The organism is Pseudomonas rustica (assembly GCF_049959085.1).
In the GTDB taxonomy this organism is placed as follows: Bacteria; Pseudomonadota; Gammaproteobacteria; order Pseudomonadales; family Pseudomonadaceae; genus Aquipseudomonas; species Aquipseudomonas rustica.
Genome location: NZ_CP188200.1, coordinates 3,920,986 through 3,978,656 on the forward strand (window position 1 = coordinate 3,920,986; position 57,671 = coordinate 3,978,656).

The 57,671-nt window shown below is 58.7% G+C and carries 37 protein-coding genes and 1 pseudogene (2 of these 38 only partly in view); 21 read left to right on the plus strand and 17 right to left on the minus strand.

Annotated features, from left to right (window positions below):
- Positions 1-68: the end of an AraC family transcriptional regulator gene (locus tag ACP3TY_RS17775; RefSeq protein WP_053118248.1), read on the plus strand. The gene continues 697 nt to the left of window position 1, outside the view; only the last 68 of its 765 coding nucleotides appear in the window; its start codon lies beyond the left edge, outside the window; its stop codon occupies positions 66-68.
- Positions 69-232: 164 nt separating this feature from the next.
- The gene (locus ACP3TY_RS17780; protein ID WP_426618096.1) at positions 233-1,126 is read left to right on the plus strand and encodes a DMT family transporter; all 894 of its coding nucleotides are present in this window, start codon (positions 233-235) and stop codon (positions 1,124-1,126) included.
- On the opposite strand, the gene ACP3TY_RS17785 is transcribed toward ACP3TY_RS17780, so the two are convergent.
- Positions 1,120-1,407, minus strand: a complete 288-nt coding sequence (locus tag ACP3TY_RS17785) for a SelT/SelW/SelH family protein (RefSeq protein WP_122608951.1) — start codon at positions 1,405-1,407, stop codon at positions 1,120-1,122. The two genes, ACP3TY_RS17780 and ACP3TY_RS17785, sit on opposite strands and share 7 nt — an antisense overlap.
- Positions 1,408-1,478: 71 nt before the next feature.
- Here ACP3TY_RS17785 and ACP3TY_RS17790 point away from each other — a divergent pair, with 71 nt between their 5' ends.
- Positions 1,479-3,668: a patatin-like phospholipase family protein gene (locus tag ACP3TY_RS17790; protein WP_426618097.1), complete on the plus strand. Its 2,190-nt coding sequence runs from the start codon at positions 1,479-1,481 to the stop codon at positions 3,666-3,668.
- Between the two features lie 119 nt (positions 3,669-3,787).
- On the opposite strand, the gene ACP3TY_RS17795 is transcribed toward ACP3TY_RS17790, so the two are convergent.
- The 3 genes from ACP3TY_RS17795 to recQ all read right to left on the minus strand — a co-directional run bounded on the left by ACP3TY_RS17795 (position 3,788) and on the right by recQ (position 8,473).
- Complete coding sequence (locus tag ACP3TY_RS17795) at positions 3,788-5,467, minus strand: FimV/HubP family polar landmark protein (protein ID WP_426618098.1); 1,680 nt, start codon at positions 5,465-5,467, stop codon at positions 3,788-3,790.
- A 127-nt stretch (positions 5,468-5,594) separates the two neighbouring features.
- Complete coding sequence (locus tag ACP3TY_RS17800; RefSeq protein WP_426618099.1) at positions 5,595-6,029, minus strand: MarR family transcriptional regulator; 435 nt, start codon at positions 6,027-6,029, stop codon at positions 5,595-5,597.
- Between the two features lie 314 nt (positions 6,030-6,343).
- The gene (gene recQ, locus ACP3TY_RS17805) at positions 6,344-8,473 is read right to left on the minus strand and encodes a DNA helicase RecQ (protein WP_426618100.1); all 2,130 of its coding nucleotides are present in this window, start codon (positions 8,471-8,473) and stop codon (positions 6,344-6,346) included.
- Positions 8,474-8,851: 378 nt separating this feature from the next.
- Between recQ and ACP3TY_RS17810 the strand changes: the two genes are divergently transcribed.
- The 3 genes from ACP3TY_RS17810 (at position 8,852) to ACP3TY_RS17820 (ending at position 13,560) form a co-directional block, all read left to right on the plus strand.
- Complete coding sequence (locus ACP3TY_RS17810) at positions 8,852-9,439, plus strand: YecA family protein (RefSeq protein WP_053118230.1); 588 nt, start codon at positions 8,852-8,854, stop codon at positions 9,437-9,439.
- Positions 9,440-9,449: 10 nt separating this feature from the next.
- Positions 9,450-9,845 carry a YbaN family protein gene (locus ACP3TY_RS17815; protein WP_426618101.1) on the plus strand — a complete coding sequence of 132 codons (396 nt, stop codon included), beginning with the start codon at positions 9,450-9,452 and terminating at the stop codon, positions 9,843-9,845.
- Positions 9,846-9,963: 118 nt separating this feature from the next.
- Positions 9,964-13,560: a hypothetical protein gene (locus ACP3TY_RS17820; RefSeq protein WP_426618102.1), complete on the plus strand. Its 3,597-nt coding sequence runs from the start codon at positions 9,964-9,966 to the stop codon at positions 13,558-13,560.
- A gap of 417 nt (positions 13,561-13,977) precedes the next feature.
- Here ACP3TY_RS17820 and ACP3TY_RS17825 read toward each other — a convergent pair.
- Positions 13,978-14,342, minus strand: a pseudogene (locus ACP3TY_RS17825) (DUF6124 family protein).
- Between the two features lie 536 nt (positions 14,343-14,878).
- On the opposite strand from ACP3TY_RS17825, the gene ACP3TY_RS17830 reads away from it, so the two are divergent.
- Positions 14,879-19,093 carry an Ig-like domain repeat protein gene (locus ACP3TY_RS17830; RefSeq protein WP_426618103.1) on the plus strand — a complete coding sequence of 1,405 codons (4,215 nt, stop codon included), beginning with the start codon at positions 14,879-14,881 and terminating at the stop codon, positions 19,091-19,093.
- Positions 19,094-19,153: 60 nt separating this feature from the next.
- Here the strand turns inward: ACP3TY_RS17830 and ACP3TY_RS17835 are convergent, their stop codons facing one another.
- The 4 genes from ACP3TY_RS17835 to ACP3TY_RS17850 form a co-directional block, all read right to left on the minus strand.
- Positions 19,154-22,504 (minus strand): autotransporter outer membrane beta-barrel domain-containing protein, encoded by a 3,351-nt coding sequence (locus ACP3TY_RS17835; RefSeq protein WP_426618104.1) that lies wholly within the window; start codon positions 22,502-22,504, stop codon positions 19,154-19,156.
- Positions 22,505-22,792: 288 nt separating this feature from the next.
- Positions 22,793-24,718 (minus strand): hypothetical protein, encoded by a 1,926-nt coding sequence (locus ACP3TY_RS17840; protein ID WP_426618105.1) that lies wholly within the window; start codon positions 24,716-24,718, stop codon positions 22,793-22,795.
- Between the two features lie 101 nt (positions 24,719-24,819).
- Positions 24,820-26,754 carry a hypothetical protein gene (locus ACP3TY_RS17845; protein WP_426618106.1) on the minus strand — a complete coding sequence of 645 codons (1,935 nt, stop codon included), beginning with the start codon at positions 26,752-26,754 and terminating at the stop codon, positions 24,820-24,822.
- A 252-nt stretch (positions 26,755-27,006) separates the two neighbouring features.
- Positions 27,007-35,634 (minus strand): retention module-containing protein, encoded by an 8,628-nt coding sequence (locus tag ACP3TY_RS17850; protein WP_426618107.1) that lies wholly within the window; start codon positions 35,632-35,634, stop codon positions 27,007-27,009.
- Between the two features lie 531 nt (positions 35,635-36,165).
- Here ACP3TY_RS17850 and ACP3TY_RS17855 point away from each other — a divergent pair.
- From ACP3TY_RS17855 to ACP3TY_RS17865, 3 genes are all read left to right on the plus strand, one after another.
- Positions 36,166-37,524 carry a TolC family outer membrane protein gene (locus ACP3TY_RS17855; protein WP_053118214.1) on the plus strand — a complete coding sequence of 453 codons (1,359 nt, stop codon included), beginning with the start codon at positions 36,166-36,168 and terminating at the stop codon, positions 37,522-37,524.
- 183 nt (positions 37,525-37,707) lie between these two features.
- Positions 37,708-39,867 carry a type I secretion system permease/ATPase gene (locus tag ACP3TY_RS17860; protein WP_159814645.1) on the plus strand — a complete coding sequence of 720 codons (2,160 nt, stop codon included), beginning with the start codon at positions 37,708-37,710 and terminating at the stop codon, positions 39,865-39,867.
- 10 nt (positions 39,868-39,877) lie between these two features.
- The gene (locus tag ACP3TY_RS17865; protein ID WP_426618108.1) at positions 39,878-41,239 is read left to right on the plus strand and encodes an HlyD family type I secretion periplasmic adaptor subunit; all 1,362 of its coding nucleotides are present in this window, start codon (positions 39,878-39,880) and stop codon (positions 41,237-41,239) included.
- Between the two features lie 114 nt (positions 41,240-41,353).
- On the opposite strand, the gene ACP3TY_RS17870 is transcribed toward ACP3TY_RS17865, so the two are convergent.
- Both ACP3TY_RS17870 and ACP3TY_RS17875 read right to left on the minus strand, forming a co-directional pair.
- Positions 41,354-41,950 carry a tRNA-uridine aminocarboxypropyltransferase gene (locus ACP3TY_RS17870; protein ID WP_426618109.1) on the minus strand — a complete coding sequence of 199 codons (597 nt, stop codon included), beginning with the start codon at positions 41,948-41,950 and terminating at the stop codon, positions 41,354-41,356.
- Positions 41,951-41,968: 18 nt separating this feature from the next.
- On the minus strand, positions 41,969-42,862 hold the full coding sequence (locus ACP3TY_RS17875; RefSeq protein WP_053118206.1) for a LysR family transcriptional regulator: 894 nt from the start codon (positions 42,860-42,862) through the stop codon (positions 41,969-41,971).
- Positions 42,863-43,154: 292 nt separating this feature from the next.
- Between ACP3TY_RS17875 and speB the strand changes: the two genes are divergently transcribed.
- The 5 genes from speB (at position 43,155) to ACP3TY_RS17900 (ending at position 48,019) form a co-directional block, all read left to right on the plus strand.
- Positions 43,155-44,105, plus strand: coding sequence for an agmatinase (speB, locus tag ACP3TY_RS17880; protein ID WP_008086245.1), 951 nt, complete (start codon positions 43,155-43,157; stop codon positions 44,103-44,105).
- A 10-nt stretch (positions 44,106-44,115) separates the two neighbouring features.
- Complete coding sequence (locus tag ACP3TY_RS17885) at positions 44,116-44,538, plus strand: YybH family protein (protein ID WP_053118199.1); 423 nt, start codon at positions 44,116-44,118, stop codon at positions 44,536-44,538.
- 55 nt (positions 44,539-44,593) lie between these two features.
- A complete protein-coding gene (locus ACP3TY_RS17890) occupies positions 44,594-46,105 on the plus strand; it encodes a purine-cytosine permease family protein (protein WP_426618110.1) in 1,512 nt (503 codons plus the stop codon).
- 155 nt (positions 46,106-46,260) lie between these two features.
- Positions 46,261-47,640, plus strand: a complete 1,380-nt coding sequence (locus ACP3TY_RS17895) for a sodium:solute symporter (protein ID WP_426618111.1) — start codon at positions 46,261-46,263, stop codon at positions 47,638-47,640.
- Positions 47,641-47,770: 130 nt separating this feature from the next.
- Positions 47,771-48,019 (plus strand): acyl carrier protein, encoded by a 249-nt coding sequence (locus ACP3TY_RS17900; protein WP_400649150.1) that lies wholly within the window; start codon positions 47,771-47,773, stop codon positions 48,017-48,019.
- A gap of 89 nt (positions 48,020-48,108) precedes the next feature.
- Here ACP3TY_RS17900 and ACP3TY_RS17905 read toward each other — a convergent pair whose 3' ends face one another.
- From ACP3TY_RS17905 to ACP3TY_RS17920, 4 genes are all read right to left on the minus strand, one after another.
- Positions 48,109-48,237, minus strand: a complete 129-nt coding sequence (locus ACP3TY_RS17905) for a PA1414 family protein (RefSeq protein WP_003184145.1) — start codon at positions 48,235-48,237, stop codon at positions 48,109-48,111.
- A gap of 282 nt (positions 48,238-48,519) precedes the next feature.
- Positions 48,520-49,449 (minus strand): DMT family transporter, encoded by a 930-nt coding sequence (locus ACP3TY_RS17910; protein ID WP_426618112.1) that lies wholly within the window; start codon positions 49,447-49,449, stop codon positions 48,520-48,522.
- 249 nt (positions 49,450-49,698) lie between these two features.
- The gene (locus ACP3TY_RS17915) at positions 49,699-50,097 is read right to left on the minus strand and encodes a DUF2177 family protein (RefSeq protein WP_426618113.1); all 399 of its coding nucleotides are present in this window, start codon (positions 50,095-50,097) and stop codon (positions 49,699-49,701) included.
- 103 nt (positions 50,098-50,200) lie between these two features.
- Positions 50,201-51,037 carry a CvfB family protein gene (locus tag ACP3TY_RS17920; protein ID WP_053118186.1) on the minus strand — a complete coding sequence of 279 codons (837 nt, stop codon included), beginning with the start codon at positions 51,035-51,037 and terminating at the stop codon, positions 50,201-50,203.
- Positions 51,038-51,377: 340 nt separating this feature from the next.
- Here ACP3TY_RS17920 and ACP3TY_RS17925 point away from each other — a divergent pair, with 340 nt between their 5' ends.
- The 3 genes from ACP3TY_RS17925 (at position 51,378) to ACP3TY_RS17935 (ending at position 53,446) form a co-directional block, all read left to right on the plus strand.
- The gene (locus ACP3TY_RS17925) at positions 51,378-51,566 is read left to right on the plus strand and encodes a hypothetical protein (protein WP_016702300.1); all 189 of its coding nucleotides are present in this window, start codon (positions 51,378-51,380) and stop codon (positions 51,564-51,566) included.
- A 217-nt stretch (positions 51,567-51,783) separates the two neighbouring features.
- Entirely contained in the window at positions 51,784-52,500 is a 717-nt protein-coding gene (locus ACP3TY_RS17930) for a TorF family putative porin (protein WP_053118184.1), read from the plus strand.
- Between the two features lie 76 nt (positions 52,501-52,576).
- Positions 52,577-53,446 carry a DUF6279 family lipoprotein gene (locus tag ACP3TY_RS17935; protein WP_426618114.1) on the plus strand — a complete coding sequence of 290 codons (870 nt, stop codon included), beginning with the start codon at positions 52,577-52,579 and terminating at the stop codon, positions 53,444-53,446.
- Positions 53,447-53,534: 88 nt separating this feature from the next.
- On the opposite strand, the gene ACP3TY_RS17940 is transcribed toward ACP3TY_RS17935, so the two are convergent.
- Positions 53,535-53,927: a transcriptional regulator gene (locus tag ACP3TY_RS17940; RefSeq protein ID WP_400649156.1), complete on the minus strand. Its 393-nt coding sequence runs from the start codon at positions 53,925-53,927 to the stop codon at positions 53,535-53,537.
- A 175-nt stretch (positions 53,928-54,102) separates the two neighbouring features.
- Between ACP3TY_RS17940 and ACP3TY_RS17945 the strand changes: the two genes are divergently transcribed.
- Positions 54,103-54,837, plus strand: coding sequence for a DUF899 domain-containing protein (locus tag ACP3TY_RS17945; RefSeq protein WP_426618115.1), 735 nt, complete (start codon positions 54,103-54,105; stop codon positions 54,835-54,837).
- Between the two features lie 182 nt (positions 54,838-55,019).
- Positions 55,020-55,295 carry a hypothetical protein gene (locus ACP3TY_RS17950; protein WP_053118177.1) on the plus strand — a complete coding sequence of 92 codons (276 nt, stop codon included), beginning with the start codon at positions 55,020-55,022 and terminating at the stop codon, positions 55,293-55,295.
- 89 nt (positions 55,296-55,384) lie between these two features.
- Here the strand turns inward: ACP3TY_RS17950 and ACP3TY_RS17955 are convergent, their stop codons facing one another.
- Positions 55,385-56,725 (minus strand): DEAD/DEAH box helicase, encoded by a 1,341-nt coding sequence (locus ACP3TY_RS17955; RefSeq protein ID WP_053118174.1) that lies wholly within the window; start codon positions 56,723-56,725, stop codon positions 55,385-55,387.
- A gap of 191 nt (positions 56,726-56,916) precedes the next feature.
- On the opposite strand from ACP3TY_RS17955, the gene ACP3TY_RS17960 reads away from it, so the two are divergent.
- Positions 56,917-57,671 carry the 5' portion of a mechanosensitive ion channel family protein gene (locus ACP3TY_RS17960; RefSeq protein ID WP_053118172.1) on the plus strand. It continues 544 nt past the right edge of the window, so only the first 755 of its 1,299 coding nucleotides appear in the window; it begins with the start codon at positions 56,917-56,919; its stop codon lies off the right edge, out of view.

Here is a 57,671-nt window from a genome sequence, read left to right on the forward strand (position 1 = left end):
CCGTCCTGCGCGAGTTCGGCTCATCACCCGGCCAGCTTCGCCGCGACTCCGGCGACAAAAGACGATAGTCCGCCGACAGACTTACTGATCTCCACACGCTTAAATGTAGGAGCTGCCGAAGGCTGCGATCTTTTGATGTTGTTTTTTAAAAGCAAGATCAAAAGATCGCAGCCTTCGGCAGCTCCTACAGTGAGATTGTGTCAGTGATTTTGTTTGAGATAGAAGGATTGCAATGACCCCGCGTACCGCCCTCGGCGCTCTACATATTGGTGCTTTGATGTTTGGCCTGACCGGCGTGTTCGGCAAACTCGCTGCCGCCTCCCCCGCCGTGATCGTTTTCGGCCGCGCCGCTTTTGCCGTGCTCGCCCTGGCGTTTTTCGCCCGTTTCGCCAGTGCGCAGGGCTGGCAAAAACTCGAGGCCGTGGACTGGCGTCGACTGATCCTCAGCGGCGTGTTGCTGGCCGGGCACTGGGTGAGTTTCTTTATTTCGGTGAAGATCGCCGGTGTCGCCATCGCCACGTTGGGCTTCGCCAGTTTCCCGGCATTCACGGTAATTCTCGAAGGGCTGATTTTCCGCGAACGCATTCGCGCCAACGAAATTGTGCTGGTGGTGCTGGTCAGCGTCGGCCTGATTCTGGTGACTCCGGCGTTCGATCTGGGCAGCGGCGCCACCGTTGGCTTGCTCTGGTCGGTGCTGTCGGGGCTGCTGTTCTCATTGCTGTCGCTGACCAACCGCGCCAGCTCCGGACGCATTCCGGCGGTACAGGCGGCGCTGTGTCAAAACGTGGTGGTGGCGCTGTGTCTGCTGCCGGTTGCGGCGCCACAACTGAGCGAAGTGCGCGCGCTGGACTGGTTGTGGATCGCCCTGCTCGGCGTGTTCTGCACCGGCGTCGCTCACAGTCTGTTCGTGGCCAGTCTGGCGGTGATCAAGGCGCGCACCGCCGCGGTGGTGTTCGCGATGGAGCCGGTCTACGGCATCACGGTCGCCTGGCTGCTGTTCAATGAAAACCCGACGCCGAAGATGTTGATCGGCGGCGCGCTGATCATTGTCGCCATCGTCGTCTCGGCGCGGATGTCAGGCAATGCCGACAAGAAAACCGTCGCCGCCGAGGCCGCGTCTCACTGAGTACGGTCGTTGTGGCCGAGGTCGCGGTCAGGATCGATCTGATCGCGCACCCGCTGCTTCAGCACCTTTGCTTCCGGAAAACCGCCGTCGGCCTTGCGTTCCCAGATCTGCACGCCAGCGCAGGTGATCTGAAACACCCCGCCAGTGCCCGGCACCAACGAGACCTTGCCGAGGTCGTCGCCGAAGGTGCTGAGCAACTCCTGCGCCAGCCACGCGGCGCGCAACAGCCATTGGCATTGCGTGCAATAAGTGATGACAACTTCTGCTTTTGCGACAGTCATGTTCGCTACAACTCCTGAGACAGAGGGCGCCGCTATAATAGCCGGCTTTACCGCTTGCCCCGAGACTCACAATGCGCCGTCTGCTGTTCTGCCTGCTGCTTGGTTTTCTGCCCTTCTTCGTCCACGCCACTGAAGCGCCGCGCCCGAAAATCGGCCTGGTGCTGTCCGGCGGCGCCGCGCGCGGGCTGGCGCACATCGGCGTGCTCAAGGCTTTGGAAGAGCAAGGCATCAAGATCGATGCGATCGCCGGCACCAGCATGGGCGCGGTGGTCGGCGGCTTGTACGCCTCGGGTTACAAGATCGACGAGCTGGAAAAACTCGCGCTGAACATCGACTGGCAAGCCGCACTGTCCGACGCGCCACCGCGTGAAGACGTGCCGTTTCGACGCAAGCAGGACGACCGCGATTTTCTGGTGAAACAGAAACTCAGCTTTCGCGACGACGGCAGCCTCGGCCTGCCGCTGGGTGTGATTCAAGGGCAAAACCTCTCGTTGCTGCTGGAAAGCCTGTTGGCCCACACCAGTGATACCCGCGATTTCGACAAACTGCCGATCCCGTTCCGCGCCGTGGCCACCGACATCGCCAACGGTGAGAAAGTGGTATTCCGCAAAGGTCATCTGCCGCAGGTGATTCGCGCGAGCATGTCGATCCCCGCTGTGTTCGCCCCGGTCGAACTCGATGGCCGGTTGCTGGTGGACGGCGGCATGACCGACAACATTCCGCTCGATGTGGCGCGGGAAATGGGCGTCGACATCGCCATCGTCGTCGACATCGGTACGCCGCTGCGCAACCGCAAACAACTGACCACCGTGGTCGACGTGCTCAATCAGTCGATCACCCTGATGACCCGGCGCAACTCCGAAGAACAACTCGCCGCGCTGCACGCCGATGACGTTTTGATTCAGCCGGCACTGGCCGCCTTCGGCGTCACCGATTTCGGCAAGGCCCAGGAAATGATCGAAGCCGGTTACCGCGCGACCAAAGCCCTCGACGCCCGCCTCGCACAGCTCAGACCGAGTGAATCCCAGGACGCCGAACTCAACGCCGCCCGTTCGCCGGGCCAGCGCACGCCGGTCATCACCGCCATTCGTGTGGAGAACGATTCGAAAGTCGATGATGACGTGATCCGCTACTACATCCGTCAACCCATCGGCGAACCGCTGGATCTGGGCCGACTGCATTCGGACATGGGCACCTTGTACGGCCTCGATTACTTCGAGCAGGTGCAATACCGCGTGGTGCACAAAGGCCCGGATCACACCCTGGTGATCAGCGCGCGCGGCAAACGCAGCGGCACCGATTACCTGCGCGTCGGCCTCAATCTGTCGGATGACATGCGCGGCGACAGCGCCTTCAACCTCGGCGCCAGCTACCGCGTCAACGGCATCAACCGTCTCGGCGCGGAATGGCTGACGCGTGCGCAGATCGGCGACAAACAAGAGTTGTACACCGAGTTCTATCAGCCGCTGGACGTCGGTTCGCGCTACTTCGTCGCCCCGTATGCATCGTTCGAAGCGCAGAACGTCGAGTCGATTCTCGATAATGATCCGATCGCGCAATACCGCGTCGAGCGTTACGGTTTCGGCCTCAATCTCGGCCGGCAGATCGGCAACAACGGCGAAGTGCGTTTCGGTGTTGGCGAGGCGTGGGGCAAGGCCGATGTGCGCATTGGTGATCAGGATCTGCCGAGCGAAAGCTTTAACGAAGGCTTCTACTCGCTGAAGTACTCGTACGACTCGCTGGACAATGTTTACTACCCTCACGAAGGCAAGGACATCAGCCTGACGCTGACGCAATTCGAACCGAGCCTGGGCTCGGATACACGTTACCGGCAGTGGGATTTCAAGATCGACAAAGCCATGAGTCATGGCCCTGACACGTTGATCCTCGGCGGTCGTTACGGGCGCACGCTGGACGACGCCAATGTGGTGACATCGAGCTTCCTGCTCGGCGGCGCGCGGCAGTTGTCGGGGTTCCGGGAAGATGCGATTTCCGGGCAGAACGTCAGCCTGATGCGTGCCGTGTATTTCCGCCGTCTGACGCCGCGTTCGTACTTGCCGCTGGACTTCCCGCTGTACGCCGGTGCTTCGCTGGAGCGTGGGCGGGCGTGGAACAATGACAATGAGTTCGACAGTGGTTACATCAATGCGGCGAGTGTTTTTATTGGCTTTGATACGCCGCTGGGGCCGTTGAATTTTACGTATGGGTTGAATGATGCGGATGAGCAGGCGGTTTATCTGAATCTTGGGCAGACTTTCTGATTGATATTGTTTGGTCTGGCCCCTTCGCGAGCAGGCTCGCTCCCACAGTTTGGAATGCGTTCCCCTGTGGGAGCGAGCCTGCTCGCGAAGGCGTCGGCACATTCACCCCATCAATCAGATCAGCGAATCCCCGCCAACAACGTCCGCGCCGTCTGCTTCAACGGTTCATCGCCCTCTTTGAGCAATTCATTAAGCAACGCAATCGCACTGTCGATATCGCCGTCATCAATGCAGTTCTGCGCCTGCTCAAGCTTGCCGGCGCCCTCCTCCATTTCAGGCTCTGACAGCTGCAAATCCAGCGGCTCCAGCGTCAACGCCTGCGGATCACCAAACTCATTAAGGAAGTCATCATCCAGCGGCTGCGCATCCGGCTCGGGAATCCATTCCAGCTCCGACTCCTCCGACAATGGCTGAACCGGCGCTGGAGGGTTGTCCTGCAGATCCCAACTGGAATCCATCGACAGCTCGCCCAGATTCAATTCGAAATCATCCACCGGCGGCGTGGGTTCGGGCTGAGCGGCAGCGATCGGTGCGGCCACCAGAACCGGCGCAACATTCGTCAGCTTCGGATGCCGATCGCGAACTGCCTGCAATTCGTGTTCATCGACTCCAAGCTGTCGCAAGTGGTTTTCCTGTTGCTCGTACGCGGCGTTATCGCCTTGACGCCCTAAAACTTCGAGCAGTTGCACTCCGAGGTCGATGCGTTCCGGTTCTTTGGCCAGGGCATCGCGCAGTAAGCCGACGGCTTCGCTGAGCCTTCCGTAAGCGAGGTAAATGCCCACCGCTTCCAGCACATCGCCTGCCGCGGGTTCTTCGCGGTGTTCGGCTGAGGCGTGGTGTCTGAATGAATCTGGACTCTGCGTTTCCTCGGTGTCGGGCTCGATGCCAAGTGGCAGCGGCGGCGCGGCAACGGTTTGCGTTTGTTGGCGACGGCGCACGATCAGCCCGCCAATCAGCGCGACCAACAACAGCACTAATCCGCCGAGCAGCAGCCAGTTCGGCGAATCATCTTCCGTAGCGACTGGCGCAACTACCGGAGCGGGTGCTGGCGTCACCACAGCTGGCGGCGGTTTCTGCAGCTCGGTCAGACGCGTCTGCAATTCGCCCATTTGTTTTTTGCCGTCGGTGATCAGCGCCTGTTGCTCCTGCAACTTGGCGTTTTGCTCTTCGATGGTTTTTTGCAATTGCTGGTTGAGCAGCACGCTGGCAGCTAATTGTTCAGCGACTGCATCGTTGGCCGGTGCGGCCGGTGCTGGCGGCGGCGGAGCAGTTTCGCGCTTGCCCTGCGCGGCCTGAACCGACGCAGTCGCAGGCTCGACAATCGGAAACGCAGAGGACTGCGCGCGGGGATCCGGCTCATCAGTGGCCGGCTCGATTCCCGGCGTCCCCGGCGGATCGATCAGCACCGTGTATTCGCGCAGCAATCGGCCGTTGGGCTGATTGAGCTGCACGAGGAAATTCAGGAAGGGTTCGTTAACCGGTTTGCTGGACGTCACCCGGATCATCTGGCGATTGCCATGCAGGATCGGGATGAACTTGAGGTCGTTGAGGAAAAACACCCGCTCGACCCCGGCCTCCGCGAACTCATCCGCCGTCGCCAGGCGCACCGACAGATCGTTTTGCGTCAGCCCGCCAACATCCACCAACGCGATATCGGCCTTGAGCGGCTGATTGAGGCTTGAATGGATCGTAATGTCACCCAGCCCCAACGCCATCGACCACGTCGAGTAACTGAATAGCCCGGCCAGCAGCAGCCATTTGCCGCCACTGCGCCGTACCACGTGCCAACTTGCGAGCATGAGCATCCCTTAAATAAGCAAAACCGACTTCTATGCGTTCGCACATCCGGTACGAACACGATATTGCCCAGTAGTTCTTATAGTCGGCTCAGTGCGATCTCTCAAAAAATCGGCACAGGGTTGTGCCTCAAGATTTTTCCAGGTTGGTCAGAATTTGCGCATGAACACGCATGCACACCTTTAAATCCGCCTCGTCGACGCCTTCGAACAATTCGTGGCGCAACTGCGTGGCAATGGTTTCAATTTGTTCGATAAGCGGCAGCGCGGGCGCGCAAAGGACGATTTTTTTCGCCCGACGGTCTTCCATCACGGACTGGCGTTGCACCAGGCCCTGGCTTTCCAGACTATCGAGCAAGCGCGCGAGGGTCGGCCCTTCAACGCCGACGCTCTGCGCCAGCTCACGTTGGGTCGGCGCCTCTTCGAACCGCGCCAGATGCAGCAGCACCAGCCAGCGCGCCTGGGACAGGCCCAGCCCGGCGAGACGGCGATCCAGTTCGGCGCGCCAGCCACGGGACATCTGGGCCAGTTGCATGCCAAAGCGGTGTTGATCGGTTAACGGCATAAAACACTCACGGTTAGTCTGAAAAATAAGGAATTTCTAATTATTAGCCAGCTAAGCATGAGCTGCAGTTATAGGCAAGAGTCGCTCTGTACTGAATCGTTACATCTTGAAGCCCCTCACCCTAGCCCTCTCCCGGAGGGAGAGGGGACTGAATGGGGGATATTTGGGAATTACGCCGACTTGATAGTGAAGCGTTGAATCCATAGTCGACTCGGTCATTCAGGTCGATGTATGGCGCAAGACACCTCGGTCGGCCCCCTCTCCCTCTGGGAGAGGGCTCGGCGGGCGGCGTTCCGATGAGGGCCTGCAGCAAATTACATCTCAAATTCCGACTGCAACGCCGCCCGAACGCAATACAGCACGCCTTCCGGAACCCGCCCGGCGAACAACTCGGCAATCTCAGCGACCGACGGCAACTCACCCTCGCCATCAAGAAACGCATCCTGCACTTCGCCCATCAGTTCTTCAGGCAGATCCAGCGCCTGTTCCAGCGACAACTGCTGCTTGCCAATCGCTTCAGCGAGCATGGTGTAAACGTTCTTCTCCGAACATTGCAGCTGACCGGCAATCTGCAACGGCGTCATGCCCGCGCGGGCCAACGTGATCAGCTCATGGCGCACATCGGCCACAACTTTCGGCGCCTCGACCTCGCCACCGAGCACTTCGAGGAAGGCATCCCCGTAACGCTCAAGTTTGCGCGCACCGACACCACTGACCCGGGCCATTTCCGCCAGCGAGGTCGGTTGGCTGCGGAGCATTTCCAGCAACGTCGAATCGGGGAAGATGACGTACGGCGGCACACCATGTTCTTCGGCGAGTTTGCGCCGCAACGCACGCAGCGCTTCCCACTGTTCACGCTCTTCGCCGCGCACCAATTGACTGGCCGGGCTCTTGCTGCCGCTTTTCGCAGTGACTTGCGGCTTGAGATCGCGACGCAGCTCCAGGCTCACTTCGCCCTTGAGCAGCGGTCGGCAGCTATCGTTCAATCGCAGACCGCCATAACCTTCGTGATCGACATCCGCCAGGCCCCGCGCCACTAACTGGCGGAACAGCGAGCGCCATTCGCTCTCGCTCAACGCCTTGCCAACGCCCCACACCGACAAATGCTGATGACCGAAGCTGCGGATTTTTTCGTTGTCCTTACCCAGCAGCACATCGACCAAATGACCGACGCCGTAACGTTGACCGGTACGGAAGATGGCTGACAACGCCTGACGCGCAGGCTCGGTGGCGTCCCAGGTCTGCACGCCATCGACGCAGTTGTCGCAATGGCCGCACGGCTCGGGCATGTCTTCGTCGAAATACGCCAGCAGGGTCTGACGACGGCAGCGGGTTTCTTCGCAGAGCGAGAGCATCGCGTCGAGCTTGTGCTGCTCCAGACGCTTGTGGCGCTCGTCGCCTTCGGAGTTTTGCAGCATCTGCTTGAGCATCACCACGTCTTGCAGACCGTAGGCCATCCACGCGTCCGCCGGCAGACCATCACGGCCGCCGCGACCGGTTTCCTGGTAATACGCCTCAAGGGATTTCGGCAGATCGAGGTGCGCGACAAAGCGCACGTTGGGCTTGTCGATGCCCATGCCGAACGCCACGGTGGCGACCATGATCAGGCCTTCCTCATTAAGGAAGCGCTTCTGGTTGAAGGCACGCAAATCATTGGGCAGACCGGCGTGATACGGCAGCGCCGGGAAACCCTGCTCGCTCAAGAACGTCGCGACCTCTTCAACTTTCTTGCGCGACAGGCAATAGACGATGCCGGCGTCGCTGCGTCGCTCGGCCAGAAACGCCAGCAACTGCTTGCGCGGCTGCTCTTTCGGCACGATGCGGTAGAAGATGTTCGGGCGGTCAAAGCTCGACAGGAAACGCTCGGCGTTCTGCAGGTGCAGACGCGTGACGATTTCTTCGCGGGTACGTTTGTCCGCGGTGGCGGTCAGGGCGATGCGCGGCACATCGGGAAACAGTTCCGCCAGTTGACCGAGTTGCAGGTATTCCGGGCGGAAATCGTGACCCCATTGCGATACGCAGTGCGCTTCGTCGATGGCGAACAGGGCGATGTCCAGGCTCTGCAGGAACGACAGCATGCGCGGCTGCACCAGACGCTCGGGCGCCAGATACAACATTTTCACTTCACCGCGTTTGATTCGTGCGGCGAGATCGCGTTGTTGCTCGGCGCTCAGTGTCGAGTTCAACGCTGCCGCCGCGACCCCCAGCTCTTCAAGAGTGGCGACCTGGTCTTCCATCAACGCGATCAGCGGCGAGACCACTACTGCCAGGCCTTCGCGCAACAGCGCCGGCACTTGGAAGCACAGGGATTTGCCGCCACCAGTAGGCATCAGAACCAGTGCGTCACCGCCGCTGGCCACGCGCTCAATGATTGCACCCTGACGGCCACGAAAACTGTCGTAGCCGAAGATGTCCTTGAGGACGCGTTGAGCCTGTTCGAGCATAGAAACTCCAAAAATCACAAAAACATCCCTGCAAGGCTGGTTCATGACGGGCAAAGCTGCACCGCTGAATCGTAAGAACGCATTGCATGACGGCCGCAATGCGGGCAGGGATCGCAAAACGCGGCAGTATACCCGAGGCCTTCCCTGCACAGGGCGACACCCGTCGATACAATCTGCGATGCGCCCCTGTCTCCTGTAGGAGCTGCCGAAGGCTGCGATCTTTTGATGTGGTTTTTAAAAGATCAAAAGATCGCAGCCTTCGGCAGCTCCTACAGGGGATTAGGTTGTTCTGCCCGGCAAATCTGCCGTGCGGCTGGCTTGAGCGCGCAAGAAGGCCTAGAATTCCCGCATTGTTTATTCCCCCAAGGTAGCCCCGTAATGTCCTTCGCTGAGCAACTAACCCGCCTGCAAGTCTTCCTCGACGCCGACGAGCTGCACGACGAGGCGCTGGATTACGTGGCCGCTCACGGCTACCTGACCGCCCTGTCGATCTGCTCGGACGTTGTGCCGGATCGCGAGTGGATCGACGCGCTGTTCGCCGAAGAGCCGCACTACAGCGGTGAAGCCCAGCGCGAAGAAATCGAAGCCACGCTGATCGGCCTCAAGGCGCACATCGCCCGTCAACTGGCGTCGGATGAAGAATTCGAGCTGCCGTGCGAACTGGATCTGGGTGAAGATCCGGACGATTCCGAACTGCGCGGCTGGTGCATCGGCTTCATGGAAGGCGTGTTCCTGCGCGAAGCCGCCTGGTTCGAAACCGCTGAAGAAGAAGTCAGCGAAATGCTTCTGCCGATCATGGTCGGTTCGGGCCTGTTCGACGAGCAGCCTGAGTTCGAAGACATCGCCAAAGACGCCAACCTGATGGACGACATGATCGTGCAGATCCCGGAAGCCCTGACCGCGCTGTACTTGCTGTGCCAGGCTCCAGACGAAAAACCGGCGATCCTCAAGCCACGTCACCACTAAGATCCGGCCTATGGACAACCCCATAGGCAACCGCTCCCTGATGCTGCGCTACATCCTGCTGGCCATCGGCTGGCTCAGCGTGACATTGGGGGTGATCGGTATTTTCCTGCCTGTTCTGCCCACCACGCCTTTCCTGCTGCTGGCCGCCGCGTGCTTCGCCCGCAGCTCTCCGCGTTTCTATCGCTGGCTGGTCGAGCATCCCCGGCTCGGCCCGTGGATTCGCGACTATCTGGAGGGCAACGGCATTCCGCTCAAGGGCAAGGTCTACGCGATCGGGCTGATGTGGGCGAGCATCCTGTTCTCGTGTTATCTGGTGCCAATGCCGTGGGCGCGCGGGTTTATGTTGACCAGTGCGGTGTTGGTGACGGTTTACATCCTGCGACAGAAAACCCTACCCAAGCGCTGATCCTCCTCGCTGACCGTCCATCAGAAAACCGCCCTACCCTGTCAGATCTGACAGGTGACGCCTCACCCGTTTCCAGCCATAAATCACTCCGTTGCCCCACCGCTCAACGGAGCCGTCCATGCTTACCCCCAACCTTCCCGATGCCGACACATTGATCCTCGACCAACTCGATATCCCCGGCAAAACCGGGCCGGTGTCGGAGTCGCCAAAGGTCTGGGGCATCAATATTGCGGCGGCGTTGGGTAATTTCCCGCGTCAAGGCCTGCTCTGCCGCGCCGGGCCGTGGACACCAATGGAAATTGGGGATCAGATCAAGGTGTTCTGGAACAAGGAGGTGGAGGTTCAGCAGAAAACCGTTGGCCCGGCGGACGTCAACACGACGCTGCAAATGTTCGTACCTTCGGCGCGCATCCCGGAAGGCCGGGCCGTCGCGTCCTATAGCGTCAAGCGCCTCGGCCAGGCCTGGGAGCCTTCCGAAGACATGCAGGTGCTGGTCAAACTCACCCGCCCCGGTGGTCATGACGATAACAACGATCCCGGCCACTCCAAGCTGATCATGCGCTTGCCGCAGGACATCCTCGACGGCGGCATTGATAAGGACAACGTGGCCGCCGGTGTCCCGGTCACCATTGAGTCGTATCCAGACATTGCTGCCGGTGATGTGATTCAAGTGAGTTGGGGCGGTGTGTTTGTGCTCAGCGCGCCACTGACTCAGGATCAGGCGGACGGCAAAACGCCGCTGGTGGTGCACGTCAGCGAGGCGGTCATTCGTGAGGCCGGGGATTCTGACGGTGTGGGTTTGTCCGTGGCCTTCGAGGTCTACGACAAGGTCGACAATCGCTCCGAGGACTGGAGCGCGGCACAACGGGTGGTGGTCGCGATCGATGCGAGCAGGCTGGAAGCGCCGATTCTCAAGGAAGCGCAAAGCAATGTGCTCGACATCGACCAACTGGGCGATGCCCCAGGCACGGCGCAGGTCTGGGTCACGACTGGCGGATCGTTCCAGCCCGGTGATACCCCGATCATCCGGGTCAAGGGCACGCCCGTGGAAGGTTTGCCGATCGATGTCGAGTTCGCCGGCGAGCCGCTGACCAGCGTGCCCACCACCGCCGAAATCCCCATCGCCAACGCCGTGCTGCGGCAGATGGCCAAGTCCCAGATCGCCTTGTCCTATCGCCTGAAGAAGGCCAGCGGCGCGCCCGACATGCCTTCCAAATCACAGTTCATCAGCGCCATCGGTGCGATCAAACGCCTGGCCGCCCCCAAAGCACTGGACGCAGTGAGTGGCGCGCTCGACCCGACGTTGAAACAGGTGCGCATCGAGATTCCGTTCGACACCTCGTTTGCTGCCGGCCAGGCGATCAAACTGTTCTGGCTCGGCACTCGCCCGGAACTCATCCCTTACCTTCCGGAACTGCCACTGTACCCGCTCACTGCGGGCGACATCAGTGCCGGCAAACCGCTGCTGATCCCCATCGACGGCGCGCATTTGACGCCGATCAACGGCGGCAAACTGGAGCTCTACTATCAGTTGCTGATCGAGGACGCCGCGCTCGGCGCGATGAACCATGTCAACGCCACCCATGCCATCCGCGAATCCATTCATGCCGATATTCTGCAGGTCGGCGAGCCACGCTTGGAACTGCCCGAACCCGTAGTGGCCGGCGTGATCGACGGCGCATTACCCGGCGACACCGCCGGTACAACGTTGACGGTGAACTACCTCAACACGGCCAAGGGTGACGAGGTGATTTACGAATGGATCGGTTCGAAAACCGGCACGAAAACGGACGGAATCACGCTGTCGTCTTTAACTGAGGGTAAACCGGTTGCGTTCAGGATTGATGCTGAATACATCAGCGGCAACAACGGCGGCACGGTATTGGCGAAGTACCACATCAAGCGTGCGGCGGGTGGGACGAGTTATTCGAATGCGCTGGAGTTCAGGGTTGGCAACGCGCTGGAAAACCCACTCCCGATCGCTCGACTTCCACAGGCTACGGGTAGCGGTGCCAGTGTGACATTGGCCCCGCTCGATGCCCAAACGGGTGCAAAGGTTATCGTGGCTTACGCGGGCATGAACGACGGCCATTCCATCCAACTGACCGTGGTCGGCAAACCCGGAGCAGGTTCGCCAATCATCCCGGCCAAACAGGGTTCAAGCAGCGGCAGCATCGAGTTTTTGATTGGGCCGGAAGCCATCGCCGCGAACATCGGCAATGGTTCGACAACGTTCACGCTCTCGTACGAAGTGACGTTGGGCAGCAACAAAATTCCGTCGCAGCCATTGACGGTAACGGTGACGCCATTGCCGGCAGCCGAACTGGACAAAATCAGGATCGAACAAGCCGAGGGCTTGGTATTGGATCTGTCGAAGGTAACGGCGGGGGCAACGATTGTCTCGGGAATCTGGGCGTTTATTGCCTTTCGGCAGCGAGTAAAGCTGACCCTCACGGGTACAAAAAATAACGGTGAAGCGTTGAATCTGGACGTGTGGCCGTGGCCGAGCTCCAATGTTAACCAGAACTGGATTGACAGCGGCCGATATGCCCACACGCTGGCTTACAACGACATCAAGGATCTGGCGGATGGCACGGATCTGGAGCTGCACTTCAGAGCTGCGCTGAGCTTGAGCCCAACAGAAACAGACGCGATTATCGCCCCGGTTAAACGCTATAAAATTCTGGCGGTGGAAGATCTAAAACCCACGATCACTTCGGTCAAAGACTCCAAAGGCATCGCAATTCCCCAGAACAGCTTCACCGTCGACCCCAACGTCAAGGTCAGCGGCACCGCAGCTCGCAATCAGACCATCCTGATTTACAACAACGGTGTCAGCACTGGAGGTTCTGCGACAGCAGATGATCAGGGCAACTGGAACCGGGATTTGATCGGACTGGCACAGGGTGAATGCAAACTTACTGCTGTCGCACAATACGGCACCGGTCTAGAGTCAGCCGAGTGGAAAATCATCGTCACGCCACTCGTCACGCCGACTATCACCTCAATCAAGGACAGCAAGGGTGTCGAGATTCCACAGGGTGGCAGAACCTTTGATACCAGCGTGACGATCACCGGGACGGCGAGCAAAGGACAAAAGGTCGATGTGCTGGATGGCACGATCTCCAAAGACAAGCCGCATGCCAGTGTGGAGACAGGGATCTGGACAGCGACGGTCAGGAACTTGGGCGTGGCCGTGCATAACTTCACCGCTAAAGCTCTCTATGAATCTGAACCGGTGTCTTCAGCTAGAACATTCACGATCATAAAAGCCGTGTCTGGATCAGAGAATTGGGCTCTTTTACCACTAGGTTTGATACCCTTCGATGCTCCATGGAAACTCTCCAGTGGATTGACATTCACTGTAAGAAAATTGACAACCCAAGCAACCGAGTCCGAAATTTATATACCGCTTTCGGCACCAGAGTTAGGAGCGATGCTCGCTACCGGTGCGTACACTATTACTGAATATGAATTTGGGGGCCCTGCGAGAAAAATAAGCATTACTTACCGACAATCGTTAGACGCCACAAACGAAATAAGATTTTACAACCAATCACATGCCTTAATTCATCAAGAAAACCTCATTATAGCGCCCTTCGAAATACCCCAGACCCTTACTTTTGAACATGACGGCGGTTGCTCAAGATTTAAGCTTTACATTGCAAACGAAATAATTAACGGCATTGCAGTCACAAATATTATCTGGAGCTGAAAAAAAGCAGCCACCCCGTGAGCATATGCAACAAATTTTCCATTAATTTATAGCAACTTAATCAATCCGATACGAATATGATACCAAGCACCGTGACCTACTGAGATTTATTTTTATTCAGATCATTTGCAGGATGATAATGGATCGAGGAGCGGGTGAGCTGGCGTAACTTCATAAATTGTGTACCAAACTCTAGCGCGGACACGTCCGGGTAAGCACTGAGGGAAAGTACGCCTGCGCTGAGCGAATGAACAGAGCAGTCGCCCTTCTCTCAAATCCAGCCCGCAAGAAGTTGCGAAGCCAACAGCGAGCGTAGATGAATACCTAAATAAAAATGGGACAGATTTATCTTCAGACAATAAATCTGTCCCCCACATAAGAATGTTGGCGGGGGAAACGACTTCGCCGCAACCAGACCTAACCCACCGGAACCAGATTATCCAATACCTGATTGACGGCTAGTTCGCCAAGCATCACAACCTGCGCAATCCCTAACAACGTCCTGCGATGAGTGCCTTCAAGCATCCCCGCCAAGTCGTAATCATTACGCAAGCCGAACCGAGGCTCTCACTGGCGTCGGCCAATAGAGGTTCGTTTGCGCTGGCTGGGTTAACCATGAACAAACGATTGGACACATACGGTGCGGCCATGATTTCGGCAGTGGGAGGGCCGAGGTAGTGGTCGAGGGCGCGCTCGGCGGCTTCGTGGAATTTCTTTGATTCGGGGGATTCGTAGGGCGATGCCGGATCGGTGGCCGGCGGGTTTGGCGTTACCTTGAAAATAAAGAACTTACCTCTATAAAGCCGCTTCCTCCTCGCCGCTAAGCATAGGGGTGGCAGCTGTGCGCAAGTTAGCGGACCGGTAAGTTCTCGAAACCCGGCGCACCCGAAGGTGCCAAGCGCACAGCCACCATCAAGCTCAGGCGTATGCCTGTCTGGTAAGACCTATGCAACCGAGAACATACCGAGCCGCTAAGCCCGATCACTGGAAATCAGTGACCCGATCAACGTTACCGACCCGCCCCAAGGCGCACAAGCCGGCGGATTCTGTCTTACGCGTAGGCAATGGCGCAACGATTTGTGGGCCTCAGGACGTAACACCCGGTGTCTTTTAAACGCGCACATTAAACGGCGCTCATTGCCTATGCGATTTGGCGAACCGTCCGACAGACTTCGTCGCCAACTCACCGACCGTTCGTCTCAAACCACCCCGCCCCTGTCAGATCTGACAGTAGCCAACTTGCCGCCCGTAATGCTCAATCACAAGACCCGGCGCGTCTGCCAACGGTCGCGCCCCTCACACAGCAAGGAAGCTCGCCATGCCCAGCCACTCGCCCTTTCTGTTCCCGCCATGCGATGACCAAAACGCGCCGTTTGCCCTCCGCCCGTTACTGATCGCGGGCATGGTGCAGCCGATTGTCGAGGGCGATGGCGGGATCAATATTGCCGTCGTCAGCGACCATGCCGAAGGCCTGCTCTGCTTGATTAATTCGTATCTGGGCATGCGCGCTGGCGACAGCCATGACATCTATTGGGAAACCAAAGTGATTTTCCGCAAGACCGTCGAGCCCGGCGACGTCGATAAGCCGATGTACTTTTTCCTGCCCGTCGATGGTCTGGCCTCAGGTTGGGTCGAGCAGTGTTATTACCAACTGACTCGCGCCGGTGCAACGGTGCCGGACGATCCTTCTGTGCCCTTGCGATTGCTGGTCAAACTCTTTCGACCGGGCGGGCGCGACCGGGAACCGCATCTGCCGGATGGCCACTCGGAATTGAAGATTGTGCAACTGCCACCGGATCTGGTCGACCAAGGTGTCATCGATGCCGCATGGGCGGAAAAAGGTGTGCCGGTGACGATTCCGTTCTATCCGGACATGACCCTGCGTGACTCGATTTTGCTGCGTTGGGGCAGTGTCGCGCTGACGCCTTATCGGGTCACCCAGGCGCATGTCGACCGGCTGCAACCGATTGTCATCGTGGTTGATCAGGAGGCGATTCTGGCGGGCGGCGATGGCAAGAAGCTGGAGATCAAATACGACCTTTACGATGAAACCTGGAACTGGGCGGTGCGCCATTCCAAGCGCACCCACATCGACGTGGACGCCGGTGCCTGGCGACTGGACGCGCCGATCATCAAAGAAGCCATCAACGGGATCATTACCGTCAAGGATCTGAACAAGCAGCCGGTCACGGTTCAGGTGCGTGTAGCGGGTACGGATTTCGCGCGGGGCGATACGCTGACCATGACGTGGATCGGCACTCCGTTTAGCGGCCAGCCGTTGATTCACAGCGAGTCGCGCACGATCGAATCTGTTCCGGGCATTGTGGAAATAAACGTGCCCTACGAGGATGTCCGCGCCATTGCCATGGGCCGCGCCGATGCTTCTTATGTGCTGCGCAAAAACAGTGGTGGCCCGCCGTTGTCGTCCAAGCGCACGTTCGCCGATGTGGTGGGAGCGGTGGTGATGCTACCCGAGCCGACGATCCGCGAGCTGATCGGCGATACGCTCGAACCGGATACCCCGCTGGCGACTGTGGATGTCCGCTATCCGGGCATGGCCAACGGCGACTTGATCAATTTGATCTGGCTGGGCACTCAAGCGGACGGCGTGCCTTATCCGCATGAAGAACAACACACGGTCACTCGCAATGAAGCTGAAGCCAAGCTCATTTCTTTTCAGATCAAGAACCAACACATCAAAGTGCTTGATGGCGGCAGTCTGGATTTGTCCTATCGCGTGAGCAATGACAACGTGACGCTGTATGGCGTAAGCGAGTCCGATCGGCTGCTGGCCAAGGTTCAGGTCATTCACGCGACACTGCCGGCGCCCCAAGTTCCGGAGGCAACCAACGGTGTGCTCGACCCTGACAACGTCAGCGACAACGTCACCGTACTGGTGAATTTCCCCGGAACGCACAAGGATGACATCCTCACCTACTATTGGACTGGCCCCGGTGCCAGTACTTCTGACTGGATCCCGATTACCAGCCTGATCATCGGCAAACCCGTGAGATTTCGGCTGGATGCCCGGTACGTCCATGCCAATATCGGGCAATCGATCAGGGTGCGCTATTCGTTGCTGCGAGCAGCCACAAACCAGTTTGAATATTCGGCGGGGCTCGACCTGCTCATCGGCGAACAGGTCGGCGTTTTGCCTGCACCGACCGTTATTCAGGCCGCTGACGGCACACTGAACCCGATGAATGCATTGAAGGGTGTGGACGTCCGCGTCAGCTATCCGAGCATGAAGCCTGATCAGGACATCATCCGGCTGAAGTGGCTTGGCACGCCGGGCGCGGGAACTTCCGACGACCTGGAACTGCCAGGCGACGCCAGTGGTAGCGTCGCGTTTCACCTGCCTCCGACCGTGGTCGCTGCCAACCTCTCCAAGCGCGTCGAGGTTGAATACGAAGTGAAGCGTCATTCACGGCCAACCCCTTCGCAAACTCTGGATCTGTTGGTCTCGGGATTTCAAAACCCCGAAACCGAACTGCCCCGCCCCCTCGTCGTACAGGCAACGGGCAATGTCCTCGACTTGACGACGTTTACTGGCGATGCGACGACGCGCGTGCCTGTCTGGCCGTTAATTGCGCTCAAACAACACGTGTGGCTGGCACTCGAGGGGCAAACAAGCACCGGCGCAGGCCACCGAGTGATCTTGCTCGACGGCGTTGAAATGTCTGATGCGCAGGTCGGCAACGGGCTCAATGCAGGGTTACTCAGAAGCGAAGTGGTGAAATTGGGACATGCCACGTCGGCGAAGGTGATCTGCAAGGTTGCCTTCGATGGCGGGACGGTGGAATCGGCAGCGATTGTTTTTCCGGTATTGGAATTGACCGTTAGAACGCGTTACGACTACGTCACTCCAACGATTACCGAAGTGAGCGACTCACAGGGACAGGTTCCGGAGGGCGGTACGACTTTCGACAAGCAGGTGACCGTCAAGGGCACTGCGACCCGGGGAGAAAACGTTGCATTATTTGACGGGACGACGCCACTCGGGACGGCCGACGTTACCGACAGTGGGATCTGGAGCAAAGTGCTATCCGGATTGGCGGTGAAGAGCTACCAGATCATCGCCTCGGCACTGTACGACTCAGATCCCGTGGCGAGCAAACCTCGCGGGTTTTCAGTTGCGCAATCCGTTGCGCCGACCATTGCCAATGTCACCGATTCCAAAGGCACTATTGCCCATGGCGGGACGACGTTTGATCGCTCTGTCACCGTCACCGGCAAGGCCAGTCCGAATCAGAAAATCCGTCTGCGCGATGGCAGCACTTCGTTGGGCGAACCGACTGCCAACGCCTCGGGTGACTGGAGCCAGGTCGTCACTGGTTTGACTATCAAAGGTTACAGCCTCACCGCACTGGCGTTGTATGGCGATGGTGCGGAGTCTGCGGCGCGAACCTTTACGGTTGCCCAATCCGTTGCGCCGACCATAGCCAATGTCACCGATTCCAAAGGCAATGTTGCCCATGGCGGGACGACGTTCGATCGCTCTGTCACCGTTACCGGCAAGGCCAGTCCGAATCAGAAAATCCGTCTGCGCGATGGCAGCACTTCGTTGGGCGAACCGACTGCCAACGCCTCGGGTGACTGGAGCCAGGTCGTCACTGGTTTGACTATCAAAGGTTACAGCCTCACCGCACTGGCGTTGTATGGCGATGGTGCGGAGTCTGCGGCGCGAACCTTTACGGTTGCAGAGCACATCGCACCGACGCTGACATCTGTACGTGATGAAGCCAGCGAAATTCCTGAGAACGGGCAAACCAAAAGCACCACGGTTACCTTGCGTGGCAATGTCACGCCTAACTACCAAGTCCAGATTTATGACAATAACAACCCCAAACACACCGTGACTGCCATCGGGAGCGAATGGCATACGACTTTGGCGGTTGATTTGGGTAGTCACCTGGTAAAAGCGAAGGCAATCAGCAGTGGGCAAGAATCCAACGTTCGCGGTTTTACGGTTATTTCACCGACGCCGCCGTTGAACTTCAATACCAGCGATGTGGCGCTAAGTGGCAGGACTTATATTATTCCCGACTGGCTCTCTGTCTTGCCGACCTTTGGCACCGGAACATCAATACGCCATCAAGCGAGTGGTGGTGTGCCAGGTTATTCTTATACGTCTAGTAATGAAAAAATCGCAGTGGTAGACAGTCAAGGCCTTGTAACGGTTCGAGGCAATGGAACAGCAAGTATCACGGCGAGAGACAGTGCCGGCCAATCCAAGAGCTATAAAGTGAACGTTACGGGGGTAGTTCATTGCTGGGGATTGGATGGTGGAACATGGAACGTCATAAACAACAGAGCTGTGGCAAAGGGCACACGGCTGCCAACAATGAATGAGCTTAGAGAGATTTACGACGTTTGGGGGGGGCGCTGGCCTATGGGTAATTACTGGTACTGGGCGGCCGATCCGGCTGGTGGATTGCCTGCAAGATACTGGATGAAAAACCTGGTCACTGGCGCGGAAGGGCATGTTCAATATTACGGAAACGCTTTAGGGGTCGGGATAAGAGCAAGCTAATAAAAAGCCTCGCAGATGTGAACAATCTGTGAGGCTTTATTCCAGCATCAAACGATTTCTTTACCAATACCAGCGCAGCCCGACGGTCGCCCCCCACGGCTTCTCAATATGTTCCCCATTCGAGTAATCAAAGTCCGCATGCACCTGCCACTTCTCGGACATCGCCACTGCCACACCTGCGCCAAACTCGCCGCGTGTGCCTGACAGGTCATTGTTGAATACGTTGTCGTTGACCTTCACTTCATTATTCTTCGCAAACTCATGAGCGACCGCCATGCGCAGATAAGGCTGCGCAATACTGGCCTTGCCGAACTCGAAGTTACGGCCAACCGTAACGCCCGCCTTGCCGAGCAAGGAACGCGTAGTGTCGCCGTCGGCTGTCATGTCGTTGTCCAGGGTGTAGCGTTTGCCCTGAATTTGCACCGCAGACCATTGGGTGAACGGTTCGATGAAGTAGCCGTCGGCGAGTTTGAATTGCCGACCAAATTCCGCCGAAGCGCCGAGGCCCCAGTTATCGTAATCACCCTTGGCGCGGGTGGCATCGCTGAGGTTAACCTTGGACTCGTTGCGGAACCGGTTGAACTTGAGCACACCGTCGAAGTAGTAGCCGGTGTCGGCGTCCAGCCAGGTTGCGTAGGGCCCGACGTAGTAGCTTTTTACGGTGCCCGTGGTGCCGTGATCGAGATTCAGATCCGACTTGCTCGTCCCCGCCAGCACACCGACCAGCCACTGACTGTCGCCGACTCGCGCATCGGCGCCCAGCGAGATCCCTTGCTGGTTTTGCTGATAGCCCACGCCCGAGCCATCGGAGACGTTGTACTGGCTGCCATAGGTGCGCATCCAGCCGCCGGACTGTCCGCCGTTAAGACGCAGCTCGCCCATGCGGCTGCGCAATGACGACTGTTCGCCATACCAAGTGGGGAGCGAGGTATTGAACGTGGCCAAAATCGACCGCGCACCGGGGCTGATGACTTCGGTGGTCGGATCGAGGTACCACTCTTTGCCGCCCTCGGCATTGGTTCGACTGGCCAGGCTGTAAGACCAGGTGCCGAGATCCACCGCACGATCGCCCGCCAACGTAAAACTGGCGCCATCGGTGGTGCCGGTACGCACCAGTACAACCTGCTCGGGGGCTACCGCATCCCGCCCGGAGGCCGCGACGGCAAGCCCGTAATTCCCCGTCGATTGTCCAGCCACTATGAGTTTGTCACTGTCACCGCTGACAAAATCGCCCTTCATCACAAACGTACCGGTGGTACCTGCCAACGTGCCGACGTTGAGCGTGTAATAAGTGCTGGTTGCCTCGGCAGCGCCAAACGTGACGCTGCCACCATTCATGGCCAACGTACCAATGTTGTCGTTACCCGTCAGCGTCCAGTTTGATTGGCTTTTGATGTTAACGCTGTTGACCTTGTCGAGACGCCCGGTGAGTTGCGACTGATTTTCCAGGGTGACCGACTCAGTGGTGTTTAACCCATTGACCAGTACGTCACCTGTCATCTGGCTTTGATTGAGCGTCAGATTGGCGGTGCTGTCATCGCTGATATTCAGATTGCCGAGAAACGTGCTGTTGTTCAGCGCCATCTGCGTCGTCGAGTTACCGGCGACCCGGACATCGCCGGTGAGCTGACTTTGATCGAAGCGCAGATCGACGTTGCTGCCGCCCGCGATGTTCACATTGCCGGTGAGTACGCTGTTGTTGGCAAAGTTCACGGCCGTCGTGTCGGGCAGGCTATCGATCAGTACGTCGCCCTTCATCTGACTCTGATTGAAGGTAAGTTCAGCAACGCTGTCGCCCGTGAAATTCACGTTGCCTTCCAGGCTGCTGCCATTGGCAAACGCAACGGTGGCAGTCGAATCATTGACCCGCACATCGCCCGCCATGTGGCCCTGATTGAATTTGAGGTTGCCGGTGCTGCCTTCGGCGATGTCCACGGCGCCGGTTAATAAACTGTCGGCGCTCACGTAAAGGTTTGTCGTCGAACCACCCGTGGCGATCACGTCACCGGTCATTCGGCTTTGATCGAAGGCGAGTTCAGCAATGCTGTTGCCCGCAATATTGACGTTGCCTTCCAGGACACTGCCGCTACCCATGGTCAGGGTTGCAGTAGAGCCATCGACCAGCACGTTACCGGCCATGCTGCCCCGATCGAAGTTGAGATGGCCCGTGCTGCCATCGCTGATATTCAGGTTGCCGAGAAACGTGCTGTTGTTCAGCGCCATCTGCGTCGTCGAGTTACCGGCGACCCGGACATCGCCGGCGAGTTGACTTTGATCGAAGTTCAGATCGACGTGGCTGCCACCCGCGATGTTCACATTGCCGGTGAGTACGCTGTTGTTGGCAAAGTTCACGGCCGTCGTGTCGGGCAGGCTATCGATCAGTACATCGCCTTTCATCTGGCTCTGATCGAAGGTCAGGCCAGCGCTGCTGTTGCCGGTGAAGTTGACGTTGCCTTCCAGATTGCTGCCGTTGGCAAACACGACGGTCGCGGTCGAGTCATTGACCAACACGTCGCCTGTCATTTGAGACTGGTCGAAGATAAGGTCGCCCTTGCTGTTATCTGCGATATCGATATTGCCGCGAAGTTCGCTGCGGTCAAGGTGCAGGGCAGTGGTGGAGGCTTCACCAACCAGCACGTCGCCCGCCATAAGACCATGTTGGAACGCGAGATTGGCCGTGCTGTTGTCAGCGACGTTCAGCTTGCCTTCAAGCGTACTGCCGACCACCTCCATCGTTACATTCGAAGCTTCCTGAACGTCCAGCAAGATGCCATTGCCGGAAAGCAGGCGTGTGTAATTAAGCACTTGAATATGAGAGGTCACCCCGGATGTCGCGAGGATCGCCGCGCCGGTCTGTCCTTGCACCTGGACATTATCAAGAATCACGTTGGCGCCGTTGCCTATGCCTTGAGTGTCGGGCCGCAAGCGAATGCCATGCAAACCACCCGTGATGCTGCCGCCTTTGGCATGCACTTCTCCCCCAAAGGAATTCAGGCCCACCCCCGTGGCCGCAGTGGCCGTGAGGTGAGTATCGGTCATGACGGTCGTGCTGCCGCCGGACGTTTCGAGCCCTGCCGTTCGGCCAGTGATCTGGCTACCACTGATTACTGCGCTGGAGCCGGTGGGGCTGCCCGCCACCCGATTGACCGACATACCCATACGATCACCCGTCACAATGGCATCGGTCAGACTGGCACTGGCGTTGGTGACGGATACGCCAGCGTTGCCGGAGCGTCCGGCATAGGTTCCACCTACTGCGTTAAGAACGGATCCGCTGTTTATTAACACCTCGAACGTATTGGCACCGTTGGCATTCAATACACCGCCGTTGCGTGCGAGGTAGTTGTCCTGCGCCGTAGTCTGATCAATATTCAGCGTTTCGCCCGCTTCGATAAAGGTCGCTGCGAACACTGAGGGACTTGACGAAAAAATGGGTACCAAGGTTAACCAGATAAAGTTTTTACTGATCAATCGTAACGAGAAATGACGTGTACAGACGTCCATGAAACCTCCTTGAAACTTCCAGAAGACAAGCCTTCCCACGAAGCAGATGATTAAGACCGGCGCACGATACAAGGAATCAGGTAATTACTCTGTAGGACTAATCTTAAGTTAAGCAAGAATTCACCTCCGCAAATGTAAGAAATTGACAGACGACAAAGCCCCCCGCCTGTCAACTTCAAAATGCACACAAAATATTTAAGGAAGAGGGCAGAAACCACCTTCATTATTGATCATTACAACCCTGACCTTATGTGACCCTCCCGATCGATCATTGCCATCAATCTCAGCGACATAGCTGATTTCCCCATCTCCATCGACGATCGTTTTCAGCGCTGTTTCGAACGGCAAATAAACCTCAAACCCAAGAACATGCTCTAGCCCCTTCAGCTCTTTTTCAAACAGAAAATCCTCAATGGGATCAGCACCTGGATCCGAGGACTTACCAACCCACTTGAACTTTAATTTCATGTTCGGTGCAAAATCCGTATCACCGTCAACTTTAACGATGGCACCCCAGCCCACCACCGGAATACTACGAAGTGAACTGCAGTTAAGGAACTCGCGATTGGCAGGATTGGTGTACAGATTCAGAATCTTGGGAGCTGGCAAGACGATTGGAATAATATAAGCGTCCACCGCGGTCGGTGGCGACGGGTTTTCATTGTCACCATTTGCCGTTGGGTTGGAAATAACATACCGCGCTGACTTAATACCATTACCACTGTCCAGGAACACTGCCTTGGGCAGTTTGAAAGGAATTTTAAATCCTGCGGCCTCCGTCCCGTCAACCTCGTATTGCCCGTTGGGCGGTGGCACCTTAACGCCTTCCCAGACAAGATCGACGATATCGCCGTCCTTGTAACCGGTGTAAATAGTCAGATCAATATCAATATCGTTGCCCACGTCCGCTTCTACCAACTTGTCATTGCCGGTGCTGCCTTTGACAATCAGTTTTGTCAGGTTCGGATTGCCCAACTCCGGATCGGGCTCAGGGTTAACCGGACCTGCAATAGACAAGTCAACCTTGAGGGGCACTGCGGTTCCTTCGGGATAGGGTTTGCCCTCCCGTACAATCTCGTAAGTAAGCGTTACGTCTTTCGGCCCGGGATCAGTACCCTTCACATCCAGAAACGGCACATCAACAATCACCGCAGTCTTACCGTCAGTAGGTTGAAGTGGTTGAATTTTCCCATCAAAAGTTACGCGAACGGCGTCCCCTGGAATGCCATTATCAAACACCGGAATGACGACCCCTAACGAGGGAACTGCATCGTCCAGATCTATCAGATCATCATCTTCATGTAATGGAACCTCTGGAGGCTTCAAAGCACTTGGGGTGGGTCGAAGCTGAATAGTGAATGTAAACGGATTGGATGACGGCCCGATATTGCCGACCCGATCTTCGTATTTACAATAAAAAATATGCTGGCCTTCGCCCATCGTTTCGATAATGTTTTTTTCAATTTTTATTTTAATGGGCAACGTCGTGTCTTCGACGACTTTATAAAAACCCACCGACACACCAGGGTCGCTCTTCCCATAATATCCGTTGTAAATATCACCTGGCTTAATATCACCTGGGGCATCAAGCGTCATGGTGATGCCATCGAGGTCAGCCAGAATATCTCGTGTCACCAGACCATCAATAACTTCAACCGGAGGAGTACCCGGCGTAGCGGGTAATCCAAAACCGGGAGCCGTAGTATCGATAAAAAATATCAACGATTCTGATTGACTTTCATTACCCCCGTATTCGATTTGGTAAGACAAATTGAACAACCCTGACGTCGTCGTAAAAGCTCCGCCCAATGTCATTAGAAATGGATTGTCTGGCACCATTGGAAGGTCTACCCATCCCCCAAACGGTACCCCGTCTTTACAAAGGGAGATAAATGTTTCGTCGGGTTTTGCGCCAGGAGGAACTTGCACATCATTTAGTTTAACCGGGCAGTCTTTCCCCTGAAGGATAACTGGCAACTTGTGAATATCGTCCCCCGCGATCGGGCCCAACATCCCTTCAACTTGCGGCGCCGCACCGGCTGTCAATAAGGACTTACGCAAGGCACTCAACTGTTTGCGAGAAGATTTTTTTGCCGCCGACAACTCTTTCAAATAAGTCATAACCGATCTCCTGATCAAATAGACGCGCCAAGTCATTTGCTTCCACTACTGATTGACGAAGCGGACTCGGCATTCACTGCATTACACGATTTGAAACTGCTTCAGTTTTCCTGACACACATCATTAGTTGGCGAACAGATGTCGCCGCTGGGCATAGTCCGGTTGATGATGACAAAGTCCGGTCGAGACGTTCCGCGCCCTCCTCCTGACTTACGCAATTTGTAATACACCAGTGCGGAACCGTTATTGACCATGGGGGCGATCAACCTGTCGTAATCCGCAACGACAATATCGATGTCTGTGCCAGGCACCCGTGTCGGCAGCGGGTGCTCAATTTCCCGGTAAGTTCCGGGAATAGGACGTGTACCGTTGGGCCCCGCGCATCCCTGCCATATAACAATGAGCGTATCGCCCTGCTCGATATTCGGGTCGGCGGGAATTCTTACCGTGACGCCCTCCCACAATCGGGGTCTGGCGCAACAATGGAGCACGCCTTCCTTTCCGGCATGGGGAAACAGTGGTTCCTTCATGTTGTCGATGACGACAATGTCGACCCTGACATGGGTCGGTAGCGACTGTTGCTGATTCACTCCGTTGTCGGTGGTGTAGAACACCGGCAAGGCCGGATTCTTTTTATCGCTGTCGATTACATGCCACGGCACGATAAAGGAGATCGGTTGACCGGCCACATCGCCAGGCTGAACTTTGTACTGAGCAACAGCCCCTGTGTAACTGCCCCAGTGAAGTTCCAGCAACTGTCCCGCTTCGGGTGCGTCGTACAGCGTCAGTGACACAGTGGCCGGGAATCCGTGATCCTCAGTGAGCAACGTGTTGAGGGTGGCTGAATGCTCCCCATACACCTCAACCAACGCGAGGTCTTCATTAATCAGGGCGGGTGCCTTGTCATGATCCTGGCCCGCCAGCGTCAGGTTGACTGCGACCGATATCTCTGGCGAAGGCCTTCCGTACGCCGCTCCCTGCCTTACTTTGTAGTAAATCTTTACTCGAAATGGCCCGTCGCCTCTGTCGTGCAACGCCGGCCAGGGCACGGGGGCTTTCAACGGAAAACCGGCAAGATCCACGGGAATCTCGGCAAGCGCGATACCGTCCCAGAAAACCGCGACCCATTGCGCCGAATCCGCAAGGTCGTATTGATCGATCTCAACAAACAGCCCGTCCCGGGCCTGCTGCCGGTCCACCAGACCTCTGGAGGACAGCGGAACCCTTGGAGGTGGCAGGGCACCGGGAGCGGGAGTCAGATCAACATTGATCGGCGAAAGAAAGGAGTGTCGCCCTTCATTCCCCGCGCGATCTCTGAGGAAGTAATAAAGGAAGCGTTTACCCGCGCCACCAGCACGAATTTCATCGGCGTACACCGTGATGTTCAGGCGTTTCGCGGCGATGTCTTCGGCACTGAATTCCTGCTCACGAACCGGGGTCTCGGTGTCCGGAGGGTCTTGCTCCGATGTCCAGTAATACACTGCCCGATCGCCGCTTTCGGCGTCGATATACCAAGGCACCAGCACGTTGACCTCACCCTCTTGCTCCAAGAAGATTTCGTCGACAGTGCCGCCCAATTCGGCGGGGAATATCACGGCCCCTGGCTTGTTGCCGAAATTGGGCTTGTTGGTATCGATCGTCAGGGTTTTACGGTCTCCGGGATTCGGATTACTGCCGTAAATGGAGACGCGGATCGCCACTTCATACACGCCGTGCGACAGAAGATCCCGGGGCACATAAAGGGTTTGTGGCCAGCTTATGGGGTCGCTGGTCGGGTACCAACGCTCATCGACGTTATTGAAGACCCCGCCTTTGGGCATAAAACCCAATTCAACAAGGTCGAGCTCACCCGGTGCCATTCCTTGGCCGAAGTCTTCGAAGGTCACCGCCAGCCTGTCACCCAATGCTGTCAGCGGCAGCAATCCACTGGGATCATCCGGATCGAGCACAGCGGGGACTTTGGGTGCTTCCATCGCGGCAGCTATTTCAGCGAGGCCATCGATCGGCGGCTCGGCAGGATGTTCATGCTTGTCCATTTCCCGGCCTTCCCTTATGAAAGTTGCGGAGCGGCGCGATTTGCGCCGTCACTGCATGGCTTCATTTAATGCGCGAGGGCAGGTTCTGACTACTGTCAGAAATTACAGGTTTTACGACCGTTCGTCGGAGAACTGCCCACCTGAGCTTCCTCACACGCCGGGAATATCATTGAGATCCATTATTTTCAGACGTAAAAAAAACCCGCCCTCCCCTTCAACCGGGAGCGCGGGTTTTGTCGTTTCAGCCTCGGATCAGACGGTATCGACCTTCAACGAATGATCGTTGAGCATGCCGGTGATGATAGTCGCCGTGTCGTGCCCGCTGGCAATCATCCCGCCCGCCCCCGGTGTTACACCGTAGTGGCTGGCGAGGTTGACGCCGGCCAGGTCGATGGTCTGGTTTGGCGTGGCACCGGCCATGGCGCTGACGTCGATGCTGGTGAGCACCGACGCGCCCGTGCCGGTGACGGTGAAGTGCAGGTAGTCATCGAGCGACGCCGTGGTGCCGTTTTCACCTTGCAGCAGTTGCGACAGGTCGAGCTTGTCGGTGCCGGGGGTGAAGTCGGTGATGGTGTCGTGGCCGCTGTTGCCCTTGAGGTACTGGAAGGTGTCGGCCCCTGCTCCGCCGGTCAGGGTGTTGTTGCCCAGGCCGCCGATCAGCAAGTCGTCACCGCCGCCACCGTTGAGGATGTCGTTGCCCAGCCCACCATTGATCACGTTGTTATTGTTGTCGCCAGTCAACGTGTCGTTGAAGTTCGAGCCGACGAGGTTTTCGATGCCCGTCAGGGTGTCAGTTCCGGCACCGAGGGTGTTTTGCGCACCGAGCAGGCCGAGGTTGACCGTGACCCCGGCGGTGGCGTGGGCATAGCTTGCCGTGTCCGTGCCGGTGCCGCCATCGAGAAGGTCATTGCCCGGGCCGCTGTAGAGCAAATCGTTGCCGGCGCCGCCGTGCATTTCATTGTTGCCGGAGCCTGCGGTAAGCACATCGTTGCCGTCGCCGGCGTTGATGATGTTGTTGCCGGTGCCGGCGACCAGAATGTCATCGCCGGAGGTACCGGTGAGGGTGTGGCCATCCTGATAGCTGATGCTGACGTTGGCGGTGTCGCTGCCGCCATGGTTGTCGTTGGCGGTGTAGGTGCCGTTGAAGTCCGGGGTGATGTCGTGGGCCCCGGCGTAGTTGAGGGTCATGGTCAGTTGGTAGTTTTCCGCTGAGTTACCGCCGCTGCCCGTGGTGTCGTTGATGTTGGTGATGTGGATCTGATAGGTCGCATTCGCGGCTGCCGTCAGCGTTTGCCCGTCTGCCAGCGTGGTGTAAGCGCCGCCATTGATCGAGTACTCCATGGTGACGTGACCGGCCGCCAGGTTGTGATCCAGATTAAGGGTCTCACCCTGACGCAGATTGACGGTGATGCGGTCTTCATCGTTGGCGTTGCTGTTGGTCACAGCACCGAGATAACCGCTGACCACCAGCACAGCGGTCATGGTTGCCGCGTTGGCACTGAACGAATTGCGCACGTTAGCCAGGTTCTGGTTGGCCGCGGTATTGGCGTTGGTGCCAGTGAAGTTGATCGCCCCGGTGCCGGTGAAGTCCGCCGCTTTCGAGATCCAACCGGTATTGAACGTCGTCGGCGTGGCGTTGAGCGTATCGCCATTCGGATCGGTGTCGTTGGCCAGCAGCAATTCGCCCGGCACCACGACGTTGCTCGACAGCACGTTGGTGATGACGTGATCGTCCGCCGCCACCGGAGGCGCGTTGGGGATCACTTTCACGGTCAGTGTCGAGCTGGCGAGGTCGCCGTCGTTGTCGCTGACGGTGAAGCCGATGTTCTCGGTAATCACCACGGCGGTGGTTTTCTGCGAAGTGTAGGTGTAGTCGCCGGTGTCGAGGTTGACCACCAGCGTGCCGCCATTGTTGGTGGCGATGCTCACCGAGTTGTTTACGGTGTTGAACGTGCCGTGGTTGGTGCCAACCGTCGCCGTCAACGAACCCTGACCGCTAAGGGCTTTCGGATCGTAGGTGTAGGTGGTGCCGTCGACGACGATGGTTTTGATAAAACCGCCATCCGCGCCGAACGTACCGCCCTCACCCAGTAGCGAACCGGTGACCGGTGCGCCGACCACCGTGCCCGAGAGCACCGAGTTGAGTTGGTTGAGATCTGTCACCACTACAGCGTTGGTGTTGGTGTGGGTGATGCCGTCGTACGCCACTGGATCGAGGTTGGCGTTGCTCACGCCGCTGCCCAGACCGATCGCGTAGTTACGGATGTTGTTGGCGTCGAGGAAGGCTTTCAGCGCGGTTTCATCCGCCGTGCCGATTTCCTGGCCAGTGGTCGGTTTACCGTCGGAGAAGAAGTAGCCAACATTCTGCGCGCCGGTGAGTTTGCCCGAGGTGTTGAACGCAGTCTGCATGGTCGCCACGGCGGCGTCGTAGTTGGTGCCGCCGCCCGCGGTCAAACCCGCCAGTATCGTCTTGGCAGTGGCGATATCGACCCACACCGAGGTGCGATCGGTAGCGCTGCTGCTGAAGGTCACCAGTTGCACCTTCACGTCGCCGAGATCGTCGTATTTGTCGAGCAAGGCACTGATCGCCTGCTTGGCCAGCGCCAGTCGCGACAGGCCCGGCACGCCGGAGGCGTCGGCCATACTGCCGGAGATGTCGAGGACGATCAGCAGGTTGGAATCGATCTCCACCGCTGCCACCGAACGATCGGAAGCCACGGCTTTTGGCACGTCATCGACGATGTTGACGACGATGGTGCTGGTGGTGCTGTTGCCCAGTGCGTCAGTGGCTTTGTAGGTGAAACTTTCGCTGAGAGTATTCGCGCCGTCGTTGGCGTTCGGCGAGGTTTTCGGCGCCGAAGTCAGCGTGTAGGTGTAGGTGCCGTCGGCATTCAGCTGGATCTGCCCGTAGCTGCCGGTGGCGCTGCCGACCAAGGTGTAGGTCAGCGCGCCGCTGCCGCCGGTGACCGCGCCGACCAGCGTGCCCGTCGCGGTTTCGCCGGTGTTGGTTGGGTCGCTGCCGGTGACCGTGCCGGCGGCCAGATCCTGGCCATCCTTGGTCAGGTCGAGGGCTTTTTCGTAGACCGTGACGTCCTGATCGACCGAGGCAATCAGTTTGCTGTCGGCGACGTTGATGGTGATGGTCGTGGTGCTTTCATCGCCGTCGCTGTCGCGGATGGTGTAGGTGAAAGTGTCGGTCGCGCCCGCAGGGCTCACCGAGTTCGGGTTGCTGTGATAAACAGCGTTGCCCGCAGCATCGAGGGTCAGGTAACCGAAGTTGCCGTTGATGTTGCTGTTGAGCCCGCCGATGGCCGATGTGCCGGTGTTGCTGCCGGCGCGCACGCCGACCACCGCCCCGCCTGTTGCTGCGCCATCGGCGCCGGTGACGTCATTGCCCAGCACGCTGATGTTGACGGTACCGCCCTCGGCCACCGAGCCGGTGTCGGCTTTGGCGGTCGGCAGGTCATCGATGATGTTGACGTTGATCTGGCCGTTGGCAGTGCTGCCGTCGGTGTCCGTCGCCACCACGTTGAAGTTCTCGGTGAGGCTGTTGGCACCATTGGCGTTCGGGTGGGTTTCGTTGTCGACCAGGGTGTAGCTGTAACTCACGACACCGGTGGTCGGGTTGTAATTGGTGATGGTGAAGGTGCTGCCCAGCGGCGAAACCACCGATTGCGGGAAGCCTGCGGCGACACCGTTGGTCACCACGGCAATGCCGCCGACCGTCAGGGTTTGCAGGCCGTCGAGGGCGGTCACGGTAAAGGTGCCACTCTGGGTCAGGGCCGGAGTATTCGGGCTGGTGCCGTCGCTGAGGTTTTTCTCGTAAACGGTGAGTTCGCCGCCGTTGACGTCGAGGCCGTTGAGCACCACCGGATCGTCATTGTTATGGATGTTCAGCACCAAGTTGGCGGTGCTGACGTCGCCATCGGCATCGGTCAGGGTGTAGGTGAACGTCTCGGTGCCGTTGCCACCGCCGTGCAGATTTTTGAAGTCGGCATCGTTGGTGTCCAGCGTGTAGGTGTACGAGCCATCGGCGTTGAGCACCAGTTTGCCGTAGGTGCCGGTGAAGGTGCCGGGGGTAATCGGCCCGCTCGCGACCACGTCGGCGCCTTGCACATCGTTGGTCAGCACGTTGCCGGTGAGGGTCAACAGACTTTCCGAAGCGCTGTTGGCGTTGCTGTCGTTTACTGCATGTGGCACGTCATCGACGATGCTGACGACGATGGTGCTGGTGACAATGTTGCCCAGCGAATCGGTGGCCTGATAGGTAAAACTTTCGGTCAGGGTATTGGCGCCGTCATCGGCATGCGGCGTGGTGGTCGCGGGCGATGTCAGGGTGTAGGTGTAGGTGCCATTGGGGTTGAGGACAATCTGTCCGTAGTTGCCGGTGGCACTGCCGACCAGTGCATAGCTGATCGCGCCGACCGCGCCAGTGACCGAGCCGACCAGGGTGCCGGACGCGGTTTCGCCGGTGTTGCTCGGGTCGCTGCCGGTGACCGTACCGGGGGCCAGATCCGCGCCGTCCTTGGTCAGGTCGAGCGCTTTTTCGAACACGGTCACATCGGTGTCGCTGGTCGCATACAGTTTGCTGTTGGCGACGTCGATGGTGATGGTTGTGGTGCTTTCATCACCGTCGGAATCGCGCACGGTGTAGGTGAATACATCCACCGCGCCCGGGCCGTTCACCGCATTGGGATTGCTGTGGTAGACGGCGTTGCCATTGGCATCCAGGGTCAGGTAGCCGTAGGTGCCGTTGATGTTGCTGTTCAGGCCACCGAGGGCCGAGGTCGACGTGTCGGCGCCGGCACGCACGCCAACCACCGCGCCGGTCGCCGCCGGGCCATCGGCGCCGCCGATATCGTTGTCGAGCACATTGCCGCTGACGGTTCCGCCCTCTGCCACCGACGCGGCATCAGGGTGGGCGCTCGGCAAATCATCGACGATGTTGACGTTGATCTGGCCGTTGGCGGTGCTGCCATCGGTGTCCGTCGCCACCACGTTGAAGTTCTCGGTGATGCTGTTGGCGCCGTTGGCATTCGGGTGGGTTTCGTTATCGACCAAGGTGTAGCTGTAGCTGACGACACCGGTGGTTTCGTTGTAACCGGTGATGGTCAGCGTGCTGCCCAACGGCGTGGTGATCGATTGTGGGAAACCTGCGGCGACGCCACCGGTCACCACGTTGATGCCGCCGACGGTCAGGGTTTGCAGACCGTCGAGAGCAGTGACGGTGAAGGTGCCGCTCTGGGTCAGGGCCGGGGTATTGGGGTCGGTGCCGTCACCGAGATTTTTCTCGTAGACCGTGAGTTCGCCGCCATTGACGTCGAGGCCGTTGAGCACCACTGGATCGTCATTGTTATGGATGTTCAGCACCAGGTTGGCGGTGCTGGTATCGCCGTCGGAGTCGGTGATGGTGTAGGTGAAGTTCTCGGTACCGTTGCCGCCGCCGTGCAGATTTTTGAAGTCGGCATCGGTGGTGTCGAGGGTGTAGGTGTACGTGCCGTTGGCGTTGAGCACCAAGGTGCCGTAAGTACCGGTGAACGTGCCTGCGGTAACCGGCCCGCTCGCGACACGGTCGGCGCCCTGCACATCGTTGGTCAGGACGTTGCCGGTCAGCGTCAGTTGGCTTTCCGACGCCGTGGTTGTATTGCTGTCGTCCAGCGCTTTAGGCAGGTCGTCGACGATGTTGACGTCGAGGGTCGCGTTGGCAGTGGTGCCGTTGTCATCGACGACGGTGACGGCGAACTGCTCTGGCAGATTGTTTGCGCCGTTCGCGGTTGGGTGCGCTTCGTTATCGACCAGGGTGTAGCTGTAACTGACGACGCCGGTGGTTTCGTTGAAACCGGTGATGGTAAGTGTGCTACCCAATGGCGTGGTGATTGATTGCGGGAAACCTGCTGCTACGCCGTTGGTGACGACGGCGATGCCGCCAACGGTCAACGTGGTCACGCCGTCGAGTGCGGTGATGTTGAAGGTGCCGCTTTGGGTCAGTGCGCCGGAGTCTGGTGCGCTGCCGTCGCTGAGGTTTTTCTCGTAAACGGTGAGTTCGCCGCCGTTGACGTTGAGGCCGTTGATGATCACCGGATCGTCGTTGTTGTGGATCTGCAAGACGAGGTTCGCGGTGCTGGTATCGCCGTCGGAATCGGTGATGGTGTAGGTGAAGGTTTCGGTGCCGTCACCGCCGCCATGCAATGCTTTGAAATCAGCATCGGTGGTGTTGAGGGTGTAGGTGTACGTGCCGTTGGCGTTGAGCACCAATGTGCCGTAAGTCCCTGAGAAAGTACCGGCGGTGATTGGGCCGGCATTCTCGCCGATGACCACACGGTCGGCGCCCTGCACATCGTTGGTCAACACGTTGCCAGTGAGCGACAGATTGGTTTCCGAGGCGGTGCCTGCGTTCGAGTCATCCACGCCTTTTGGCAAGTCATCGACGATATTCACATCGAGGGTCGCATTGGCGGTGGTGCCGTTGTCATCGACGACGGTGACGGCGAACTGCTCAGGCAAATTGTTCGCGCCGTTCGCGGTTGGGTGCGCTTCGTTATCGACCAGGGTGTAGCTGTAGCTGACGACGCCGGTGGTTTCGTTGAAACCGGTGATGGTCAGTGTGCTGCCCAATGGCGTGGTGATTGATTGCGGGAAACCTGCGGCCACGCCATTGGTGACCACCGCAATACCGCCGACTGTCAGGGTAGTCACGCCGTCGAGTGCGGTGATGTTGAACGTGCCGCTTTGAGTCAGTGCACCGGAGTCTGGTGCGCTGCCGTCGCTGAGGTTTTTCTCGTAAACGGTGAGTTCGCCGCCGTTAACATCCAGACCACCGATTACCACTGGATCGTCGTTGTTATGAATCTGCAAGACGAGGTTCGCGGTGCTGGTGTCGCCGTCGGAATCTGTGATGGTGTAGGTGAAGTTTTCAGTACCGTTGCCGCCACCGTGCAGCGCTTTGAAATCCGCATCGCTGGTGTTCAGCGTGTAGGTGTAAGTGCCGTTGGCGTTCAGCACCAAAGTCCCGTAAGTCCCCGCAAACGTACCGGCGGTGATCGGCCCGGCAGTCTCGCCAGTGGCCACGCGGTCGGCGCCCTGCACATCGTTGGTCAACACGTTGCCAGTGAGGCTGAGATTGGTCTCCGAGGCGGTGCCGGTATTGCTGTCATCCACCGCTTTTGGCAGGTCGTCGATGATGTTCACATCGAGCGTGGCATTCGCGGTCGTGCCGTTGTCGTCGACGACGGTGACGGCGAATTGCTCTGGCAGAGTGTTCGCGCCATTGGCGTTCGGATGCGTTTCGTTATCGACCAGCGTGTAGCTGTAACTGACCACACCTGTCGCCGCGTTGAACCCGGTAATGGTCAACGTGCTGCCCAGCGGCGTCGTCACCGATTGCGGAAAACCAGCCGCGACACCGTTGGTGACCACGGCAATGCCGCCGACGGTCAGCGTGGTGACGCCATCGAGTGCAGTAACGGTGAAGCTGCCATTTTGCGTCAGCGCTGCCGAATCAGGTGAACTGCCCAGGGCCAGGTTTTTCTCGAAAACCGTCAGCTCGCCGCCCGCAATATTCAAACCGCCGAGGGTCACCGGGTCGTCGTTGTTGTGGATCTGCAAAACCAGATTCGCGGTGCTGCTATCGCCGTCCGAATCGGTGAGGGTATAGGCGAAGGTTTCGGTGCCGTTGCCGCCACCGTGCAGCGCTTTGAAATCGGCATCGCTGGTATTCAGCGTGTAGGTGTAAGTGCCGTTGGCGTTCAGCACCAGGGTGCCGTAAGTGCCGGTGAACGTGCCCGGCGTCACCGGGCCGGTGGCCACGCGGTCAGCGCCTTGCACATCGTTGGTCAGCACGTTGCCGGTCAGCGTCAGCAAGGTTTCCGAAGCGGTTGAGCTGTTGCTGTCATCCACCGCGCGCGGCACGTCATCGGTGATGTTGACATCCAGCGAACCGGTCGCGGTATCGCCATTGCTGTCGCCGGCAACCACGGTGAATTGTTCACTGAGGTTGTTCGCGCCGTCACCCGCCGCGTGGGTGTCGTTGCCGTTGAGGGTATAGCTGTAGGTGACGACACCGGTGCTCGGGTTGTAGCCGGTGATGGTCAGGGTGTTGCCCAATTGCGTGGTGATCGACTGCGGGAAACCGACCGCCACACCGCCGCTGACCAGGCTGATGCCGCCGACGCTGAGGCTGGTCAAACCGTCCGGCGCGTTAACGGTGAAGCTGCCACTTTGGGTCAGCGCTGCCGGATTGGCGGCCGAGCCGTCAGGCAGATTGGCTTCGTTGAGGTTCAGCTCGCCACCGGGTACGGACAGGCCGTTGAGGGTCACCAGATTGTTGACCGGTGGCGGCACGATCACTGGCGTGTCGTCGCCGTTGTCGATCACCACGTTGTGGCGTTCTTCAGGGAATTCAGGGATGCCGCCAAACCCGGCGGTGGGGAAACCGATGATCGGATCAACGCGCCCGCCGACTTCCGTCAGCAAGACAAAACTGTGACCACCACCCGCTTCACCCGGCGCGCCACCCGGGGCGTTTGGCCCAGCGGCAGTGGCTTCAGCGGTTTTCGACGGGTCATCACCGGCGGCGATGGCTTTCTGGATTTGCTCGACGTCGGTCAGTTGCGCTTCGCTCGGCGTCACCGCCTCGGCCGCGTTCACGTGCGCGGCCTGATCGGCGAGCAGTTGCCCGGACAGGATCATGCTGCTGCCGCGCCCAAGGGTTAGCTCTTTGCCATTTTGCAGATGAACGGCAACGGCGCCTTCGGCTCCGGTGATCAATTGATCGCCGGCAAACAGCCGATCGCCTTCGACCAGCGCGCGCTTTGTGCCGTCCGCTGCCTGTGCGAAAACCTGACCAATGACTTTAGTGACGGTACCGATGAGCGTTGCCATGTGAATTCCTCCGCTGCCGACCACTGTCGGCACTGGTTAACGAAGTAGCCCATGGCTCAATCGGGTTGCCGTGGCGACGCTCGCGCCTTCGACAGTTCGTTCGCAGGTTGCGCCGTTCAGGAAAAATCAGCGCTATCAAGCACTTGAAAACCCTGATCAATGCAGCATTCCCACGAGCGCTACGTAACGCCGGTGAATCACTCGAGTGACAAAAATCTGTCGCTCCCCAGCCGCTACGCGTCCCTCCCCTTCAGCAGTACTTCGCCGTATGTCGCAAAGTGAATGGAACTTTCCTCAAGCCTTTCTGCGCTCCCTAGCGCGCATAAAACAAAGGCTTTCGAGCTGAACAATGTGCCGGATTTTACAAACCGCATAAGTTTTTTTCGGAATAAGCCTTATGAAAATTTTTTCTTAGCTACGCTTCATTATGTTCTTAGCTCTGTTGTTACAAGAGTGAAACGCTTTCCACTAAAAATATCGTCAAATTTTTGGCGACAGTAACACACCATCAGGACTCAGGGAGATGCACCCATGCGCGTTTTAACCCCCCTCTGCAGCGCGGTTTTGCTGGCCATGGCTTGCACATCCCAAGCCCAGGCCATGAACCTCACCGAGGCGATCCAAAGCACCATCGCCACCCACCCGGAACTCGCTTCGCGCGTGGATGCACGCCTGTCGGCTGATGAACAAGTCAAAGTCGCCAAGGGCGGCTTCTATCCGTCCGTCGATTTGAACGCCGCGTATGGCCGTGGCTACAGCGACAACACCAACACCCGCGCCTTCGGTAACCACGACACACGAATTCTCAACTACACCCAATCCGAGCTGCGCTTGCGGCAAATGCTGTTCGACGGTTTCAACACCGCCAACGAGGTTGAGCGCACCAAAGGCGTGTCCAATTCGCGCGCCTACTACGCGCAAGGCACCGCTCAGGATCTGGCCCTGCGCACCATCGAGGTCTACCTCGAAGTGCTCAAGCGCCGCGAACTGGTGACCCTGGCCACGAACAACCTGCAAGCGCACTTGCGCGTCAACGATCAGATTGGCCTGCGCACCGAGCGTGGCATCGGCAGCACTGCCGACTCCGATCAATCGGTGGCGCGTAAAGCGCTGGCGCAAAACAACCTCGACACCGCTGAAGTGGATCTGGCGGATGCCGAGTCGAACTTCTTCAGCGTTGTCGGGCGCATGCCTGATGAACTGGAAGCCCCGGCCACGACCCGTGGCGAGTTGCCGACCACCCTGCCGGAAGCCCAGCAGAGCATGGTCGAAAACAACCCGTACCTGAAATCGGCGCAGGCCGACGTGCAATCGGCCGAGAGCCAGTACGAAGTCGCCAAATCGCCGTTCTACCCTCGCTTCGACGCTGAAGCAGCGGTGGGCGCGAACAACAACGTGCAGGGCGATGAAGGCCACGATAACGAATGGCGTGTCGGCGTGATCATGAACTACAACCTGTTCCGTGGCGGCAGCGACAAGGCGCGACTGGCCTCCGATGCGCACCAGATCAACCAAGCAATGGACATCCGCAACAACGCCCTGCGTCAGCTCAACGAGAACATTCACCTGGCCTGGAACGCCATGCTCAACGCGAAGAAACAGACCCCGACCGCCCGCGAATACGCGGAAACCACCAAGCGTGTACGCGCCGCGTATCAGGATCAGTTCGGCCTCGGCCAACGCACCCTGCTCGACTTGCTCGACAGTGAAAACGAGCTCTACAACGCCAACCGTCGTTACACCGAAATTCGCTACACCGAGGAATATTCGATGTACCGCGTGCTGGCGAACATGGGCCAGTTGCTGAGCAAACAACGGGTGGTGCTGCCCGCCGATGCAATCGCTTCCAGCGAGGTGAAGAACGAAGCCCGCCTCCCCGAGCTGAAATAACCCCCCTGTAGGAGCTGCCGAAGGCTGCATGATCGTTCCCACGCTCTGCGTGGGAATGAAGCCCGTGACGCTCCGCGTCACTGGACGCAGAGCGTCCCTAGAGGCATTCCCACGCAGAGCGTGGGAACGATCATGCAGCAGGGTTGATGTGGGTGTCCGAGCCAGTTCAAAGGAGCGATCAATATGACCAGCATGGAACCCGGCAACTCTGGGGTCGATCCGCGGCTGAGCTTCGATGATCCGTTACTCGACGGTCTGTTGATTCTCTGCAAACTGCATGGCGCGACGGTCAGTCGCGCCAGCCTGAGTGCCGGGCTGCCGCTGAACAAACAACGTTTGAGCCTCGATTTGCTACCCCGTGCGGCTGCTCGTGCAGGGTTGCAGGCGCGGATGTTGCGCCGTGAACTCAAAGACATCTCACCGCTGAACCTGCCGATTCTGTTGTTACTCAACGACGGTCGCACCGCCGTGCTGCGGCGTTTTGGCGATGACGGCAAAGCGCTGATTCTGCCCAGCGAAGCCGATGGCGGCGAGCAATGGGTCAGCCGTGAAGAACTCACCGAACACTACAGCGGCCAAGCCTTGTTCGCCCGGCCGCGCCACGAACTCGAAGACCTGCGCTCGCCGCTGGTGCCGCGCGTGCATGCGTGGTTTCGCGATACCCTGAAGCTGTCGAAATGGCTATACGGCGATGCGATTCTCGCCAGTTTTCTGATCAACCTGCTGGGCCTGATGGTGCCGCTGTTTGTCATGCAGACCTACGACCGCGTGGTGCCAAACCAAGCGACGTCGACCTTATGGGTGTTGTCGATTGGCCTGTTGATCGGCACCGGTTTCGAACTGGTGCTGCGGGTGGTGCGTGCGCACTTGCTCGACACCGCCGGCAAGAAAACCGATGTGATCCTTTCCGCGACTTTGTTTGAGCGCATCACCGGCATGTCGATGAAGGCGCGGCCAGCGACCATCGGCGGGTTTGCGCAGAGCATTCATGACTTTCAGGGTCTGCGTGAATTCCTCACCGCCGTCACCCTGACCAGCCTGATCGACCTGCCCTTCGTCGTGCTGATGCTGGTAGTGATCGGTCTGCTCGGCGGCTGGCTGGTGGTGATTCCGATGTTGGCGTTTCCGATCACGATCATCTTCGCCCTGGCGATTCAGGTGCGCCTGCGCGACACCGTGCAGAAAAGCCTGAGCCTCGGCGCCGAACGCCAGGCCGTGCTGATCGAAACACTCGGCGGTCTGGAAACCCTCAAGGCCTGCAGTGCCGAAAGCGAGCGCCAGCACAAATGGGAAAGCACCCACGGCGCCCTCACCCGCCTCGACAGCCATGCGCGCAATCTCTCGGCGCTGGCAACCAACGGCACATTGTTCATTCAGCAGTTCTCGGGGATGGCGACGATTGTCGCCGGGGTTTACAGCATCATCGCCGGCAACCTCAGCGTTGGTGCGCTGGTCGCCAGCTACATGCTCGGCAGCCGCGTACTCGCGCCGCTGGGGCAGATCGCCGGGCTGATCACCCGTTATCAGCAAGCGCAATTGACCATGAAAAGCACCGACGCATTGATGTCGTTGCCGCAAGAACGCGACGGCAAACAGCGGCCGCTGGAACGCACGCAACTGCAAGGCGCGCTGGACGTCAACGGCGTGACCTTTCACTACAACGGCCAGAATGCGCCGGCCCTGAGCAACATCAGCTTCAGCCTCAAGGCCGGCGAACGGGTTGGCATTATCGGTCGCAGTGGCTCGGGTAAAAGCACCTTGGCGCGGTTGGTGATGGGTTTCTATGAGCCAGAAGAAGGCCAGTTGCTGCTCGACGGTCTCGACCTGCGGCAACTGGATGTCGCGGATCTGCGCCAGCAAATCGGCTATGTCGCCCACGACCTGCCGCTGCTGGCGGGCAGCCTGCGCGATAACCTCACCCTCGGCGCACGCTACGTCAGCGATTCGCGGATGCTTGAAGTGGCTGAGCTGACCGGCGTCACCGAACTCGCTCGCCAGCATCCGCAAGGCTTTGATCGGCCGGTCGGTGAGCGCGGGCAATTGCTTTCCGGCGGCCAACGCCAAGCGGTATTACTCGCGCGTTCGCTGTTGCTCGACCCGCCGATCATGCTCCTCGACGAACCCACCAGCGCCATGGACAACAGCAGCGAAGACATCCTGCGCCAGAAACTTCATGGCTGGGTGCAAGGCAAAACCCTGCTGCTGGTCACTCACCGCACCTCGATGCTGAGCCTGGTGGATCGGCTGCTGGTACTCGACAACGGCCGGATCGTCGCCGACGGCCCGAAAGAAGCAGTCATCGAAGCACTGCGCAAGGGCCGCGTCGGCTCTGCGGCGGTTTAGGAGTTGCGCCATGTCTGCTTCAAGTGAAAGCAAATCTCGCGGCTACTTCGACAGTTTCGGCAAAAGCGCCGAGGCTGAGTTCATGCCGGAAACCGCCGGGGCCGCGTTGCAGGATTCGCCGCGCTGGTCGCGGATCACCGTGTGGCTGGCGGCGGGGCTGCTGATCAGTGCGGTGGTCTGGGCCAAATTCGCCGTGCTCGAAGAAGTGACCATGGGCGAAGGCAAGGCGATTCCGTCGAGCAAGATTCAGGTGATCCAGAACCTTGAGGGCGGCATCGTTACCGAGATCTTCGTGCGTGAAGGGCAAATGGTGAACAAGGGCGACACCCTGCTGCGTCTGGATGACACGCGCTTCCGTTCGAACAAAGGCGAGAGCGAGGCCGATCGTTATGCGCTGACGGCGCAGGTCGAAAGACTGTCGGCCGAAGCGGAAGGCCGGCCGTTCAAGCTCTCCGATGAAGTGGTCGCCAAAGCGCCGCAAGTCGCTGAAGACGAGCGCTCGCTGTATGACCAACGCCAGCGCCGACTGGCCAGTGAACAACGAACCCTCAGCGAACAACTGCGGCAGAAAACCCAGGAACTGGCGGAATTTCGTTCCAAGCAGGGCCAGTTCAGTTCCAGTCTGGCCTTGCTGCAGCAAGAAATGAACATGTCCGAACCGCTGGTGAAAACCGGTGCGGTGTCGCCGGTGGAGATCCTGCGATTGAAGCGCAGCGCGGTGGAGATCCGAGGTTCGCTGAACGCCACCACACTCGCCATTCCCCGCGCCGAATCGGCGATTGCCGAGATCCGCAGCAAGATCGACGAATCCGAACAAACCTTCCGCTCCGAAGCCGCCAAAGAGCTAAACGAGAAACGCACCGACCTGTCAAAAATCACCGCGACCAGCATCGCCATCGACGACCGGGTCACCCGCACCACCGTGACGTCACCGGTGCACGGCGTGATCAAGCAATTGAAGGTCAACACCATCGGCGGCGTGGTGCAGCCGGGCAGCGACATGGTTGAAATCGTGCCGCTGGAGGACAACCTGCTGATCGAAGCCAAAGTGCGCCCGCAGGACGTGGCGTTTCTGCATCCGGGGCAGAAGGCGATGGTCAAGTTCAGTGCTTATGACTACACGATTTACGGCGGGCTGAGCGCCAAGCTTGAGCTGATCGGCGCGGACACGATTACTGATGACAAGGGCAACAGCTTTTACCTGATTCAGGTGCGCACCGATAAAAACCATTTGGGCGGAGATGTGAAGCCGCTGCTGATTATTCCGGGGATGGTGGCGACGGTGGACATCATTACCGGGGAGAAGAGTGTGCTGGATTACCTGTTGAAACCGGTCTTGAAGGCGCGGACTGAGGCGATGCGCGAGCGGTAGCGAATGATCGTTCCCATGCTCCGCATGGGAATGCCGCCCGGGACGCTCCGCGTCCCTTCGCGACTGTGACGCAGAGCGTCACTGGATGCATTCCCACGCAGAGCGTGGGAACGATCATCTATCGCCATGATTACGCTGAAAGGTCTCCTCCCCCATCGCCGCGATCTGCCCCTCGATCAACGCTTCAAACGGCTTGAGCAACGGCTCAAACGAAACCGGCGCCTCCAGCGTTTGCAACGCCTTCACAATCGCCTCAACCGTCGACAACGCCCCCGGCCCCGGGGCCTTGCGCAACCGATAGCGCGACACCCCGCCCTCGGCCAGCGTCACCCGTGGCAACGCCGCCAGCAGTGGATTGAGGTGCAGCATCTTGCGCGCTTTACGCCACGTTCCATCAGGCACCACCAGTAACAACGGCTCATCCGACTCAGCGTAAGCCTGCATCGGTTGCGCATCATCGGCGGGAAACAACAACCGCGCCCGATACCCCGGCTGATTCAACAACGTCGGCAAATCCTCAAAAACCTCGCCGACAATCAACTCGGCATTGCTCAACCCCAGCGCCGCCAATCGCGCGGTGTTCAACGCATGATTGACCTCGCTCGGATGCTGCAACAGCAACACCCGCGTGCGGCTGTCGAGGCTGGGGATCAGCGGGCACAGGCAATGGGTTTGTGGGCGCAGGCAGCGCGGGCATTGAGGTCTGGACATACTTCTTTTTCCTACAAGCTAAGCCTGATTGAGCTGTGCTTTGAGCAAATCGCGGAAGGTCTGGATCAGCGGCTCACGGCTACGGCCCCGGCGCATGATCATCGAGAACGGCGCCTGATAACCGAACGTCGCCGGCAGCAGAACCCGCAAATCCCCTTTGTCGGCCCACGCCTGCGCGTAGTGCTCCGGCAAGTAACCAATGTAGGCGCCGGACAGCACCAGAATCAGCTGCGCCTCCATACTTTCCACGGTCGCTGCGCTGTGCTTGAAACCGTGACGCGCCAGCTCGGCCTGACTCCAGTAACCACGACCGACCATGCGCTGCTGGGTGATGACTTGCTCAGGGATGCGCCGCTCGTTGAACAACGGATGGCGGCTGCTGCAATACAACCAGTGCTGCTCGCGGTACAGCGGCATGTAGACCAGACCGCTCATCCGTGTGGAGAACGCGCCGATGGCCAGGTCGAGGCGATTGTCCTGCACACCGAGTTGCAATTCGTACGGGCTCATCACCGATAAGTGCAAATGCACCGCCGGGTGTTCCTGACTGTAGCCGCCAATGGCTTCGGCGAACGGCAAGGCCTTGTCGCTGACCGTGGAGTCGATCACCCCGAGGTTGAGCGTGCCGCGCAATTCGCCCTTGAGCGCGGCGGCGTATTGCTCGAACCCTTCGAGTTCGGCGAGCAGGCGCAGGGTTTCCTGATGGAACAGCTCACCCTTGCTGGTCAGGCTGAACCCGCCGCGTCCGCGATGGCACAGCACCAGACCTAGCGCGGCTTCGAGCTGGCTCATGTAGGTGCTGATCGCCGAGGTCGACAGGTTGAGTTCCTGCTGCGCATTGGCGAAACCCTGATGGCGCACGACGCTGACGAAGATGCGCAATAGTTTCAGGTCGGGTAAAGCGTTGGCCATGTCTACTCCAAGGATCGTTCCCACGCTCTGCGTGGGAATGCAGCCTGTGACGCTCTGCGTCACCTACAAGTACGGCTGGACGCGGAGCGTCCGTAGATGCATTCCCACGCGGAGCATGGGAACGAGCCGGTGTGGAAGTCTGGCATTAGTTTAGAAAAATCTGAACTAAGTATTTGCCCGTAGCGATTCTTTCCCCTCACTACATTTCGCATCATCGGCCCCACAGCGGCGTCCGAACCTGTGCTCAACGGCGCGCCGATATAAATAAAACAAAGACGATGAGGCCCTACCCGTGGACAAGATTCTTCACCAACCACTGGGCGGCAACGAAATGCCGCGCTTCGGCGGCATCGCCACCATGCTCCGACTCCCCCATGTACCGACCGCTGCCGGCCTGGACGCTGCCTTCGTAGGCGTGCCACTGGACATCGGTACTTCGCTGCGCCCCGGCACCCGCTTCGGGCCACGCGACATTCGCACCGAATCGGTAATGATCCGCCCTTACAACATGGCGACCGGCGCTGCGCCGTTCGACTCGCTGGCCGTGGCCGACATTGGCGACGTGGCGATCAACACCTTCAACCTGCTCGACGCCGTGCGCATCATCGAAGAAGCCTACGACAACATCCTCGAGCACAACGTGATCCCGATGACCCTGGGTGGCGACCACACCATCACCCTGCCAATCCTGCGTGCGATTCATAAAAAGCATGGCAAGGTCGGTCTGGTGCACATCGATGCCCACGCGGACGTCAACGATCACATGTTCGGCGAGAAAATCGCCCACGGCACCACCTTCCGCCGCGCGGTTGAAGAAGGTCTGCTCGATTGTGATCGCGTCGTGCAGATCGGTCTGCGCGCTCAGGGTTACACGGCTGACGACTTCAACTGGAGCCGCGATCAGGGCTTCCGCGTGGTTCAGGCCGAAGAGTGCTGGCACAAGTCGCTGGCACCGCTGATGGCCGAAGTGCGCGAGAAAGTCGGCGGCGGCCCGGTGTACCTGAGCTTCGACATCGACGGCATCGATCCGGCTTGGGCACCTGGCACCGGCACCCCGGAAATCGGTGGCCTGACGACCATTCAGGCGATTGAAATCGTTCGCGGCTGCCAAGGCCTCGACTTGATCGGTTGCGATCTGGTAGAAGTCTCGCCCGCTTACGACACCACCGGCAACACCTCGCTGCTGGCCGCCAACCTGCTGTACGAAATGCTCTGCGTACTGCCTGGCGTGGTGCACCGCTGAGGGTTGCGTCATGAACGAACGTGATCAGGTTCTGCAAGCGGCCGCCGAACTGGTGGCTGCCTTTGCCCGTAACGATCGCGAGGCTTACTTCGGCGCGTTCAGCGCCGATGCAAGTTTCGTTTTCTACACCCTCGAACAGCCACTGCTGTCGCGCGATGCCTATCAGGCCTTGTGGGACAGCTGGCGCGCCGAGGATGGCTTCGAGGTGCTTGCGTGCACCTCGAGCAACGCCTTCGTCAGCCTGCAAGGTGACGTGGCGATTTTCATCCATGACGTGGCCACCGAGCTGCGCATGCAAGGGGAGCAACACTTCAGCCAGGAGCGCGAGACGATTGTTTTCAAGAAACAAGCGTCGAGCCTAGAACAACAAGGCCATTGGCTGGCCTGCCACGAACATTTGTCCGCGATGCCGGAAGGGCTGCCATCCCCTTAGCCAAAACAGGTGACGCTCACGAACGATGAGCGCGCCTTTGTGATCGGAGCAGATCATGAATAACAACAACAACGAAAAAAGCCTTAGCAGCATTGAAACAAACGGGGTCGAACAGATCCCGGATCATGAGCGCGACGCCCGACCCAGCGACCTGTTTCGCTTGATCTTCGGCGGCGCCAATACCTTCGCCACCGCCGTGCTCGGCAGTTTCCCGGTGCTGTTCGGTCTGTCTTTTCAGGCCGGCGTCTGGGCGATCGTGCTGGGCGTGGTGGTCGGTGCGCTGATCCTTGCGCCGATGGGCCTGTTCGGCCCGCTCAACGGCACCAACAATGCTGTGTCATCGGGTGCGCATTTCGGTGTGCATGGGCGGATCGTCGGCTCGTTCCTGTCGTTGTTGACGGCGATCGCGTTCTTCTCACTGTCGGTGTGGAGTTCGGGTGACGCGCTGGTCGGTGGTGCCAAACGTCTGATCGGCCTGCCGGAAACCGACCTGACCCTGGGTCTGGCCTACGGCTTGTTCGCGTTGCTGGTACTCACCGTGTGCATCTACGGCTTCCGCATCATGCTGTGGGTCAACCGCATTGCGGTGTGGGCCGCGAGCCTGTTGTTCCTGCTCGGCATTTTCGCCTTTGCCCCCGCCTTCGACAGCCAGTACGCCGGCAGCGTGGCCCTCGGTCAGGCAGGTTTCTGGGCGGCGTTTATCGGCGCCGCATTGGTGGCGATGAGCAACCCGATTTCCTTCGGCGCCTTCCTCGGCGACTGGTCACGCTACATCCCGCGCACAACCCCGAAAGCCCAGATCATGCTGGCGGTGATCGCGGCACAGTTGGCAACCCTGATTCCGTTTTTGTTCGGCCTGACCACCGCGACCATCGTCGCGATCAAGGCGCCGGACTACATCGCGGCGAACAATTATGTCGGTGGTTTGCTGGCGGTGTCGCCGAGCTGGTTCTTCCTGCCGGTGTGTCTGATTGCGGTGATCGGCGGCATGTCCACCGGCACCACGTCGCTGTACGGCACCGGGCTGGACATGTCCAGCGTGTTCCCGCGCGTGCTGTCGCGGGTGAAAGCGACGCTGCTGATCGGCTTGCTGTCGATTGCCTTCATCTTCATCGGTCGCTTCGCGGCGAACCTGGTGCAGAGCGTGTCGACCTTCGCCGTGCTGATCATCACCTGCACCACGCCATGGATGGTGATCATGATCATCGGCCTGTTGGTACGTCGCGGTTTCTACTGCCCGGATGACCTGCAAGTGTTCACGCGCGGCGAACAGGGCGGACGCTACTGGTTCAACCACGGCTGGAACTGGCGCGGCCTGGGCGCGTGGATCCCGAGCGCGGCGGTCGGCCTGTGCTTCGTCAACCTGCCGGGGCAATTCGTTGGCCCGCTGGGTGAAATGGCCGGCGGCATCGACATCAGCTTGCCGGTGACCCTGGGCCTGGCTTCGGTGGTGTACCTGACGCTGCTGAGCCTGTTCCCGGAACCGCGAGAAGTGTTCGGCCCGAAGGATGCACGGAGCCAAGGCGCGGAGTCGCCGGTAAAAGCGGCAATGCGACAAGCCGCCTGAATAAACGCCTATCCCCTGTGGGAGCGAGCTTGCTCGCGAAAGCGATCTGTCAGTCACATCAGTGTTGAATGTGCCGACGCCTTCGCGAGCAAGCTCGCTCCCACAGGAGACTGAATTCAGCCTCACATAAAAAAGACAATCGGAGACACGCCATCATGGCTTTGGATTTATTCGTCGTCCTCATCTACGCAGCCGGCATGCTTTTGCTCGGCTATTTCGGCATGCGCAAGGCCAAGACCAACGAGGACTTTCTGGTCGCCGGTCGTAACCTCGGCCCAAGCCTGTACATGGGCACCATGGCCGCTACCGTGCTCGGTGGTGCGTCCACCGTCGGCACCGTTCGCCTCGGCTACGTGCATGGCATCTCCGGTTTCTGGCTGTGCGCCGCGCTGGGTTGCGGGATTCTCGCGCTGAACCTGTTTCTGGCCAAACCGCTGCTGAAACTGAAGATCTACACCGTTACCCAAGTGCTGGAAAAACGCTACAACCCGATGGCTCGCTCGGCCTCCGCGCTGATCATGCTGGCCTACGCACTGATGATCGGCGTGACCTCGATCCTCGCGATCGGCACCGTCCTGCAAGTGCTGTTTGACCTGCCGTTCTGGGTCTCGGTACTGGTCGGTGGTGGCGTGGTGGTGATCTACTCGGCGATCGGCGGCATGTGGTCGCTGACCCTGACCGACATCGTCCAGTTCATCATCAAGACCGTCGGCCTGATGTTCATCCTGTTGCCGATCTGCCTGTACCGCGTGGGCGGTTGGGACGAGTTGGTGCTGAAGTTGCCGGCCACCGCGTTCAACTTCACCACGATCGGTTGGGACACGATCATCACCTACTTCATGATCTACTTCTTCGGCATCCTGATCGGTCAGGACATCTGGCAACGGGTGTTCACCGTCAAAAACGAAAAAGTCGCCAAGTACGCCGGCAGCGCCGCCGGCATCTACTGCATCATCTACGGCCTGGCCTGCGCCCTGATCGGCATGGCGGCACACGTGCTGATTCCTGATCTGTCCAACGTCAACAACGCCTTCGCCGCCATCGTCAAACTGTCGCTGCCGGACGGCATCCGGGGTCTGGTGATCGCGGCTGCACTGGCCGCCATGATGTCTACCGCCAGCGCCGGCCTGCTCGCCGCTGCCACCACCATCACCGAAGACCTGCTGCCGAAACTGCGCGGCGGTAAACAATCGAGCCTGGGCATCAACCGCCTGTTCACCCTGCTGACCGGCATTGTCGTGCTGGGTATCGCTCTGGTGGTGAACGATGTGATCAGCGCGCTGACCCTCGCCTACAACCTGTTGGTGGGCGGCATGTTGATCCCGCTGATCGGGGCGATCTTCTGGAAACGCGCAACCACCGCCGGCGCCATCGCCAGCATGGGTCTGGGTTTCGCCACCGCCCTGCTGTTCATGATCAAGGACGGCCTTGATGCCAACACGCCGATCTACTACAGCCTGGCTGTGGGCCTGATCAGTTTTGTGGTGGTCAGCCTGGTCTCCCCTCGCCCGGCTACCGTGGCGAGCGCGATCTAAGCTTGATGTAACGACTTGATGCTTTCTTCGACGGGTGTGGCGTCGGTTGCCACACCCGTTTTTTTCGTCTGTAGAAAAGTGCTGATGAAGATGCTTCACTCAAGCAGAACAACGACTAGAAAAATCTGCCATGAGAAGAGCTGCCGTGCGTGCCGCCGTGCACCGTTTCATCCGCCGTCTGCTGGAGAACCGCGACTTCAACGACCACACCAGCTTGGTGCAATTGGGGTTGGAAAAGGCCGATATCGAGGATTTGATCTTTCATCTGGAAGATGAATTCGGACTGACGGCATTCACCGCCGAAGAAGACCGCATGCTCAAGACCGCGAAGACCGCGAATGACTTGAGCCGGTTTTTGCTAGAGATTGGACGGCATTGAAAGCAAAAGATCGCAGCCTTCGGCAGCTCCTACACTGATCCATGTAGGAGCTGCCGAAGGCTGCGATCTCTTGATCCTTAAAGAGGCACTTACCGCCGGCGCGGCTGGCGGCGACGCTGCTCGTCATCGGTGCGGATCGGGACAGGTTGCAGAGGCGGTTCGATCAAGCCGAGGGCAACACCCAAGTCGTGCAGCCAGTTTTGAATTTTCTCTTTCATCGTCATGCCCCCTTCAGGGTGGTGCTGAGCGGCCGGAATTCTGAGGCCGCTTCGCACTGATAATAGTCCGAAGTCCTACGCAATGCTCGGCGAAATCCGCAATGATCTGTTACTGAATGGAACAGAATCTGCAGCCATTGGTTCAAGCCGTTTCTCGCACATCCGCCGAAGCCGCGGGATAGACAGCCTGCAGCACTTCTATCCACGTATTCGGATCGGCCCCGACCCTGCCTTTGGCCCCATGAGCCATGTTGTCGCACCCCCTGAATGCTCGGCCAGCGGCTACTGACCCAGCGCTTTGCGCAAACGCCGACGCACCCACTGTTCGGCGCTGACGAAGGTGATGCCGAGTAACACCAGCACGGCGCCGATGATGAAGTTCAGGCTCAGCTCTTCGCCGAGCAGAATCACGCCGAAGGTCACGCCGAACAGCGGCGTCATAAACGAAAACACCGCGAGATTGGCCGCCAGATACCGACGCAACAGCCAGAACCACACCAGGTAACTGAAGAACGACACCACCAGCCCTTGGAACAGCACACTGGCCACCGCCACCGTGGTCAGGTTGACGTGAGTGATCTGGCCGCTGAACAGCGCGATCAACAACAGCCCGACGAAACCGACCATCAATTGATAGAACAGGGTCAAGGTAACCGGCGCGTCGGATAAGCGTGAGGCACGCACGACCACGGTGGTCGCGCCCCAGCAGGCACCGGCCAGAATCCCGAAGAAATCACCGAGCAGCATGCTCCGGTCAAGGTTGTCCCACGACACACCGCCGGCGAAAGCAATCGCGATGCCGATGAAGGCGAGCAGAATCCCCAGCCATTGCAGCGGCCTTAGACGCTCGCTGGACAGCAGAAAATGCACGCCCAACGCGGTGAAAATCGGCGCGGTGTAGAGGAATACCGACATGTGCGCGGCCGTGGTCAGTTGCAGGCCTTCGGAGATAAAGAAGAATTCCAGACCGAACAACGCACCGGCGAGCAAACCGCCGCGCCAGGTGTTGCCGACCTGATCCCAACCACCCTTCCAGCAGATCAACAATCCTACAAGCAACGCGGAAATGCCTGACCGCCCCGCCGCCTGCATCACCGGCGCGATGTCCGGCGCAGCCCATTTGATCATGACTTGCTGCACGCCCCAGATCAGGCACAGGCCGATCATCACTTGCAGGGCAAACCGGTCGGCATTGCGCCGCTCGACACTCACCGCAACACCTCGAACACACACAACATGGCAGGCCATCCAATGGTCAGAAAACAGTGTTGGGGATTATCAATGAGTCGAAGGGAAAAAGGCGTCAGGAAAAGACATTTGTTTCTTCTGTAGCGTCAGCGGTGAATGGCCGTCGGCTGCGCCGCCATTCGCGAGCAAGCTCGCTCCCACCATTGGAATGCCTTCCCCTGTGGGAGCGAGCCTGCTCGCGAAGAGGCCCTCACTGCCAACCCATATGAAGGATCAGCGCCGGCCAAACCGCCTCACCACCAAAAACCCAACCGCACAAGCCACAGCCGTCGCCACCATCCCCCAAACCCAATCCATCAACGTCACCTGCACCGACCACCCACGTAACGTCGCCCAATTCGTCAGGTCATACGTCCCATACGCCACCAGCCCCAACAACGCCCCCCTCTTCACCGCCCACTGCCAACTCAGCGCGGGCAACACCACAAACACCACACAGCCAAAAACATACAGGCAATAAAAAACCGCGGCCGGTAACAGCAGCGGTTTTTCCAGCATCAGCGAACCGAGCAGTTCGCGGTAGGTCGGCGCCATCAACAGCCCCAGCCAGATGCCGTCGAGCAGAAGAAACGTCAGCAGCGTGGCGACGTAGGCAATCAGCGATCTTTTCATCTCACCACCCTCAATGTAGGAGCTGCCGCAGGCTGCGATCTTTTGACCCTCAACATCAACAAATCGCAGCCTGCGGCAGCTCCTACATGGGGCTGGCGTGGGCTCAGGTTAGTTCAATGCGATCGGCATGAATAACGATCTTGCCTTCCTTGTACAGCGAACCGATGGCCTTCTTGAAGTTGCCTTTGCTGACGCCGAACAGGCTGCTGATCAACGCTGGATCGCTCTTGTCGCTGACCGGCAGCGTGCCGTCGTTGTCGCGCAACTTGGCGAGAATCTTCGAGTTGAGGCTGCTCGCTGCTTCCTGACCCACCGGTTGCAGGCTCAGGGCAATCTTGCCGTCGGCGCGCACTTCCTTGATGTAGCCCTTCTCGCTCATGCCGGCGCGCATGAACTTGAAGATTTCGTTCTTGTGGATCAAACCCCAGTGCTTGTTGTTGATGATCGCCTTGAAGCCCATGTCGGTGGCTTCGGCGACCAGCAGATCAACTTCCTGGCCCTGGCTGTAATTGGCCGGGGTTTTGTCGAGATAGCGATCCAGCCGCGCGGTGGCGGTGATGCGGCGGGTGTGCTTGTCGAGGTAGACGTGCACCACGCAGTACTCGCCGGCGGTCATCTGGCGCTTTTCTTCGGAATACGGCAGCAACAGATCCTTCGGCAGCCCCCAATCGAGGAACACACCGATGCTGTTGACTTCAACAACTTTCAGACTGGCAAATTCGCCGACCTGAACTTTTGGTTTCTCTGTGGTAGCGAGAAGTTTGTCTTCGCTGTCCAGATAAACAAAAACGTTGAGCCAATCTTCATCTTCGCTGGGAATATCTTTAGGGATATAACGGTTGGGCAAAAGAATCTCGCCGTCCGCACCGCCGTCCAGATATAAACCGAAGTTAGTGTGTTTAACCACTTGCAAACTGTTGTAACGCCCGACTAAAGCCATTTCCAGAACCCTCATTACGTGGGCGGCATTCTACCCGTTTTTGCCGTGAACGTTCGCCGGCAGATCCTCGGTTTCGGCTAAATCTGCGCCACGCCTTGATTTTCCTTGATCGCCGACGAGCGAGGTGCCGCTCGTCAGTCTGCCAGCGAGGGTTTCAGCCGCGACATAATGTCCCGTCAAACAGCAATGATCTTATTTAAAACAGCAGGTTAGCTAGATATTCCAATTAATTAACCGCGAATAATGCAGCGCTGCACTGGGCTATTCCCGGGGATATTTACCAAGCAATTGTCAAGTAATTACTGTACGATGCCTGGCCGAGTTACTTTTCTACAGGTTAATGGCCGCCATGCGTGTAAAAGCATCCAACAGCAAAGCAAAGCCAGCTCCAGCCGTTGAAACCAGCGAATCGATCAACGATCAAATCGCAGCGTTCCTCAAGTCCGGCGGCGAGATCCAGCAAATTGCCAAAGGCGTCAGTGGCCAGACGTTCGGCCCGTCCAAGCAGATCAGCCTGGGCAAGAAGTAACACCCGGTTTTACACCCGTCCAGAGGCGCTTTGAGCTTCGAAGCGCCTGGACTGGCACCGCGCAACACCCTCCCCGTTTTAAACAAACCAAACAGCAAATATTCAGAAATCGACGAACGGCCTTCAATGCCGAGCATTCGCCGGTATCCTTGCACGCGTCTAGATCAAGCGTTTCAGCAGGCCCGCCGTCCTGCGCTCGCTGTTCATGGAGTGACGCATGCGCACATCTTCCTGTTTATTGCTTGTAGGCCTGCTCGCGGCAACGACTGCGCACGCGCAGATTTTTCAGCGTGAACTCGGTGATTTCGACCTGAAGCTCGGCACCACACCCAGCCGCAGCATGGCGCAGGGCCTGGTCAAACCGGCGGCGGTCGGTTCGTTCCACGGCGGTCTCGATCTGAGCCACGACAGTGGCCTTTACGTCGGTCAGTACGCACCGAGCATGGGCATCTCGCCGGGCAAGAACCTTGAAATCGACTCCTACGTCGGCTTTAAACAGCCATTCGATCAGTTACTCGGCTACGAAGTCGGGATGATTCATTACAGCTATCCGAAGGTCGACACCCTCGACAGCCAGGAAGTGTTCGGTGGCCTGACCCTGCTCGGCAGCCGCTTCGGCATCGCGCTGAGCAACGACCCGGATAAACAGAACAACACCCTTTTCGCCGACCTTGGCGGCAATCAGCCGTTCGGCATCGGCGTCAGCATGAAATACACCACCCACCAGTTGAACTCGCCAGTAGCGGTGGACGGCGGCTACGTCAGTAGTTTTACCGATTGGTCGGTGAAGTTCTCCCGCCCGGTGATGGGCGTCGATCTCGATCTCATTTACAGCAACTCCAGCCTCAGCGGCAGCGATTGCTCGGCCTATTCCGGCCACAACAGCCAGTGCGACGGCCTCGTCACGCTCAAGGCCGAACGCGCCTTCTATTGATCGGCTGAACTGCCGGGCTCATTCTGCGTTCACATAAACATCAGACCCTCAGGCTGGCCATCGCAAGGATTCGCCCATGTCTCGCTGGTTCAAGCACATTGCCGCGCTATTGATGTTCACTCTCGCCCTCGGCGCCTGCAGCCGCGTCGGCTTGGCCTATCGCAACCTCGACGTGATCATTCCGTGGACGCTCGGCGACTACGTCGACATGAACGGCGAGCAGAAAGACTGGTTCAACGAACGCCTCAAGGAACATCTGAACTGGCACTGCACCACGCAGTTGCCGGGCTACCTCGACTGGCTCGATCGCTTGCAAACCATGGTCGAGACCAATCAGGTCACCGACGCCGCGCTGCAGGCGCGCACCGCCGAAGCCAAGCAAGCCATCGCCGAAACCGCGAAAGAGATCACCCCGTCGGCCATCGAATTGCTGCAAGGCCTGGACGACAATCAAGTGGCGGAGATGAATGAAGCGTTTGCCAAGGACTTGCGCAAACGCCAGCAGGATTACGTCAATCCGCCGCTGGCCCAGCAGATCAAGGAACGTGGCGAGCGCATGACCAAACGCCTCAACGACTGGCTCGGCCCGCTCAGCCCTACGCAAGAACAGCGCGTAGTGGCCTGGACTAACGCTCTCGGCGATCAGAACACCCAGTGGATCGCCAACCGCGCGCATTGGCAAAAGCAGTTCAGTGCCGCCGTGGCGCAACGCAAGAGTGCGGAATTCCCACAGCGGATCGAGACGCTTCTGGTGAATCGCGAGAGCTTATGGACAGCGGATTACCGCAAGGCCTACGCCGACACCGAAGCGCAGGCGCGCTCGTTGTTCGTGGATTTGATGGCGGAGAGCACGCCGCAGCAGCGTCAGCGCTTATTGAAAAAGATCGAAGGGGTACGCAAAGACTTCAACGACCTCAAATGCCTGAAGGCTTCCAGACAGGGCTGAAGATCAAAAGATCGCAGCCTTCGGCAGCTCCTACACAAACCCTGTAGGAGCTGCCGAAGGCTGCGATCTTTTGATTTAACAACAATGCTCAGGCGATCTGGGCTTTCGAGGCGACTTCATCAAACGTCGCTTCATCCAGCGCATCGGGCTGTTCATCCAGCACCTGACGCGGGTGGTCATTGCCGGGAATGCTGCTGTCGATCAGGCTCAGCAAGCTCGAACCGCGCGGGGTCAGAGAAAAATTGTTGCCGGTGCTGCCCTCCTCATCCGGACGCGGCTGGATAAAACCGCGCAAAAGCAACAGCCGTTCATAGTCGCAGGCCACCGTTTTCAGGTGATCCAGATTCTCGATCGGCTCGCCGGCGCTGGCTTTCTCCGCCGCGTAATCCTCAGCGTAGGCGCGAGGGGCGAAGCTGTGGCCGGCGCTGTTTTGCACTTCGTGCAGCAAGCGTTCAATCAAATCCCAGTTATAAGTCGTCATCCTGATTCAACCTCCGGTGCGCATGATTTGGGGCGCGTACCTAGGTTGTGACCGGAGGCTGGCGCAGCCGTTCAGCTGTATTTCCGTTGCCGACCGACCGGCGGTCTGTCGATTTCCCGGCGGGCTGAACGACTAGTCTGAAACAGACGGTTTCAACCCCGCAGGAGAAATCATCATGAACGTTGAGAACCATCCGGTGGTGTCGCGTGACGCATGGCTCGCCGCCCGCAAACAACATTTAGAACACGAAAAAGCCTTCACCAAAGAGCGCGATCGCCTCAGCGCTGAGCGCCGCGCCTTGCCTTGGGTGAAAGTCGACAAGGACTACCACTTCCAGGGCCCGAACGGCGAATTGAAGCTGGCAGACCTGTTTGGCGACCACAGCCAATTGGTGATCTACCACTTCATGTTCGCCAAGGATTGGGAGGAAGGCTGCCAGGGTTGCTCGTTCCTCAGCGACCACATCGACGGCGCCAACCAGCATTTGGCCCATCACGATATCGCCGTGGTTGCGGTGTCTCACGCGCCTTTCAACGAGTTTCAAGACTTCAAAAAACGCATGGGCTGGAAGTTTGACTGGGTATCGTCAGAGGGCTGCGACTTCAACTATGACTTCGGCGTGTGCGCCCGTGCCGAGGATGTTGCCGCCGGAAAGGCTACGTACAACTACGAAAAAACTGACAGCGCAGAGGAAGAAATGCCCGGGCTGAGCGTGTTTTACAAGGACAACGCCGGAAACATCTTCCACACCTATTCCACCTACGCCCGAGGTCTGGACATGCTGGTTGGAGCCTACAACTACCTCGACCTGACGCCGAAGGGCCGCAATGAAGACGAGATCATGGAATGGGTGCGGCATCATGATCGGTATGAAGGCGCGACAAAATCCAGCTGCTGCCACGGCAAATGATCGCCCTTTGTGGGAGTGAGCCTGCTCGCGAAAGCGCCGTGTCAGCCACCATGAATAGTGCCTGACATACCGCTTTCGCGAGCAGGCTCGCTCCCACAGGTTCTGCCACAGTTTCTGAACTTTTCACAGGCTTTGCCCCTCAACCGGTTAACCCGCCTTAACCGGAGCTGAGGCCTGCCCCCATGAAAACCCTGATCAAGCTCACCCTCGCCGCCACCCTTGCCTGCGCCCTGCCCGTCTGGGCCTGCACGCCTGAGGAGGCGACCGCCAAACGTGAACAACTGGCCAAAGAGGTCACCAAGCTCACTGAACAGAATCCGGCCAAGGCCAAAGAGATCAACGCCGAGTTGCAGAAAATGGATCTGGGCACGGCCAGCGCGGATCTGCCGGACAAGTGCCAGTTGATTGATCAGCGCTTGAAAGAGTTGGGTACGGCGGAGAAGAAGGCGGAAGGCTAAAGCGAAGATCGCAGCCTTCGTCAGCTCCTACAGAGGGGCGAAAAAAAACCCGGACATTGTCCGGGTTTTTTTATCCAGCCTTAAACGACTTACTCAGCCGCTGGCTCTGCCGGCTTGCGGCGCTTGAGCGGGGCCATGCCGTCGCTGCTCACCAGAGAGTCTGGCTTCGGACGGTTGGCGCTCTTGCGCTTGGTCGGCGTCTTCGCGGCGGTTTTCTTCTTGTCGCCCTTGGCGTCGGTCTTTTTCTTCTTCACGCCAACGGCTTTGCCCGAGGCCTTGACCTTTTTCGGCCCGCCGTAGGTGCCTTTGACTTCCTTGACGGTGCGGCGCTCGAAGCTCTGCTTGAGGTAGCGCTCGATGCTCGACATCAGGTTCCAGTCGCCGTGGCAGATCAGCGAGATCGCCAGGCCGTCGTTACCGGCACGACCAGTGCGACCGATACGGTGCACGTACTCGTCGCCGCTGCGGGGCATGTCGAAGTTGATCACCATGTCCAGACCATCAACGTCCAGACCACGGGCCGCGACGTCGGTGGCCACGAGGATCTTCACGCCGCCCTGCTTCAGACGGTCGATCGCCAGTTTGCGATCTTTCTGATCTTTCTCGCCGTGCAGCACGAACGCTTTGTATTCCTGAGCCACGAGGCGGCCGTAGATGCGGTCGGCCATGGCGCGGGTGTTGGTGAAGATGATCGCCTTCTGATAGGTCTCGTTGGCCAGCAGCCAGTTCACAATCTGCTCTTTGTGCTGATTGTGGTCGGCGGTGATGATTTGCTGACGGGTGGTCGAGTTAAGCTGGCTGACCGCGTTGAGCTGCAAGTGCTCAGGGTTGTTCAGCACTTTGGCGATCATTTCGCGCAGGCCGGAACCACCGGTGGTGGCCGAGAACAGCATGGTTTGCTGACGGTTCGTGCATTCGTCGACCAGACGCTGAACGTCTTCGGAGAAGCCCATGTCGAGCATGCGGTCGGCTTCGTCGAGCACCAGCACTTCGACTTCTTTCAAATCGAGGTTGCCGGCGTTGAGTTGCTCGATCATGCGGCCCGGGGTGCCGATGAGGATGTCCGGCACTTTGCGCAGCATCGCCGCTTGTACCTTGAAGTCTTCACCGCCAGTGATCAGGCCGGATTTGATGAAGGTGAACTGCGAGAAACGCTCAACTTCCTTCAGGGTTTGCTGGGCCAGCTCGCGGGTCGGCAGCAGGATCAGCGTCTTGATGCTGACGCGAACCTTGGCCGGGCCGATCAGGCGATTGAGGATTGGCAGAACGAAAGCGGCGGTTTTGCCGCTACCGGTTTGCGCAGTCACCCGCAGATCACGCCCTTGGAGCGCCAGCGGGATGGCCGCGGCTTGCACAGGCGTTGGCTCGACAAATTTCAGCTCGGCCACAGCTTTAAGCAGGCGTTCGTGCAGGGCGAATTGGGAAAACACGGGTGCTACCTCGAAGATATGCAAAAAAACAGCTGCATAGGTTACCGGTTTCGAGCGCTCAGGCCGAGTTTCTTTATGCAAACGGCAGCAATCAGTGGTTTTTTTGTTGCCTGATTTGTCTCCAAACGTAATACCTGGCGTCTTAAATGCTCTAATCGGCCATCGCGTCTTACAGAAGAATCGTTTCACTTATGGATATCAAACAGCTCTGGCTCAACGCCCAAGACCTCTGGGGCACCCTCGAACAGCATCCGATCCTGCAAGCCAGCCTCGCGCTGATGCTGCTGTTGGTGATCGCGTTGGTACTCGGACGAGTGGCGCGCTACCTGATCCTGCACGCCAGCCGCATGCTCGGTCGTCAGCCGGCGTTTCACTGGATCAACGATTTACGCCACAACAAAGTATTTCAGCGCCTGGCGCAGATTACCCCGTCGCTGGTGATCCAGTTCGGCCTGCACCTGGTGCCGGAACTGAGCAAAACCGCGATGAACTTCCTCGGCAACGTCGCGCTGGCGTTCACCATCCTGTTTTTGCTGCTGACCATCAGCGCGCTGCTCAATGCCCTGCTCGATATCTACGCGCGCACCGAACACGCCCGCACGCGCTCGATCAAAGGCTACGTGCAACTGGCGAAAATGGTTCTGTATGTGTTTGGCGGGATCATCATCGTCGCCACCCTGATCGACCGCTCGCCGCTGTTGCTGCTCTCCGGTCTCGGTGCGATGTCGGCGGTGATTCTGTTGGTCTACAAAGACACGCTGCTGTCGTTCGTCGCCAGCGTGCAGCTGACCAGCAACGACATGCTGCGGGTTGGCGACTGGATCGAAATGCCGCAAGTCGGCGCCGATGGCGATGTGGTCGACATCACTTTGCACACGGTCAAGGTGCAGAATTTCGATAAAACCATCGTGTCGATCCCGACCTGGCGCTTGATGTCCGAGTCGTT

Excerpts from the sequence above, each read along its gene's own strand:
- ACP3TY_RS17780 (WP_426618096.1), top strand. The coding sequence starts at position 233 with ATGACCCCGCGTACCGCCCTCGGCGCTCTACATATTGGTGCTTTGATG.
- ACP3TY_RS17785 (WP_122608951.1), bottom strand. The coding sequence starts at position 1,407 with ATGACTGTCGCAAAAGCAGAAGTTGTCATCACTTATTGCACGCAATGC.
- ACP3TY_RS17790 (WP_426618097.1), top strand. The coding sequence starts at position 1,479 with ATGCGCCGTCTGCTGTTCTGCCTGCTGCTTGGTTTTCTGCCCTTCTTC.
- ACP3TY_RS17795 (WP_426618098.1), bottom strand. The coding sequence starts at position 5,467 with ATGCTCGCAAGTTGGCACGTGGTACGGCGCAGTGGCGGCAAATGGCTG.
- ACP3TY_RS17800 (WP_426618099.1), bottom strand. The coding sequence starts at position 6,029 with ATGCCGTTAACCGATCAACACCGCTTTGGCATGCAACTGGCCCAGATG.
- recQ (WP_426618100.1), bottom strand. The coding sequence starts at position 8,473 with ATGCTCGAACAGGCTCAACGCGTCCTCAAGGACATCTTCGGCTACGAC.
- ACP3TY_RS17810 (WP_053118230.1), top strand. The coding sequence starts at position 8,852 with ATGTCCTTCGCTGAGCAACTAACCCGCCTGCAAGTCTTCCTCGACGCC.
- ACP3TY_RS17815 (WP_426618101.1), top strand. The coding sequence starts at position 9,450 with ATGGACAACCCCATAGGCAACCGCTCCCTGATGCTGCGCTACATCCTG.
- ACP3TY_RS17820 (WP_426618102.1), top strand. The coding sequence starts at position 9,964 with ATGCTTACCCCCAACCTTCCCGATGCCGACACATTGATCCTCGACCAA.
- ACP3TY_RS17830 (WP_426618103.1), top strand. The coding sequence starts at position 14,879 with ATGCCCAGCCACTCGCCCTTTCTGTTCCCGCCATGCGATGACCAAAAC.
- ACP3TY_RS17840 (WP_426618105.1), bottom strand. The coding sequence starts at position 24,718 with ATGACTTATTTGAAAGAGTTGTCGGCGGCAAAAAAATCTTCTCGCAAA.
- ACP3TY_RS17845 (WP_426618106.1), bottom strand. The coding sequence starts at position 26,754 with ATGGACAAGCATGAACATCCTGCCGAGCCGCCGATCGATGGCCTCGCT.
- ACP3TY_RS17850 (WP_426618107.1), bottom strand. The coding sequence starts at position 35,634 with ATGGCAACGCTCATCGGTACCGTCACTAAAGTCATTGGTCAGGTTTTC.
- ACP3TY_RS17855 (WP_053118214.1), top strand. The coding sequence starts at position 36,166 with ATGCGCGTTTTAACCCCCCTCTGCAGCGCGGTTTTGCTGGCCATGGCT.
- ACP3TY_RS17860 (WP_159814645.1), top strand. The coding sequence starts at position 37,708 with ATGACCAGCATGGAACCCGGCAACTCTGGGGTCGATCCGCGGCTGAGC.
- ACP3TY_RS17865 (WP_426618108.1), top strand. The coding sequence starts at position 39,878 with ATGTCTGCTTCAAGTGAAAGCAAATCTCGCGGCTACTTCGACAGTTTC.
- ACP3TY_RS17870 (WP_426618109.1), bottom strand. The coding sequence starts at position 41,950 with ATGTCCAGACCTCAATGCCCGCGCTGCCTGCGCCCACAAACCCATTGC.
- ACP3TY_RS17875 (WP_053118206.1), bottom strand. The coding sequence starts at position 42,862 with ATGGCCAACGCTTTACCCGACCTGAAACTATTGCGCATCTTCGTCAGC.
- ACP3TY_RS17885 (WP_053118199.1), top strand. The coding sequence starts at position 44,116 with ATGAACGAACGTGATCAGGTTCTGCAAGCGGCCGCCGAACTGGTGGCT.
- ACP3TY_RS17890 (WP_426618110.1), top strand. The coding sequence starts at position 44,594 with ATGAATAACAACAACAACGAAAAAAGCCTTAGCAGCATTGAAACAAAC.
- ACP3TY_RS17895 (WP_426618111.1), top strand. The coding sequence starts at position 46,261 with ATGGCTTTGGATTTATTCGTCGTCCTCATCTACGCAGCCGGCATGCTT.
- ACP3TY_RS17900 (WP_400649150.1), top strand. The coding sequence starts at position 47,771 with ATGAGAAGAGCTGCCGTGCGTGCCGCCGTGCACCGTTTCATCCGCCGT.
- ACP3TY_RS17905 (WP_003184145.1), bottom strand. The coding sequence starts at position 48,237 with ATGAAAGAGAAAATTCAAAACTGGCTGCACGACTTGGGTGTTGCCCTC.
- ACP3TY_RS17915 (WP_426618113.1), bottom strand. The coding sequence starts at position 50,097 with ATGAAAAGATCGCTGATTGCCTACGTCGCCACGCTGCTGACGTTTCTT.
- ACP3TY_RS17920 (WP_053118186.1), bottom strand. The coding sequence starts at position 51,037 with ATGGCTTTAGTCGGGCGTTACAACAGTTTGCAAGTGGTTAAACACACT.
- ACP3TY_RS17925 (WP_016702300.1), top strand. The coding sequence starts at position 51,378 with ATGGCCGCCATGCGTGTAAAAGCATCCAACAGCAAAGCAAAGCCAGCT.
- ACP3TY_RS17930 (WP_053118184.1), top strand. The coding sequence starts at position 51,784 with ATGCGCACATCTTCCTGTTTATTGCTTGTAGGCCTGCTCGCGGCAACG.
- ACP3TY_RS17935 (WP_426618114.1), top strand. The coding sequence starts at position 52,577 with ATGTCTCGCTGGTTCAAGCACATTGCCGCGCTATTGATGTTCACTCTC.
- ACP3TY_RS17940 (WP_400649156.1), bottom strand. The coding sequence starts at position 53,927 with ATGACGACTTATAACTGGGATTTGATTGAACGCTTGCTGCACGAAGTG.
- ACP3TY_RS17945 (WP_426618115.1), top strand. The coding sequence starts at position 54,103 with ATGAACGTTGAGAACCATCCGGTGGTGTCGCGTGACGCATGGCTCGCC.
- ACP3TY_RS17950 (WP_053118177.1), top strand. The coding sequence starts at position 55,020 with ATGAAAACCCTGATCAAGCTCACCCTCGCCGCCACCCTTGCCTGCGCC.